At 72.8% G+C, this 56,790-nt stretch carries 44 protein-coding genes and 1 pseudogene (2 of these 45 running past the window's edge); 23 read left to right on the forward strand and 22 right to left on the reverse strand.

Features of this window, described 5'->3' with window-relative positions; genetic code table 11:
- Positions 1–13,188, reverse strand: the 5' portion of a protein-coding gene (locus AB0E07_RS26140) for an amino acid adenylation domain-containing protein (protein WP_362256866.1). The gene continues 5,616 nt to the left of window position 1, outside the view; only the first 13,188 of its 18,804 coding nucleotides appear in the window; it begins with the start codon at positions 13,186–13,188; the stop codon falls past the left edge of the window.
- A 176-nt stretch (positions 13,189–13,364) separates the two neighbouring features.
- Between AB0E07_RS26140 and AB0E07_RS26145 the strand changes: the two genes are divergently transcribed.
- From AB0E07_RS26145 to AB0E07_RS26155, 3 genes are read left to right on the forward strand one after another with little or no spacing between them, the layout of a single operon-like run.
- A complete protein-coding gene (locus AB0E07_RS26145; RefSeq protein ID WP_362256869.1) occupies positions 13,365–14,405 on the forward strand; it encodes an iron chelate uptake ABC transporter family permease subunit in 1,041 nt (346 codons plus the stop codon).
- Between the two features lie 4 nt (positions 14,406–14,409).
- A complete protein-coding gene (locus AB0E07_RS26150; RefSeq protein WP_362256872.1) occupies positions 14,410–15,519 on the forward strand; it encodes an iron ABC transporter permease in 1,110 nt (369 codons plus the stop codon).
- 4 nt (positions 15,520–15,523) lie between these two features.
- A complete protein-coding gene (locus tag AB0E07_RS26155; RefSeq protein ID WP_362256874.1) occupies positions 15,524–16,387 on the forward strand; it encodes an ABC transporter ATP-binding protein in 864 nt (287 codons plus the stop codon).
- Between the two features lie 42 nt (positions 16,388–16,429).
- On the opposite strand, the gene AB0E07_RS26160 is transcribed toward AB0E07_RS26155, so the two are convergent.
- The gene (locus AB0E07_RS26160; protein WP_362256877.1) at positions 16,430–17,377 is read right to left on the reverse strand and encodes a methionyl-tRNA formyltransferase; all 948 of its coding nucleotides are present in this window, start codon (positions 17,375–17,377) and stop codon (positions 16,430–16,432) included.
- 122 nt (positions 17,378–17,499) lie between these two features.
- Here AB0E07_RS26160 and AB0E07_RS26165 point away from each other — a divergent pair, with 122 nt between their 5' ends.
- On the forward strand, positions 17,500–18,831 hold the full coding sequence (locus tag AB0E07_RS26165) for a SidA/IucD/PvdA family monooxygenase (protein WP_362256880.1): 1,332 nt from the start codon (positions 17,500–17,502) through the stop codon (positions 18,829–18,831).
- Between the two features lie 9 nt (positions 18,832–18,840).
- On the forward strand, positions 18,841–19,668 hold the full coding sequence (locus tag AB0E07_RS26170) for an ABC transporter permease (RefSeq protein WP_362256883.1): 828 nt from the start codon (positions 18,841–18,843) through the stop codon (positions 19,666–19,668).
- Here the strand turns inward: AB0E07_RS26170 and AB0E07_RS26175 are convergent.
- The 7 genes from AB0E07_RS26175 to AB0E07_RS26205 all read right to left on the reverse strand — a co-directional run bounded on the left by AB0E07_RS26175 (position 19,635) and on the right by AB0E07_RS26205 (position 27,715).
- A complete protein-coding gene (locus tag AB0E07_RS26175) occupies positions 19,635–21,707 on the reverse strand; it encodes an iron ABC transporter permease (RefSeq protein WP_362256886.1) in 2,073 nt (690 codons plus the stop codon). The genes AB0E07_RS26170 and AB0E07_RS26175 overlap by 34 nt on opposite strands.
- A gap of 4 nt (positions 21,708–21,711) precedes the next feature.
- Positions 21,712–22,698 carry an iron-siderophore ABC transporter substrate-binding protein gene (locus tag AB0E07_RS26180; RefSeq protein WP_362256889.1) on the reverse strand — a complete coding sequence of 329 codons (987 nt, stop codon included), beginning with the start codon at positions 22,696–22,698 and terminating at the stop codon, positions 21,712–21,714.
- Positions 22,695–23,552: an ABC transporter ATP-binding protein gene (locus AB0E07_RS26185; RefSeq protein ID WP_362256893.1), complete on the reverse strand. Its 858-nt coding sequence runs from the start codon at positions 23,550–23,552 to the stop codon at positions 22,695–22,697. Before AB0E07_RS26185 ends, AB0E07_RS26180 begins: the two co-directional genes overlap by 4 nt.
- Positions 23,553–23,689: 137 nt before the next feature.
- Positions 23,690–24,979, reverse strand: a complete 1,290-nt coding sequence (locus AB0E07_RS26190; protein WP_362256896.1) for an FAD-dependent oxidoreductase — start codon at positions 24,977–24,979, stop codon at positions 23,690–23,692.
- A 38-nt stretch (positions 24,980–25,017) separates the two neighbouring features.
- Complete coding sequence (locus AB0E07_RS26195) at positions 25,018–25,707, reverse strand: maleylpyruvate isomerase family mycothiol-dependent enzyme (protein WP_362256899.1); 690 nt, start codon at positions 25,705–25,707, stop codon at positions 25,018–25,020.
- The gene (locus tag AB0E07_RS26200) at positions 25,707–26,546 is read right to left on the reverse strand and encodes a fumarylacetoacetate hydrolase family protein (protein ID WP_362256902.1); all 840 of its coding nucleotides are present in this window, start codon (positions 26,544–26,546) and stop codon (positions 25,707–25,709) included. The genes AB0E07_RS26195 and AB0E07_RS26200 overlap by 1 nt, the downstream gene beginning before the upstream one ends.
- The gene (locus AB0E07_RS26205) at positions 26,543–27,715 is read right to left on the reverse strand and encodes a cupin domain-containing protein (protein WP_362256905.1); all 1,173 of its coding nucleotides are present in this window, start codon (positions 27,713–27,715) and stop codon (positions 26,543–26,545) included. The genes AB0E07_RS26200 and AB0E07_RS26205 overlap by 4 nt, the downstream gene beginning before the upstream one ends.
- A 71-nt stretch (positions 27,716–27,786) precedes the next feature.
- On the opposite strand from AB0E07_RS26205, the gene AB0E07_RS26210 reads away from it, so the two are divergent.
- Complete coding sequence (locus AB0E07_RS26210) at positions 27,787–28,563, forward strand: IclR family transcriptional regulator (protein WP_362256909.1); 777 nt, start codon at positions 27,787–27,789, stop codon at positions 28,561–28,563.
- Positions 28,564–28,630: 67 nt separating this feature from the next.
- Here the strand turns inward: AB0E07_RS26210 and AB0E07_RS26215 are convergent, their stop codons facing one another.
- Positions 28,631–30,178: a pectate lyase gene (locus AB0E07_RS26215; protein ID WP_362256912.1), complete on the reverse strand. Its 1,548-nt coding sequence runs from the start codon at positions 30,176–30,178 to the stop codon at positions 28,631–28,633.
- 574 nt (positions 30,179–30,752) lie between these two features.
- Here AB0E07_RS26215 and AB0E07_RS26220 point away from each other — a divergent pair.
- The 4 genes from AB0E07_RS26220 (at position 30,753) to AB0E07_RS26235 (ending at position 33,992) form a co-directional block, all read left to right on the forward strand.
- On the forward strand, positions 30,753–31,646 hold the full coding sequence (locus tag AB0E07_RS26220; protein WP_362256914.1) for an aminoglycoside phosphotransferase family protein: 894 nt from the start codon (positions 30,753–30,755) through the stop codon (positions 31,644–31,646).
- Between the two features lie 63 nt (positions 31,647–31,709).
- Positions 31,710–32,279 (forward strand): DUF4240 domain-containing protein, encoded by a 570-nt coding sequence (locus AB0E07_RS26225; RefSeq protein ID WP_362257025.1) that lies wholly within the window; start codon positions 31,710–31,712, stop codon positions 32,277–32,279.
- A gap of 176 nt (positions 32,280–32,455) precedes the next feature.
- On the forward strand, positions 32,456–33,421 hold the full coding sequence (locus AB0E07_RS26230; RefSeq protein ID WP_362256917.1) for a sporulation protein: 966 nt from the start codon (positions 32,456–32,458) through the stop codon (positions 33,419–33,421).
- Between the two features lie 115 nt (positions 33,422–33,536).
- Entirely contained in the window at positions 33,537–33,992 is a 456-nt protein-coding gene (locus AB0E07_RS26235; RefSeq protein WP_362256920.1) for a TerB family tellurite resistance protein, read from the forward strand.
- Positions 33,993–34,041: 49 nt separating this feature from the next.
- Here AB0E07_RS26235 and AB0E07_RS26240 read toward each other — a convergent pair whose 3' ends face one another.
- Together AB0E07_RS26240 and AB0E07_RS26245 are read right to left on the reverse strand one after the other, a co-directional pair.
- Positions 34,042–34,974, reverse strand: a complete 933-nt coding sequence (locus tag AB0E07_RS26240; protein WP_362256923.1) for a M56 family metallopeptidase — start codon at positions 34,972–34,974, stop codon at positions 34,042–34,044.
- A 6-nt stretch (positions 34,975–34,980) separates the two neighbouring features.
- Positions 34,981–35,370, reverse strand: a complete 390-nt coding sequence (locus AB0E07_RS26245) for a BlaI/MecI/CopY family transcriptional regulator (protein WP_362256926.1) — start codon at positions 35,368–35,370, stop codon at positions 34,981–34,983.
- A 177-nt stretch (positions 35,371–35,547) separates the two neighbouring features.
- Here AB0E07_RS26245 and AB0E07_RS26250 point away from each other — a divergent pair, with 177 nt between their 5' ends.
- Positions 35,548–35,775 carry a twin-arginine translocase TatA/TatE family subunit gene (locus AB0E07_RS26250; protein ID WP_362256929.1) on the forward strand — a complete coding sequence of 76 codons (228 nt, stop codon included), beginning with the start codon at positions 35,548–35,550 and terminating at the stop codon, positions 35,773–35,775.
- A 32-nt stretch (positions 35,776–35,807) separates the two neighbouring features.
- Here AB0E07_RS26250 and AB0E07_RS26255 read toward each other — a convergent pair whose 3' ends face one another.
- Positions 35,808–36,230 (reverse strand): secondary thiamine-phosphate synthase enzyme YjbQ, encoded by a 423-nt coding sequence (locus AB0E07_RS26255; RefSeq protein WP_362256932.1) that lies wholly within the window; start codon positions 36,228–36,230, stop codon positions 35,808–35,810.
- 122 nt (positions 36,231–36,352) lie between these two features.
- Here AB0E07_RS26255 and AB0E07_RS26260 point away from each other — a divergent pair, with 122 nt between their 5' ends.
- The 5 genes from AB0E07_RS26260 to AB0E07_RS26280 all read left to right on the forward strand — a co-directional run bounded on the left by AB0E07_RS26260 (position 36,353) and on the right by AB0E07_RS26280 (position 40,338).
- Entirely contained in the window at positions 36,353–36,436 is an 84-nt protein-coding gene (locus AB0E07_RS26260) for a putative leader peptide (RefSeq protein ID WP_362257028.1), read from the forward strand.
- A 128-nt stretch (positions 36,437–36,564) separates the two neighbouring features.
- Positions 36,565–37,449 (forward strand): ABC transporter permease, encoded by an 885-nt coding sequence (locus tag AB0E07_RS26265; RefSeq protein ID WP_362256934.1) that lies wholly within the window; start codon positions 36,565–36,567, stop codon positions 37,447–37,449.
- Complete coding sequence (locus AB0E07_RS26270) at positions 37,422–38,156, forward strand: ABC transporter ATP-binding protein (RefSeq protein WP_362256938.1); 735 nt, start codon at positions 37,422–37,424, stop codon at positions 38,154–38,156. The genes AB0E07_RS26265 and AB0E07_RS26270 overlap by 28 nt, the downstream gene beginning before the upstream one ends.
- Before the next feature lie 27 nt (positions 38,157–38,183).
- A complete protein-coding gene (locus tag AB0E07_RS26275; RefSeq protein ID WP_362256942.1) occupies positions 38,184–39,209 on the forward strand; it encodes an ABC transporter substrate-binding protein in 1,026 nt (341 codons plus the stop codon).
- A gap of 58 nt (positions 39,210–39,267) precedes the next feature.
- A complete protein-coding gene (locus AB0E07_RS26280; RefSeq protein WP_362256945.1) occupies positions 39,268–40,338 on the forward strand; it encodes an NAD(P)-binding domain-containing protein in 1,071 nt (356 codons plus the stop codon).
- Positions 40,339–40,350: 12 nt separating this feature from the next.
- On the opposite strand, the gene mltG is transcribed toward AB0E07_RS26280, so the two are convergent.
- Positions 40,351–41,214 carry an endolytic transglycosylase MltG gene (mltG, locus tag AB0E07_RS26285; protein ID WP_362256948.1) on the reverse strand — a complete coding sequence of 288 codons (864 nt, stop codon included), beginning with the start codon at positions 41,212–41,214 and terminating at the stop codon, positions 40,351–40,353.
- 43 nt (positions 41,215–41,257) lie between these two features.
- Entirely contained in the window at positions 41,258–43,060 is a 1,803-nt protein-coding gene (locus AB0E07_RS26290; protein ID WP_362256951.1) for an ABC transporter ATP-binding protein, read from the reverse strand.
- Between the two features lie 93 nt (positions 43,061–43,153).
- On the opposite strand from AB0E07_RS26290, the gene AB0E07_RS26295 reads away from it, so the two are divergent.
- Positions 43,154–43,597 (forward strand): MarR family transcriptional regulator, encoded by a 444-nt coding sequence (locus tag AB0E07_RS26295; protein ID WP_362256954.1) that lies wholly within the window; start codon positions 43,154–43,156, stop codon positions 43,595–43,597.
- A 185-nt stretch (positions 43,598–43,782) separates the two neighbouring features.
- Here AB0E07_RS26295 and AB0E07_RS26300 read toward each other — a convergent pair.
- Positions 43,783–44,093: pseudogene (locus AB0E07_RS26300) on the reverse strand (peptide-N4-asparagine amidase); the annotation flags it as partial.
- Positions 44,094–44,468: 375 nt separating this feature from the next.
- Here AB0E07_RS26300 and AB0E07_RS26305 point away from each other — a divergent pair.
- The 4 genes from AB0E07_RS26305 to AB0E07_RS26320 all read left to right on the forward strand — a co-directional run bounded on the left by AB0E07_RS26305 (position 44,469) and on the right by AB0E07_RS26320 (position 49,477).
- Positions 44,469–46,331, forward strand: coding sequence for an ABC transporter ATP-binding protein (locus AB0E07_RS26305; protein WP_362256957.1), 1,863 nt, complete (start codon positions 44,469–44,471; stop codon positions 46,329–46,331).
- Positions 46,328–48,145 carry an ABC transporter ATP-binding protein gene (locus AB0E07_RS26310; protein ID WP_362256961.1) on the forward strand — a complete coding sequence of 606 codons (1,818 nt, stop codon included), beginning with the start codon at positions 46,328–46,330 and terminating at the stop codon, positions 48,143–48,145. Before AB0E07_RS26305 ends, AB0E07_RS26310 begins: the two co-directional genes overlap by 4 nt.
- Before the next feature lie 573 nt (positions 48,146–48,718).
- A complete protein-coding gene (locus AB0E07_RS26315; RefSeq protein ID WP_362256964.1) occupies positions 48,719–49,189 on the forward strand; it encodes a DUF5709 domain-containing protein in 471 nt (156 codons plus the stop codon).
- A 36-nt stretch (positions 49,190–49,225) separates the two neighbouring features.
- Positions 49,226–49,477, forward strand: coding sequence for a type B 50S ribosomal protein L31 (locus AB0E07_RS26320; RefSeq protein WP_362256967.1), 252 nt, complete (start codon positions 49,226–49,228; stop codon positions 49,475–49,477).
- Positions 49,478–49,518: 41 nt separating this feature from the next.
- Here AB0E07_RS26320 and AB0E07_RS26325 read toward each other — a convergent pair whose 3' ends face one another.
- Positions 49,519–50,313 (reverse strand): metal-dependent hydrolase, encoded by a 795-nt coding sequence (locus AB0E07_RS26325; protein ID WP_362256970.1) that lies wholly within the window; start codon positions 50,311–50,313, stop codon positions 49,519–49,521.
- 145 nt (positions 50,314–50,458) lie between these two features.
- On the opposite strand from AB0E07_RS26325, the gene AB0E07_RS26330 reads away from it, so the two are divergent.
- Positions 50,459–52,972, forward strand: coding sequence for a DUF3516 domain-containing protein (locus AB0E07_RS26330; protein ID WP_362256973.1), 2,514 nt, complete (start codon positions 50,459–50,461; stop codon positions 52,970–52,972).
- Between the two features lie 19 nt (positions 52,973–52,991).
- Complete coding sequence (locus AB0E07_RS26335; RefSeq protein ID WP_362256976.1) at positions 52,992–53,858, forward strand: acyl-CoA thioesterase II; 867 nt, start codon at positions 52,992–52,994, stop codon at positions 53,856–53,858.
- A gap of 1 nt (position 53,859) precedes the next feature.
- Here AB0E07_RS26335 and AB0E07_RS26340 read toward each other — a convergent pair whose 3' ends face one another.
- The 5 genes from AB0E07_RS26340 to AB0E07_RS26360 form a co-directional block, all read right to left on the reverse strand.
- Positions 53,860–54,750, reverse strand: a complete 891-nt coding sequence (locus tag AB0E07_RS26340; RefSeq protein WP_362256979.1) for a DUF6397 family protein — start codon at positions 54,748–54,750, stop codon at positions 53,860–53,862.
- A gap of 126 nt (positions 54,751–54,876) precedes the next feature.
- Positions 54,877–55,290, reverse strand: coding sequence for a roadblock/LC7 domain-containing protein (locus AB0E07_RS26345; protein ID WP_362256982.1), 414 nt, complete (start codon positions 55,288–55,290; stop codon positions 54,877–54,879).
- 133 nt (positions 55,291–55,423) lie between these two features.
- Entirely contained in the window at positions 55,424–56,029 is a 606-nt protein-coding gene (locus AB0E07_RS26350) for an ATP/GTP-binding protein (protein ID WP_362256985.1), read from the reverse strand.
- A gap of 239 nt (positions 56,030–56,268) precedes the next feature.
- Positions 56,269–56,682: a DUF742 domain-containing protein gene (locus tag AB0E07_RS26355; protein WP_362256988.1), complete on the reverse strand. Its 414-nt coding sequence runs from the start codon at positions 56,680–56,682 to the stop codon at positions 56,269–56,271.
- Between the two features lie 22 nt (positions 56,683–56,704).
- A protein-coding gene (locus AB0E07_RS26360; RefSeq protein ID WP_362256991.1) for a roadblock/LC7 domain-containing protein crosses the window boundary here: on the reverse strand, positions 56,705–56,790 show its end. The gene runs 352 nt beyond the window's last position; the window shows 86 of its 438 coding nt (coding positions 353–438); the start codon falls outside the window, past its right edge; its stop codon occupies positions 56,705–56,707.

Consider the following 56,790-nt stretch of genomic DNA (forward strand, 5'->3'; position numbering starts at 1 on the left):
CATCGACGGCACGAAGTGGACCGTGGTGACGGCGTGTTCCCGGATCAGCTCGGCGAGCCGGGCGGGCTCGCGGTGGCTGTCGGGCGGGGCGACGACGAGGGCGGCACCGGTGACGAGCGGCCAGAAGAACTCCCACACCGAGACGTCGAACCCGGCGGGGGTCTTCTGGAGGACCCGGTCCTCGGCGGTGAGCCGGTAGGTGTGCTGCATCCACAGCAGCCGGTTGGCGATACCCGCGTGCGGAACGGCGACGCCCTTGGGGCGGCCCGTCGAGCCCGAGGTGTAGATCACGTAGGCCGGGCTCAACGGGTCATAACGGCTCGGGAGTTCCGCCTCGGGACCCTCGGGGAGAGCGTCCTGGACAACGAGGACCGGAGACGCGTCGTCCAGGGTGAACGCCAGGCGCTCCGGCGGGAGGCCCGGGTCCAGTGGCAGGTACGCCCCGCCCGCCCGGTGCACCGCCAGCAGGGCCACGACCAGCTCGGTCGACCGGGGCAGCGCCACGCCCACCGTGCTCTCGGGTCCCACGCCCATCCCCGCCAGCACCTTGGCCGTGTGCTCGACGCGGGCGTCCAACTCGGCGTAGGTCAGGCGTTGCTCGCCGCCTATCAGGGCCGTGGCGTCCGGGGTGCGGGCCGCTTGGGCGCGGAACAGTTCGGGCAGGGTCGCCTCGGGCACGTCGACGGCGGTGTCGTTCCAGCCCTCGACGACCTGGTGGCGCTCGTCGGCCTCCAGGAGCGTCAGGTCTCGCACCGGCAGATCCGGTGCGGCCGCCGCCTGGTTCAGCAACCGCGCCAGGTACCCGGCCAGGCGTCGCGCGGTCGCCGGGTCGCACCGGTCCAGGGCGTGTTCGAGCAGCAGCACCAGACGGCCCTGACCGGCCTCGTCCACGAAGGTGAAGTGGAGGTCGAACTTGGCGGCGCCGGTGTCCATCTCGAACCACTCGGTGGGCAGGCCCAGCACGTCGGGGTCGCCGTCGGGCCGGTAGTGGTAGCCGAGCATCACCTGGAACAGCGGATTGCGGCCGGCCTCCCGGGGCGGGTTGAGGGCCTCGACGACGTGGTCGAAGGGCAGGTCCTGGTGCTCGAAGGCTGCCAGGGACGCCTCCCGGACGCGGGCAAGCAGTTCCCGGAAGGTGAGGCCGGCACCGGACAGGTCGGTGCGCAGGACGAGGGTGTTGACGAAGAAGCCGACCAGGTCGTTCAACGCCTCGTCGGTGCGTCCGGCGACGGGTGCGCCGAGCGGGATGTCCTCGCCCGCGCCCAGCCGGTGCAGCAGCGCTGCGGTGGCGGCCTGGAACAGCATGAACATACTGGTGCCGGTGGACCGGGAGAGGTCGCGCAGGGCGGCGCCGGTGCCGGGGTCCAGTTCCAGACGGACCCGGCCGCCGTCTCCCGTGGGCGTGTCCGGGCGGGGCCGGTCGAGCGGCAGGGTCAGTTCCTCGGGGAGGCCGCGCAGGGCCTCGGTCCAGTAGGCGACTTGGCCGGCGCCGACCTCGGCGAGGAGCGTGTCCTGCCAAAGGGTGTAGTCGGCGTACTGCACCGGGAGCGGAGCCCAGTCGGGTGCGCGGCCCTCGCGGCGGGCTCGGTAGGCGGCGTCCAGGTCGGCGAGGAAGGGCCGGTCGGACCACTCGTCGGTGGTGATGTGGTGCAGCATCAGCGCCACCACGTGGTCGGCGGGCCCGAGCCTCAGCACCTCCGCCCGCAGGGGCAGTTCAGCGCTCAGGTCGAACGGTCGCCGCTGCGCGTCGGTGACCCGTCCGGCCAGATCGCGCTCGGCACAGTCGCTGATCCGCAGTTCGGGTTCCGCCTCACCGGGCTCGGCGACCCACTGGTACGGCTCGCCGTCCTCGGCCAGGATGCGTGTGCGCAACGCTTCATGACGAGCTGTCAGATCGCCGAGAGCAGCCCGCAGCGCGTCCACGTCCAGCGGGCCGCGCAGCCGGAACACGAGCGGGAAGTTGTACGCGACCCCACCGCCGATCCGTTCGACCAGCCACAGCCTCCTTTGGGCGGCCGACAGCGGGATACGCTCGGGTCGTCGGTCCACCGGGACGAGCGCCGGGCGGGCGGGGCGGCCGGTCTCCGCGCGCAGGGCCAGTGATTCCGGGGTCGGGGCCTCGAAGAGGTCGCGGATGGCGAGTTCCGCGCCGAGTTCGGTGCGGGCCCGGCTGATCAGGCGGGTCGCGAGGAGTGAGTGGCCGCCCAGGTCGAAGAAGTTGTCCTCCGCGCCGGTGCGGGGCAGGCCGAGGACCTCGGCGAAGAGCCGGCAGAGCACTTCCTCGACGGGGGTGGACGGTCCGCGCCCCTGGGACAGGGCGACCGCGGGCTCGGCGTCGGGCAGGGCGCGGACGTCGAGCTTGCCGTTGTCGTTCATCGGCAGCCGCGGCAGGACGACGAACGCGGCCGGGACCATGTAGCCGGGCAGCCGTCGTCCCAGGTCCTCGCGCAGCCGCCGGACCAGGGCGCCCTGGCCGCGGGTGGCGGTCGGGGTGTTGGCGTACGGGGCGTCACCCCGGTCGGCGCGGGGGCGGTGCAGGCCGAGGGTGCGACCGGTACGGCCGGCGGGGACGAAGACGGCGTCGAAGAAGCCCGGTTCGTCCGACCAGGTGGTCAGGACGCGGTAGCCGTGCTCCGAGCCCAACTGCCGGATGTCCTCGGGTTCCTCGCCGGTTTCGGGCGGCGGCGCCGACTCCGTCGCGCGCAGGGCGGTCAGGTCAACCGCCGTGCGCGCGTCGGGGATCGCGCGGACCCGGAGGGCTCCGGTTCCGTCGAGTCGGGCGGGGAGGTCGGCGCCCCACGGCAGTTCGGGGGCGTCGTCCAGCCGGAGAGCGGAGTCGGTGTCGGCGTACAGGACGACGTCGTAGCGGTAGCGGGTCAGTTCGTTGTGGTGCCGTCCGGTCTTGGTGCGCAGCTCGCAGCCCAGGCCGAGGGTGCTGAACCAGTCCGGGTCGACGAGGAGTTCCTTCTCCAGGGCGAGGCCGCGGTCCACGGCCCGGCGCAGCGCCTCGGGTTCGGCACCGGTGCGCGCGAGCTGGATGCCGGTCTGGAAGACCCGTGCCTGCCGCAGGTCCCGTACGTCGCCGAGGAAGAGGGCGCCGCCGGGGGCGAGGAGCCTCATCGCGCCGCGGATCACCTTGGCCAGGTGGTCCAGGCTCGGGAAGTACTGGACGACGGAGTTGATGACGACGGTGTCGAAGTGGCCGGCCGGCAGGCCCTCGGTGTCCTCGGCGGGCCGGCAGCGCAGGTGGACCTTGCGGGCCAGCTCCGGGTCGGCGGCGAGGTCCTCGCCGAGCTTGCGGATGACGGGCGCGGCGAAGTCGGTGGCCCAGTACTCCTCCGCGTCCGGGGCGAGCCGGGACAGCAGCAGGCCGGAGCCGACGCCGATCTCCAGGATGCGCCTCGGGGCGAGTTCGCGGATGCGTTCCACGGTCGCCTCGCGCCACTCCCGCATGTGCTCCAGCGGGATGGGCGTGCCGTCGTAGGAGCTGTCCCAGCCGGCGAAGTCCTCGGTGCGGACGGCGGTGCCGATCTCGGTGTACTCGGCGGAGTAGATCTCCCGCCACTCGCCGATCTGCTCCTCCTCCGCCGACCGGCGTGTCTCGGCGTCCGGTTCGGCCGGGACGACGTAGCCGACGAGGCGCTGGGTGCCGGGGGCGGCGGTGTCGTCTCGGGCCAGCACGGCGGCCTGGGACACCTCGGGGTGCTGGGCCAGCGCGGTCTCGATCTCGCCCAGCTCGACGCGGTGGCCGCGGATCTTGACCTGGTCGTCGGTGCGGCCGAGGAAGTCGAGGTTGCCGTCGGGCCTGCGCCGCACGAGGTCGCCGGTGCGGTACATACGCTCGCCGGGGCGGCCGTAGGGGTCGGCGACGAACCGGTCGGCGGTCAGGCCCGGCCGGTCGAGGTAGCCGCGGGCCAGGCCCACTCCGGCGATGTACAGCTCGCCCGCCACGCCGTCCGGGACGGGCCGCAGCCAGGTGTCCAGGACGCGGGCGCGGGTGGCGCGGATCGGGCGGCCGACGGTGGGCGTGGCACTGTCGTGGGTGCCGCCGCCGAGGGTGTTGATGGTGTACTCGGTGGGCCCGTACAGGTTGTAGCCGTAGGTGCCCTCGGTGTCCCGCAGGGTGTTCCACACCGTCTCGGTGACCGCCTCGCCGCCGAGGAGCACCAGCGGCGGGCGGTGCCCCTCCAACAGGCCCTCCTCGATGAGGAGATGGGCGTAGGTCGGGGTCACGTTCACGACGTCGACGCGGTGTTCCTCGCAGTAGGCCACCAGCGCGATGGCGTCCCGGCGCAACTCCTCGTCGCAGATGTGCACTTCGTGGCCCTCGACGAGCCAGAGCAGTTCCTCCCAGGACATGTCGAAGGCGAAGGACACGGTGTGCGCGATGCGCAGGCGCCGCCCGCCGGCCGAGGCGATGGCCGGGGCGAAGATCTCCTTCTGGTGGTTGAGCTGCATGTTCGTCAGACCGACGTACGGCGTGACGACGCCCTTGGGGCGGCCGGTGGAGCCGGAGGTGTAGATGACGTACGCGGGGTGGTCCAGGCTGAAGTCCACCCGCACGGGGCCCTCGGGCAGCGCGGCGAGTTCGGCCGCGGTGCCGGGGTCGTCGAGCAGCAGCCGGGGGGTGTCGCCGCTCAGGGTCCGGGAGACGGCGCTCGTGGACAGCAGGAGCAGCGGGCGGGCGTCGGCCAGCATGAGGGAGAGCCGCTCGGCGGGGTGGTCCAGTTCCAGCGGCAGGTAGGCGGCTCCGGTGCGCAGCACCGCGAACAGCGCCACGACCGTGTCGATCGAGCGCGGCAGACCGAGGGCGACGACCTGTTCGGGTCCGGCGCCGCGGGCGATCAGCAGCCGGGCCATGCGGTCGCAGCGGGCGTCGAGTTCGGCGTAGGTGATCCGCTCGTCGCCGAAGACCAGGGCGGTGGCGTCCGGGGTGCGGGCGGCCTGCGCGGCGAGCAGGTCGGCGACCGTCTCGTGCGGGACGGGCTGCCGCTGCTCGTCCTCCTCGCGGGCCAGGGCGTCGGCCTCGGCGGGCAGCAGGGCGGAGAGCGAGCCGACCGCCGCGTCCGGGTCGGCGACGAGGCGGCCGGTGAGCAGCACGAACCGGTCGAGCAGGGCGCGCGCGCAGGTCTCGTCCAGCAGGTCGGGCCGGTAGGCGAGGGTGACGCGGACCCGTTCGCCGGGGGTGACGACGAGGTTGGCCGGGTAGTGCGTGGCGTCCACGTTGGCGACGGCGGTCGCGCCGTGCCGTTCGCGGAGTTCGGCGAGCCGCTCGTCGGTGTCGGCGTTGCGGAGCACGAACAGGGTGTCGAACAGCCGCCGGTGCCCGCTCTCCGCCTGGAGGACGCCGAGGCCGAGGTGCTCGTACGGCATGATCTCCAGGCGTTCGCGCTGAACGCGGCGGAGCAGCTCCAGGACCGGTTCGCGCGGGTCGAAGGCGATCCGGGCGGGCACGGTGTTGAGGAACATGCCGATGACGTTCTCGACGTCCGGCACCTCGCTGGGCCGTCCGGCGACGGTCGTGCCGAAGGCGATGTCGCTCCGCCCGGAGGCCCCGGCGAGGACCAGGCCCCAGGCGGCGTTGAGGACGGTGTTGAGGGTGAGGCCGTGCTGCCGGGCGGTGCCCCGCAGGCGTTCGGCGGTGCCGGGGTCGAGGACGGCGTCCAGGTGCTCGGGGACGACGGGTTCCAGGCCCCGGTCGTCCACGGCGGGGACGAGCAGCGTGGGTTCCTCGAAGCCGGCCAGCGCGGTGCGCCAGGCGTGGGTCGCGACGGTGTCGTCCTGGTGCTCCAGCCAGGTCAGGTAGTCCCGGTAGGAGCCGGGGCGGGCGAGGCTCGCCGGGTCGCCGCCGCTCTCGTACAGCGCGAACAGCTGGTCCAGGAAGAGCCAGGCGGACCAGCCGTCCCACAGGATGAGGTGGCGGCCGACGACGAGCCGGTCGCCGCGGCCGTCGCCGAGGCGCAGCAGCAGCATCCGGAAGAGCAGGGGGCGGGCGAGGTCGAAGCGCCGCGCACGCGACTCGTCCATCAACTCGGCGATCCGCCGGTCCTGTTCGGCCTCCGTCAGCGCGGACAGGTCGATCTCGGTGAGCGGCACCTCGGCGTCGCGCACGATGAACTGCACGGGCTGGCGCAGTCCTTCGCTGGTGAACCCGGCGCGCAGGGAGGGGTTGCGGGCCAGCAGGGTGCGGGTCGCGGCGCGCAGCCGCCCGGCGTCCACTCCGGCGGTGAAGTCGAAGGACTCGTGGACGGTGTAGACGTCCAGGGCGCTGTCGTCGTAGGTGGAGTGGAAGAACAGGCCCTCCTGGAGGGGGGCCAGCGGCCAGACGTCCTCGACGCGGCCGGGGGCGAGCAGGTCGACGCGTGCGCGTTCCTCCTCGGTGAGCGAGAAGGCGGACGGCGCGGGTGCGGCCGTCGGGTCCTCGGCCAGGGCCGCGGCGGCGAGCGCGGCCGGGGTGCGGTGTTCGAAGATCTCGCGCGGGCCGAGGGCCAGTCCGGCCCGGCGGGCCCGGCTGGCGACGGCGATGGAGCTGATGCTGTCCCCGCCGAGCAGGAAGAAGTCGTCGTCGACTCCGGCGTCGGGCAGCTTCAGTACGGCGGCGAAGATCTCCGTGAGGAGCTGTTCGCGGGGGTCGCGCGGGGCGCGCGCCTCGGCCCGCACGGCCCGTGGGGCGGGCAGCGCGTTGCGGTCCAGTTTGCCGCTGGGGGTGAGCGGCAGGGCGTCGAGGACGACGTAGGCGGCCGGCACCATCGCGGCGGGCAGCGCGGACTCCATGGCCGCGCGCACGGCGGCCGGTTCGGCGTCCGCGCCGGCGTCGGCGGAGGGTACGACGTAGGCGACGAGGGCGTTGTCGCGTACCGTCACCGCGGCCGCGGCCACGGCCGGCAGCCGGGTCAGGGCGGCCTCGATCTCGCCGGGCTCGATGCGGTTGCCGCGGAGCTTGACCTGCCGGTCGGTGCGGCCCAGGTATTCGATCACGCCGTCGGAGCGGCGGCGGACCAGGTCGCCGGTGCGGTACATGCGGCTGCCGCGCGGGCCGTAGGGGTCGGCGGTGAACCGTTCGGCGGTCAGCGCGGGGCGGGCGTGGTAGCCGCGGGCCAGCTGGACGCCGGTCAGGTACAGCTCTCCGGGGACGCCGTCGGGGACAGGCCGCAGACCGGTGTCGAGCACCCGCAGGCCGGTGTTCCACACCGGGCGGCCGATGGGCACGGAGGGCCCTTCGTCGGCGTCCTCGCAGGGGTGGTGGGTGACGTCGACGGCGGCCTCGGTGGGCCCGTACAGGTTGTGCAGCGGTACGCCGGTCAGCTCCCGCCAGCGGCGGGCGGCGGTGGCCGGGAGGGCCTCTCCGCTGCTCAGGACCCGGCGCAGGGAGGCCGCCCAGGAGGGGTCGTCGGTGACCTCGTCGGACTGGAGGAACGCCTCCAGCATGGACGGCACGAAGTGCAGGGTGGTGACGGCCTCCCGGCGGACCAGGGAGACCAGGTGGGACGGGTCGCGGTGGCCGTCGGGGCGGGCGAGCACGACGGCCGCGCCCTCCAGGAGGGGCCAGAAGAACTCCCAGACGGAGACGTCGAAACTGGACGGCGTCTTCTGGAGCACCCGGTCGTCGGCGGTCAGCGGATAGGCGCCCTGCATCCAGGCGAGCCGGTTGACGATGGCCCGGTGGGTGACGATCACGCCCTTGGGCAGACCGGTGGAGCCGGAGGTGTAGATCAGGTAGGCGGGGTCGTCGGGGAGGGCCCCGCGCCCTGTGCCGGGCTGCCCGGTGGGCGGTTCGTCGTCATCGAGGACGAGGACCGTCCCGGCGGCCCGCGCCGGCAGGCGTCCGGCGGTGGCGCTCAGGGTGACGACGGTGCCGGCTCCGGAGTCGGCGAGCATGTGGGCGACGCGGTCGGCCGGGTAGTCCAGGTCGACGGGCAGATAGGCGGCCCCGGACTTGAGGACGCCGAGCAGCGCGACCATCAGTTCGGCCGAGCGGGGCACGGCGACCGCGACGAAGGTGCCGGGTGCCGCGCCACGGCCGCGCAGCCGGTCGGCCAACGCCTCGGCGCGTGCGTCGAGTTCGGCGTAGGTGAGCCGTTCGTCGGCGAACACCACGGCGGTGGCCTCGGGGGTGCGGGCGGCCTGGGCGGCGAACGCGCGCGCCAGGGTCGTCTCCGGGACGGCGCGCTCCTCGCCGGCCGGGTGGGCGCGCAGCGCCTCGTCCGGGGAGAGCAGGTCCACGGCGGCGGTGGGGCGGGCCGGGTCGGCGGCGATGGCGTCGAGCACCCGGACGAGGCGGTCTCCGATGACGCGGACGGTGTCCTCGTCGAGCCGGTCCGTGTGGTGCTTGAGCCGCAGGTCGAGCCGCTCCCCCGGCTTGACGACGAGGGCGAGGGGGTAGTGCACGGCGTCGTGGAAGGCGTCGCCCGTGATCCGTACGGTGCCCGAGGGGTCGCGCAGGTCGGTCTCGGCCGGGTAGTTCTCGAACACCACGAGGGTGTCGAAGAGTTCGCCCTCTCCGGCGTGTCCGGCGAGCCGCTGGATCTCCGCCAGCCCGAGGTGCTGGTGGTCGAGCAGGCGTGCTTGTTCGTCCTGGAGTCGGATCAGGAGGTTCCCGAGGGACTCGCCGGGGGTCCGGGTCAGCCGGGTCGGAAGGGTGTTGATGAACAGGCCGACCATGGAGGCGATGCCGTCGACCTGGCTGTCCCGGCCGGAGACGGTGGTGCCGAACACCACGTCGTCACGGCCGGTGAGCCCGCCCAGGAGCAGGCCCCAGGCGGCCTGGACGACGGTGCCGAGGGTGACGCCGTGGGCGCGGGCCCGGTCCACGAGCCGTGCGGTGGTCCGCTCGGACAGCTCCACGCGGACCTGGGCGGGCCGCACCGGTGCCCCGGTGGCCGGGGTGCCGACGAGCCGGGTGGCCTCGTCGAGTCCGGCGAGCGCGGTGCGCCAGGCGGAGCGGGCCGCTTCGCGGTCCTGCCCGGCGAGCCGGCGCAGGAAGGCACTGTAGGGGGCCACTTCGGCGAGGGCCGGGGTGTCGGTGCCGTAGCAGGCCATCAGTTCGCGGTGCAGGACGGGCAGCGACCAGCCGTCCGCCACGATGTGATGGAACGTCAGCACGAGCCTGCTGCGGTCTTCGCCGAGGCGGATCAGCGCGCAGCGCAGCAGGGGCGGCGCGGTCAGGTCGAAGCCGGTCGCGCGTTCGTCCGCGGCCACCGCCTCGCCGAGGGTCTCGCGGACCGTCCCGTCCTGCGCGGACAGGTCGACCTCCCGCCAGGGCAGTTCCGCGTTCCGGACGACGATCTGCACGGGGGTGCCGTCCGGGCCCTGCCGGAACGCGGCCCGCAGTGGTGCGTGCCGGTCCAGCAGGCGCTGTGCGGCGCGGCGCAGGGTCGGGCCGTCGACGGGTCCGGACAGGTCCAGCACCTGCTGGACGACGTAGGCGTCACCGCGGGCGCCGCTGGTCAGGGAGTGGAAGAAGAAGCCCTGCTGGAGCGGGGTCAGCGGGAGCAGTTCGGCGATGTCGAGGGGGTGGGTGCCCTGGACGTCGGCCAGTTCGTCGGGGGTGAGTTCCAGGAGCGGTGCCGGCGCGGTGGTCTCGGCCACGCGCTCGACCGCCGCGCGGGCCAGGGATTCGGCGGTGCGGTGCCGGAAGACGTCCCGGGTGGTCAGGGCGAGTCCCGACTGCCGGGCCCGGATGAGAAGCTGGATCGCGGTGATGCTGTCGCCGCCCAGGGCGAGGAAGTCGTCCTCGGCCGTCACCGCGTCCAGCCCGAGGACTTCGGCGTACAGGGAGCAGAGCAGCTTCTCGCGCGGGGTCGCGGGGGCGCGTCCGGAACTCATCGCCCCGTAGTCGGGGGCGGGCAGGGCACGGGCGTCGATCTTGCCGCTCGGGGTGACCGGCAGCGCGTGCAGGGGCACCAGGGCCGAGGGGACCATGTAGTCGGGCAGCCAGGCGGCGGCGTGCGTGCGCAGGGTCCGCATCAGGGCGGCCACGTCGCGGAAGGGGGCGGGCCGGTTGGCGCGCGGGTACGCGCCGGCCCCGCGGTACGGGCCGGGGTGCGGCGCGGACGGGGCGCCGGCCCCGTCACCGGAGGGCTCGCGCAGGAGCACCACGTCGAGGGCGCCGTCGTCCGCGGTGCCGTTCCAGGTGACCTGGGCGGTGTAGCCGTGCCGGGCGGCGAGGGCGTGGAGGTCCTCGGGGTCCACCCCGGGTGCCGCCTCGCGGCTGCTGCCCTCCAGGGCGCGCAGGTCCGCTAGGTCGTCGGCGAGCCGCGCGTTGGGCACTCCGGTGACCCGCAGCCGGGGCGGCTCCTCGGCGAGCAGCGCCGACAGGGCGGTCAGGTCTCCGGCGGTGGCCCAGGAGATCTCGCGCTCGTAGGGGGCGGGGGTGCGGGTGCCGGGGCGCAGGACGACGTCGTAGCGGTAGCGGCTGAGTTCGTTGTGGTGGGCGGCCCGCTTGAGGCGGATGTCGGCGTCGAATCCGTCCAGTGAGGCGAAGTAGTCGGGGTCCAGGAGGAGTTCGCCCTCCCAGTTGACCGCGCGCTCGACGGCCTCGCGCAGTGCGCTCTTGTCGCGGTCGCCGTCCTCGGGGGCCCGGCGGGTCTCCACGGCGGCGCGCAGGGTGCGCAGCAGACGCAGGTTGCGCACGTCTCCGACGAAGATCCGGCCGCCGGGGGCCAGCAGGCGCGCGGCGCGGCGCAGCACGTCCTCCAGGTAGCCGGCGTCGGGGAAGTACTGGGCGACGGAGTTGATGACGACCGTGTCGAAGAAGCCGGCCGGGAGCCCGTCGGTGTCGTGCGCGGGGCGTGCGCTCAGTTCGACCTTGGCGGCGAGGCCGGGGTCGGCCGCCACCTGGGCGGCGAGCGCCCGGACGGCTTCGTGGGAGAGGTCGGTGCCCCAGTAGGTCTCGCAGTCGGGCGCGATCCTGGAGAGGATCAGACCGCTGCCGACGCCGATCTCCAGCACCCTGCGCACCGGGCCGAGTTCGCGGATGCGCGCGACGGTGGCCTCGCGCCATTCGCGCATCTCGGCGACCGGCAGGGGCGTGCCGTCGTACATGCTGTTCCAGCCCGCGAAGTTCTCGCGCGGGCTCTCGGACCCGGCGGCGCTGTAGAGGAGTTCGTGGACCTCCTTCCACTCCTCGACGTGCGCGTCCGTCTCGTCGTGCCGCGGCCGGTCGAGGCTGGGCACGACGTATCCGACGAGCCGCCGGTCGCCGGGGCGGTCCTCGCGGGCGACCACGGTGACCTGGTCGACGGCCGGGTGGCCGCGCAGCACGGACTCGATCTCGCCGGGCTCGATCCGGAACCCTCGGATCTTGATCTGGGTGTCCGCGCGGCCGAGGAACTCCAGCCGTCCGTCGGCGCGCCAGCGCACCAGGTCGCCGGTGCGGTAGAGCCGTTCGCCGGGTGCGCCGAAGGGGTCGGCCACGAACCGTTCGGCGGTGAGGTCGGGACGGCCGAGGTAGCCGCGGGCGAGTCCGGCGCCGCCCAGGTAGAGATCTCCCGTGAGTCCGGCGGGGACCGGACGGAGGTAGGCGTCGAGGACGTAGGCGCGGGTGCCCGGGTCGGGGACGCCGATCGGGACGACGGCGCCGGCCGGGATGTCCGGATCGCACCGTCCGAGGGTGGAGTTGGTGGTGGCCTCGGTCGGCCCGTAGGCGTTGAACATCATCCGGCCGCGGGCGTAGCGGCCCACGAGTTCCGGGGAGACCCGCTCGGTGCCGGCCAGCAGGGTCGCGGCGGGCGGCAGGTGAACGTCGTCGGGCAGGGCCGCGAGGAGCGCGGGCGGGAGGATCATGAAGGTGATGCCGTGGGCGTGGGCGTAGTCGGCGAGCGGCGCCCCGGGCACCCGGCGCTCGGCGGGCACGACGACCAGGCGGCCGCCGGAGAGCAGGCCGAGGCACAGGTCCCAGAAGGCGACGTCGAAACTGGGCGAGGCGAACTGCAGGACGCGGCTGTGCGGACCGATGCCGAAGCGTTCGGTCTGGGTGGCGACCAGTTTGGCGACCCCGCTGTGCGCGAGGACGACACCCTTGGGGCGGCCGGTGGAGCCGGAGGTGTAGATGACGTAGGCGGCGCTGTCGACGGTGAGCGGCGCCCCGCGGTCCGCCTCTCCGGGGTCGTGGGCGGGCCGCGCGGCCAGTTCGTCGGCCGTGGCCCGGGAGTCCAGCTCCAGCGGAGTCGTGCCGTCCTGGCCGGGCAGTTCCCGGGCCGTCTCCTCGGTGGTGACCACGCAGACGGGGGCCGCGTCGGCGAGCATGTACGCGATGCGGTCGGCGGGGTAGTCGTGGTCGATGGGGAGGTAGGCGGCGCCCGACTTCAGGACGGCGACCTCGGCGACGATCAGTTCGGCGGAGCGGGGCAGGGCCAGGGCCACGATGCGCTCGGGGCCGGCGCCGCGCGCGAGCAGGGCGTGGGCGAGCCGGTTGGCGCGCTCGTCCAGCTCGGCGTAGGTCAGCCGCTCGTCCTCGAAGACCAGGGCGACGGCGTCCGGGCGGGCGCGGACCTGCTCGGCGAAGAGGGCGGGCCAGGTCGTGGCGGGCACGGTGTGCTCGGTGGCGTTCCAGTCGTGGACGACCTGCCGGTACTCCCCTTCCGCCAGCAGTGCCAGCCGGTCCAGGGGCGTCTCCGGCCGGCCGAGCGCGTCGGCGAGCAGGGTCCGGTAGTGGCCGAGGATCCGGTCGGCCGTCGTGTCGTCGAGCAGCCGGGGGTCGTAGGTCGCCCGCGCCTCGCCGTTCTCGACGTGGAGCAACAGGTCGACCGGGCCCGGCAGTTCACCGGCGGGTCGGCGGGCGGTCGCGAAGGCGGTGTTGAAGAAGAGCCCGCCGCCGCGGGTCGGGCGGGGACGCAGCTCCTCGATCAGCATGGTCAGGGGCAGCCGGTGGTTCTCGGCCTCCTCCCACGTCTGCTCCACCCGGCGCAACAGCCCCTGGAAGGTGGGCTCGTGGTCGGTGCGGACCCTCAGCGGCAGCCCGTCGTGGCCGACGGTGACATCGGCGGTCTGGCCGTAGCGGTGCAGCAACGCGCAGAACGCGGTGAGCAGTTCGGCATCCGTGGCGTCCGGGACGCCGGTCAGGGTGCGGGTACGGCGTCCTGGGTCCGGCTCGGCCGGATGGGGTCGGTCGACGGGCAGTGAGATCTCCAGCGGAAGCGGTGTCAGCAACCGCTGCCAATGAGCCAGGACTTCCTCGGAACCGCACACGGACGCGCGTCCTCCCCGGGGGTCGTTCCCGGCCCTGGGCCGGGGGTCGGCGCAATAGTAAGGTAAGGGTTACCTAATTCATAGAGAGCGCACAGTTTTCCCCAAGGGGATGGGACCGCGGCCGATCTCGCCCTAAAGTCCCACCAGTTAAGGTAAGGCTGACCGAAGGAAGTGACGTGGGGACCTCGGCGGTCCGGGCGGCGAAAGGCCCCCGCGCGGTACTCCTGCTCGCGTTGTCCGGCGCGGCGCTCCTGACCCTGTGCGGTCTGTCGATGGTGTTCGGCGCGCTCAGCGTCCCCCTCGACCAGGTCTGGCACACCCTGCTCGGCGATCCGCCCAACTCCCGCATCGACAACGTCATCTGGTCGGTCCGGCTACCGCGCACGGCACTGGGCCTCGCCACCGGCGCCGCGCTGGGCCTGGCAGGCGCCCTGATGCAGGCCCTGACCCGCAATCCGCTCGCCGACCCCGGCATCCTCGGCGTCAGCGCGGGCGCCGCCTTCGCCGTCGTCCTGTCCGTCGGAGTCGTCGGCATCAGCTCGGTCTACGGCTACATCTGGTTCGCCTTCGCCGGCGCCCTGGCGGCCAGCGTCCTGGTCTACCTGCTCGGCGGGCTGGGCCGCTCCGGGAGCACACCGGTGAAGCTGGCCCTGGCCGGCGTCGCCGTGACCTCCCTGCTCTTCTCCCTGACCAGCGCCATCGCCCTCACCGACCCGGACGCCCTGAACCGCTACCGCTTCTGGTCGGCGGGCTCACTGGCCAACCAGGACCAGGAAGTCCTGCTGCGGGTCCTGCCGTTCCTCGGCGTCGGCGCCGTCCTGGCGCTGGCCTCGGCGCCCGCGCTGAACCGCCTGGCACTCGGCGACGACGTCGCCAGGTCGCTGGGGCTCCGGCTGGGCCTGGTCCGCGTCCAGGGCGTGCTGGCGGTCACCCTGCTCACCGGCGGGGCCGTCGCCGTCATCGGGCCCGTGGTCTTCGTCGGCCTGGTCGTCCCGCACATCGCCCGCGTGCTCGCGCAGGCCGCCGGGATCGGCCCCGACCACCGCTGGCTGCTCCCCCTGTCGGCGGTGCTCGCGCCCTGTCTGCTGCTCGCCGCGGACATCGTCGGACGGCTCATCGACCGGCCGGTCGAGATCCAGGCCGGCGTCCTGGTCGCCTTCATCGGCGGCCCGTTCTTCATCGCGCTGGTGCGCCGCCGACGACTCGCGGAGCTGTGAGCCCATGACCACCGAACTCGCCCCCGTACCGGGCCCGAAGGAGCCGGCGGACCGGACGGCTCCCCGGCGCACGGGCGGCCGTGTCACCTTCCGGCTCGCCGTGCCGCCGGTCTCCGGCCTGCTGCGGCCCCGGCTGCTGGCCGTCTGTGTGCTGCTCGCGGCCGCCGCCGTCCTGCTGTTCGCCGTGGAGACCTCGGTCGGGGACATCCCCCTGCCGCTGGGCGACGTGTTCAGCGCCCTGGTCGGCTCGGGCGATCCCGGCACCGAGCTGATCGTCCGCGAACTCCGGCTCCCCCGGGCGCTGGCGGGCCTGCTCGTCGGCATCGCCTTCGGCGTCTCCGGGGCGCTGCTCCAGGCCCTGACCCGCAATCCGCTCGCCAGTCCCGACATGATGGGCATCACCCAGGGCGCGGGCACCGCCGTGGTGGCGGGCATCGTGCTGGGCTGGGACGGCGGGCTGAGCACCCAGACGCTCGGTCTGCTCGGCGCGCTGCTGGCGGCCCTGCTGGTGTACGTACTGGCCTGGAAGCGCGGCACCAGCGGCTACCGGATCGTCCTCGTCGGCGTCGGCGTCGCGTGGATCTGCACCAGCGCCACCGACTACCTGATGGCCCGCGGCCAGCGCTTCCAGGCGCAGGCGGCACTGGGCTGGCTGGTGGGCAACCTCAACGGCCGTACCTGGGAGCAGATCACCCCGCTGATCTGGGCGACGGTGCTGCTGCTGCCGCCGGCCCTGCTGCTCGGACGGCTGATGCGCACGCTGGAACTCGGTGACGACGTGGCCCGGGGGCTGGGCACCCGGGTGCAGACCGTCCGGGTCGCGGTGCTGCTCGCCGCCGTCGGTCTGGTGGCCTTCGGGGCCGCTGCCGCCGGTCCGGTGGCCTTCGTGGCGCTCGCCGCCCCGCAGGTCGCCCAGCGCCTCGCCGGTACGGCCTTCCCGCCGCCCGTGGGCGCCGGGCTGACCGGTGCCGTGATGGTCCTCGGATCCGATCTCGTCGCACGCAAGCTCATCACCGACACCGAGCTGCCGGTCGGGATCGTCACGGGTGTGCTCGGCGCGCCCGTTCTGCTGTGGCTGCTCGTACGCGCCAACCGCGCCGGTTCAGGAGGCTGACACCATGTCGAAGACGGACCACCTCGCCGGCGACGGCCCCGAACTGAGCGCCGAGGGACTGCGGCTGGCCTACGACGACCGGGTCGTGGTCGAGGATCTCGATCTGGCGGTGCCCACCGGGCGGATCACCGTGATCGTGGGCGCGAACGCGTGCGGCAAGTCCACGCTGCTGCGGGCCCTGGCCCGGCTGCTGCCGCCCAGGGCGGGCGCGGTCCGGCTGGACGGGCGGTCGATCCACTCCGTCCCGACCCGGGTCCTCGCCCAGCGCCTCGGGATCCTGCCGCAGTCCCCCGTGGCCCCCGAGGGGCTGACCGTCATCGATCTGGTGGGCCGCGGCCGGTCACCGCACCAGACCTGGTGGCGCCAGTGGTCCTCGGCCGACGAGGAGGCCGTGCACGACGCGCTGCGCGCGACCGACATGACCGATCTCGCGCACCGCGCGGTCGACGAACTCTCCGGCGGACAGCGGCAACGGGCCTGGATCGCCATGGCGGTCGCCCAGGGCACACCGGTCATGCTGCTGGACGAACCGACGACCTACCTCGACCTCGCCCACCAGATCGACGTACTGGACCTGATCACCGACCTCAACCGGCACCAGGGCCGCACGGTCGTGATGGTGCTGCACGACCTCAACCAGGCCTGCCGGTACGCGGATCACATCGTCGCCATGAAGGCGGGCCGGGTCGTCCGCGAGGGGGCCCCGGCGGAGGTGGTCACCGCCGCGACGGTGGAGGAGGTCTTCGGGCTGCGCTGCGTCGTCGGCACCGACCCGGTCAGCGGGACCCCCATGGTGATCCCGAGGGGACGGCACCACGAAGGAGTCGAGGACGCCGAACCCGTCGCCGTCCCCGGGGTCACCGGCTGAGCCTCCGGCGGGACCGGGCCCGGCCCGGTCCCGCCGGAGCACTCACGGACGGGGCGTCAGATAACCCCCCATCGTGCGGAAGTACTCGGTGGCCGGGTACTCGGTGCCGTCCTCGGTCCGCACCCGCTGGACCAGCAGACCGGGCAGCCGGCCCGAACGCGCCCCCGTACCCGCCACGATGACGATGCCGTCTCCCTCACGGATGAAGATCCGGCCCGGTGTTCCGCCGTAACGCCCTTCGGAGACGGCCGCCTTGACGATCCGCAGGCGCTCGCCGCGATGGTGCGTGAAGGCGTTCGGGTACGGGTCCGACTGGGCCCGCACCAGCCGCTCCAGGTCCTCCGCGGGCCAGGTCCAGTCGATCCGGCTGTCCTCCAGGGCCCGCTTGTGGAAGAAGCTGGACCGGGTGCGGTCCTGCGGGATCCACTCGGCCCGGCCGGAGGCGATGAGGTCCAGGGACTCGCGGACCACGGGGCCGATCAGGTCGACGGTGCGGTGGAACAGGTCGGTCGCGGTGTCGGCGGACCCGACGGGCACCGCGCGCTGGAGCAGGATGTCGCCCATGTCCAGCTCGGCGTCCATGCGGTGGGCGGTGACGCCGACCTGCTTCTCCCCGTTGATGAGCGCCCAGATCAGCGGCGAGAAGCCGGCGTAGGACGGCAGCAGCGAGTCGTGGACGTTGAGCGTGCCGTGCGGGGGGAGGTCGAAGATCTCCGCGGGCAGCCAGGTACGCCAGTTGTTGGCGACGATGATGTCCGGCTCGGCGTCCTTCAGCGCCCGGAGCAGTTCCTCGTCGCCCGGACGGTTGCGCAGCAGCACGGGTACCCCGTGCTTCTCGGCGAGTTCGGCGACCGAATCGCTCCAGATCCTCTCGTAGACGTGGTCGCTCTTGGGATGGGTGACGACCAGGACCACTTCGTGCTCGGAGTCCAGCAGAGCCTGCAGCGTCCGGTGCCCCCAGGTCTGGTACCCGAACATGACGACCCGCATATAAGCCCTCCTCAGCCATTGCTAGGTTAGGCTAACCTTATCTAGCATGTGCCTGCTCGGGGGAGCCTGTGTGCCTTATCTGAGAACACTGTGAACTCCCCCCTACAGGAGGCGATGACGCGGTGACGACGCTGCACAGTGATCCGGACTCCATCTACGACGTACTGGGCATCGGCTTCGGCCCGTCCAATCTCGCACTCGCCATCGCGCTGCACGAACAGGGCGCGACACCGGACGCAGGAGGCGGATTCCGCGTCGGATTCCTCGAACGCCAGGCGCGGTTCGGCTGGCACCGGGGCATGCTCATCGACGACGCGACCATGCAAGTGTCCTTCCTCAAAGACCTGGTGACGATGCGTGATCCCACCAGTGACTTCAGTTTCCTGTGCTACTTGCGGGAGCGCGGACGTCTGGTGGACTTCCTCAATCAGAAGACGCTCTTCCCTCTGCGCATCGAGTTCCACGACTACTTCGAGTGGGCCGCCGCCCGTGTGGAGCACCTCGTGGACTACGGCTCCGACGTGGTCTCGGTGAAGCCCGTCACCGAACAGGGTGAGGTCCGCTGGTTCGACGTCGTCAGCCGTGACCCCGCGGCCCCCGAGGTGACGACCGTGCGCCGCACCCGGGCCCTGTGCGTGGCGTCCGGTCTGGAACCGCACCTGCCGCCGGGCGCGGTGCGCTCGGAACGCACGTGGCACACCAGCGAGTTGCTGCCCCGCGTGGAGCAACTCCGCGGCTCCGGGGCACCCGTTCGCCGAGCCGTGGTGCTCGGTGCCGGGCAGAGCGCCGCCGAGGCGGTCGACTACCTCCACCGCAGCTTCCCCGAGGCCGAGATCTGCTCGGTCTTCGCCAAGTACGGCTACACACCCGCCGACGACAGCCCGTTCGCCAACCGGATCTTCGACCCCGAGGCGGTCGACCTGTTCCACAGGGCGCCGGCCGAGGTCAAGCGCTCCCTGCACGACTACCACCGCAGCACCAACTACTCGGTCGTCGACATGGAGTTGATCGAGTCGCTCTCGCACACGATGTACCGCGAGAAGGTCCAGGGACGGCAGCGGCTGCGGATGATGAACGTCTCCCGCATCCGCGAGGTGGCCGACGATCCCGAGGGCATGCGGGTGACGGTGGAGTTCCTCCCGACGGGTGAACGCGAGGTGCTCGACTGCGACCTCATCGTCTACGCCACCGGGTACCGGCCGCGGGGACTCGGCGACCACCTCGGTGACATCGACAAGCTCTGCCTGCGCGACGAGGAGGACCAGCTCCGCGTCGGACGCGACCACCGGGTGGAGACCGCCGCGAACGTCAGGGCGGAGATCTACCTCCAGGGAGGCACCGAGCACACCCACGGCCTGACCTCGACCCTGCTGTCCACCACCGCCGTACGGGCCGGGGAGATCTGCTCCTCGTTGCTCGCCGATCGCGCGAGGGCGGCCGGCTCCCGCGGGTAGAAACCCCCCATGTCCGCTCCGGCCGCCGACACGCTGCTGCCCGTCAACGCCACGCTCGCCGTCGCCCTCACGGTCCTGCTGCTCGCGGGCACCGCGGTGGCGGCCGTCTTCCGGCTCTCGCCCGACGGGTCGTACCGGCGGGCCCGTGAGGTCGTGACGGCGGGTGTGCGGGCGGCCCTGCAACTGGCCGCGGTGTCCCTGGTGATCGGCTACGCCGTCCACCGCACCGCGGCCCTTCTCGGGTTCCTGTTCCTGATGTTCGCCGTCGCCGCCCGGACCGCGGGACGCCGCGTCACGCCCAACCGCACCTGGTGGTGGGCGGCCCTCCCGATCGCGGTCCCCGTGGTCCCCGTGGTCGCCGCGCTGGTGCTGTCCGGTCTGCTGACCGTGCCGGGGATCGCCGTCGTGCCGGTGACCGGCATCCTGATCGGCGGCGCGCTCACCGCGACCGTGCTGGCCGGGCGGCGCGCGCTGGACGAGGCCACCGGGCGCTTCGGCGAGGTCGAGGCGGCGCTCTCGCTGGGCTTCTCCGAGCGGGACGCCCATCTCGAAGTGGTTCGCGGCGCGGCCTCGGACGCCCTGCTGCCGGCCCTGGACCAGACCCGCACGGTGGGTCTGGTCACCCTGCCGGGCGCCTTCGTCGGCATGCTGCTGGCCGGTGCCTCACCCGTGCTCGCGGGCACCGTCCAGGTCTTCGTCCTGGTCGCGCTGCTCGCGGTGGAGGCCCTGTCGGTGGCGCTGACCGTCGAACTCGTCGCCCGCCGCAGGCTCCACCGCGACCAGGAGCCGAAGCGTCCCTCCCCTCACCCCTGGCGGCGGCTGCGCACCAGGAGGTAGAGGAAGTACGGCGTGCCGATCACGGCGGTCACCATCCCGGCGCCGAGCTGCGCGGGCGCGATGACGGTACGGCCCAACAGGTCGGCGCCGCAGACCAGTACGGCACCCAGCAGCATGGCGACCGGCACGACCCGGACGTGCTGCCGTCCGACCAGCGCCCGCGCCGCGTGCGGGGCGACGAGGCCCACGAAGCCGATGGTGCCGGTGCCGGCGACGGCGGTGGCGCTCAGCAGCACGCCGAGGGCGAGGAAGCCGAGGCGGGCCCGTCCCAGGTCGAGACCCAACAGGCGCGGGGTGTCCTCGTCGAGCGACACCAGGTCCAGCTCCCCGCGCCGCGCCAGCGCCACGGCGATGCCGACCACGACCATGATCGCCATCGGGACGACGTCCGGCATGGTCCGCCCGTAGGTCGAACCGGACAGCCAGGTGAGGGCCTTGACCGCGTTGAACGGGTCGGTGAGGACGATCAGCAGGCTGATCAGGGCGGTGGCGGCGGTGGCCACTCCGATGCCGACGAGCACCAGCCGGTTCTGCTGGAACCCGCCGCGCGCGGCGAGCCCGAAGACGACGACGGAGCTGATCGCCGCGCCCGCGAAGGCCGCGCCCGCCACGCCCCAGGAACCGGCCAGCGGTGCGGTGGTCACCAGGACCACCGCACCCAGCGCGGCTCCCCCGGAGACGCCGAGGACGGCGGGTTCGGCGAGCGGGTTGCGGGTCACCGCCTGGATGAGCGTCCCGGCGAGGGCGAGCGCCGCGCCGGCCAGCAGGGCGGCGAGCACCCGGGGCATCCGGGTGTCGAGCACGAAGGACACGGTCTGACCCGCGTTGCCCTGCGCCCAGTTGACGACATCACCGAGGAGGAGTTTGGCGTCGCCCAGCAGCACCCCGGCGATCGTCACGCCCACCAGGGCGGCCACCAGGACGGCGGTGACGGTGAGGAAGACGGCGCGGCTGCGGATGCGCAGCCGGTCGGGGGCCGCCGAGGCTGCGGTGTCCTTCAGCCGGACCGCCATCACGACGAGGAAGACGGCGCCCACGAGGCTGGTGACCACGCCGGTCGGGACGGCGACCGCGAGGTCCGCGGGGACGAGGGCCCTCAGCAGGACGTCCGAGCCGAGGACCAGCGCGGCGCCGGTGAGACCGGTGACCGGCAGGCTCGCCCGGCTCTTGGTGAGGCCGTGGAATCTGCGGGACAGCGGCCGGACCAGGGCGGGGGCGCACAGGCCGACGAAGCCGACAGGGCCGGCCAGGGTGACGGCGGCCGCGGACAGCAGCGCGGCGAGGACCACCGCGGTGACGCGGGTGGCGCGCACCGGTACGCCGAGGCCGCGGGCGGCGTCGTCGCCCAGGGCCAGCGCGTCGACCCGGCGGGCGACCAGCAGCAGCCCGAGCAGTCCGAGGACGCCTAGGGGCGCCATGCTGATCACGCCGTCGAAGCCGTTCTGCCCGATGCTGCCCTGGTTCCACTGGTAGAGCCCGTGGGTCTCCTCGGGGAAGAGCAGGAGCAGTCCCTCGGTGACGGCGTTGAGGCCGAGCATCAGGGCGGTGCCGGCGAGCACCAGGCGCACGGTTCCGGCGCCCAGGCCGGAGAGACCGAGCACGACCGCCGCCGCGGCGAGGCTGCCCAGCAGGGCGACGCCGGAGGAGGCGAGCAGCGGCAGCGAGACACCGGTGACGGCGACCAGGCCGAGGGCCAGATAGGCGCCGGCGTTGACGGCGAGCGTGTCGGGGGCCGCGAGCACGTTGCGGCTGACGGCCTGGAGGGCGGCGCCGGCCATGCCGAGCATGGCGCCGACGAGGATGCCGGCGGTCATGCGCGGCAGCCGGGAGGCGATGACGACGGAGGCGTCGCCCGGGTCGGCGCTGCCGGTGAACGCCTTCCACACCTCGGAGGCGCCGACGGCGGCGGTGCCCTGCGTGATGTCGACGACCGCGAGGGCGGCGACCAGCAGGACCAGTGCGGCCGTCACCGCGGCCGCGCCCGTCCGGGACGTGGCCGCCGGCGGACGGGTGGCGGGAGGTGTCGCGGTGACGGCCATGGCGTTACTTCGTCAGCGCGGCGACGACGGAGTCGACGTACTGGCTCATCGACTCGGGGCCGCCGAACATCCAGATGCCGTCGGGCAGCCGGTGGACGTTGCCCTTCTTCACGAACGGCAGCGAGGTCCAGACCTTGTCCTTGGCGAGGGCGCCGGTGAAGGGGTTGCTGCTCTCGTCGCCGTCGTTGCCGATGTAGGCGAACTGGACGTCGTCGCTGAGCTTGGTGAGCCCCTCGACGTCGGTGGAGGCGAGGCCGTAGCTCTCGTCGCCCTTGACGGTCCAGTCGTTCTTCAGGCCCAGCTCCTCGTTGACGGCGCCGATGAGCGAGCCGCTGGTGTAGGGGCGGAGCGTGACCTGGTTGGACATGTCGTAGCCGTCGGCGAAGGCGTACTCGGCGCCGTCGAGACCGGCGTCGGCGAGGGCCTTCTTGCCCTCGGCGAGCTTGGCGTCGAAGTCGTCCTTGATCTTCTCGGCCTGCTCGGTGGTGCCGGTGGCCTTGGCGAGGAGGTCGAGGTTCTCCGTCATCCGGCCGATCGGGTCGGCGGCGTCGGCGGACTTGACCTCGACCACCGGGGCGACCTTGCGCAGCTGCTTGACGGCGGCCGGCGGCAGGTCGGTGCTGGCGACGATGAGGTCCGGCTTGAGCGCGGCGATGGTGTCCATGCTGGGCTCGCCGCGGGTGCCGATGTCCTTGGGGTCGTTCTTCAGCGGGACCGCGCTGTCCCAGGTGTTGTAGCCCTTGACGTCCGCGACGCCGACCGGGTCCACGCCCAGCGACACCAGCAGCTCGACCTCGTGCCACTCGGTTCCGACGACCTTGGTGGCCGGGCCGTCGAGTTCGACCTTGGCGCCGGAGGCGTCGGTGAGGGTGATCTTCTCACTGGTCTTCTTGGCGTCGTCGCTGTCGGCGGCGGGCTCGGTCGTACCGCAGGCGGTCAGGGTGAGGGCCGCGGCGGTGGCGACCGCCGCGGTGAGCAGGAGGCGTCTCATGAGGTTGTGCTGAGCCTTTCGCTTCGCGAGTGGTGTCGGCCGATGGCGCGGGTGCGCAGCCGGCCGGTGAGGGGGTCGGTGCCGACTTCGATACGGATGCCGTAGGTGTCGGTCAGCCGCTCCGCGGTCAGTACGTCTTCGGGGAGGCCGTCGGCGACGATGCGGCCCTGGTGCAGGAGCACGATCCGGTCGGCGAGGGCGGCTGCCTGGTCGAGGTCGTGCAGGACGGCGCCGACGGCGATCCCGTGGTCGTCCGCCAGGTCGCGGACGAGGTCGAGGAGTTCGATCTGGTAGCGCAGGTCGAGGTAGGTGGTGGGTTCGTCCAAGAGCAGCACGCCCGTCTCCTGGGCGAGGCAGCTCGCCAGCCACACGCGCTGGAGCTGGCCTCCGGAGAGGTGCTCGGCGCCGCGCTCGGCGAGGTCGGCGACGCCGGTCAGGGCGAGCGCGCGGTCCACCGCGGCCCGTCCGTCCGCGTCGGCCCGGCCCCAGCGGCCCCGGTAGGGGTAGCGGCCGAACTCGACCACGTCCCGCACGGTCAGGCCGGTGGGGGTGGGCCGACCCTGCGTCAGCAGGGCCACCCGGCGCGAGAACTCACGGGGGCTCAGCGCCAGGGCGTCGGTGTCGTCCACGGTGAGGGTGGCGGTGCGTGGGCGCTGGAGGCGCGCGACGGTGCGCAGCAGGGTCGACTTGCCGCTGCCGTTGGGGCCCACCAGCACGGTCACTTCACCGGGCCGGAGCGCCACCGAGGCGCCGTGCAGGACGTCGACGCCGTCGTAGGCCACGGTGACTTCCGCGGCCGTCAGCTCATGACCGCGGGGACGGGCCTCCGCGGGACTCTCTTCACCTGATCGCACGCGGCAAAGGGTAGCCTAACCTAACCGGAGGTCGCGAGGGGGGTACGCGTCCCGCGCAAGAGGAAGATCGGCCAATGTGCGGCAACTCCGGAGAGCACCGCACAGTTGGCCCTTAGGTTAGCCTCCCCTAATACACCCTACGCGCGCGGCATTGAGGGCACCGGCGGCTCCTCGGCGGGTGCCGAGGAGAGCGGGATCGGCGTGAACATCGCCGGTTCCTCGTCCGGGGTCAACGCGGTCGGGCCGTACACCCAGTCGGTGAAGGCGTAGTCGTACGGGTCCAGCGCCCGCATGACGGCGTTGCGGCGCAGCCGGGACTCCCCGTCGAGGTGCCAGAGTTCGCCCCAGGCGCGGGCCGTGCTCTGCACCCGCTCGCAGTGCTCCACCCGGACCGCCTCGTACGCGGCGAGGGCGCCGTCCCAGTCCGGGTGGGAGCCCGCCCCGACGGCCCCGGCCGGCCGGGCGTAGTGCCGCGCGAGCACCCAGCCGTCCTCGATGGCCATGATCGCGCCCTGCGCCATGTACTGGAGGGGCGGGTGCGCGGCGTCGCCGAGCAGCGCGATCCGGCCGTGCACCCAGGTCTCGACCGGGTCGCGGTCGAGCATCTGCCACCAGCGGTCCCGCCACATCAGCGGGATGCCCTTGCGCACGGTGTCGCAGGTGCCCTCGAAGGCCGCGTCCAACTCGTCGGGCGTGCCCCAGTCGTCCCGGCCGGCCAGCGCCTTGGGCGACTCGAACACGGCGACCTGGTTGAACATGTCGCCGCCGCGCAGCGCGTACTGGACGAAGTGGCAGCGGGGCCCGACGTACACGGTGACGTCCTTCTCCGCGATGCCGTTGTCGCGGACCCGCTCGATGGGCACGGCCGCGCGGTAGGCGACGTAGTCGGAGCTGACCACGTCGTCCCCGACCAGCAGGCGCCGGGCCACGGAGTGCAGTCCGTCGGCCGCCACGACCAGCGGGGCGCTCTCGACCCGCCCGTCCTCCAGCAGGACCCGGGCCCCGTCGGCCACGTTCTCGTACCCGACGACGGTCCGGTCCGTCAGCAGTTCGACCCCGGCGCGCTCGCAGGCGCGCAGGAAGATGCCGTGCAGATCACTGCGGTGGATCACCATGTACGGGTAGCCGTACCGGCGTTCGAGGTCCCGCAGGTCCAGCCGGGTCAGCTCCCGGGCGTCGAGCGCGTCGCGCATCACCATGTTCTCGGGGAGCACCCCGAGGGACCTGGCCTCGTCGAGCAGACCGTACTCGGCGAGGATGCGGGTGCAGTTGGGCGCGATCTGGAGACCGGCGCCCACCTCGCCGAACTCCTTGGCCCGTTCCAGGACGCGCACCCGCAGTCCCTGGCGGGCCAGGGCGAAGGCGGAGCTGAGTCCGCCGATGCCGCCGCCGACCACCAGGACGTCGGGGCTGGGTTCAGGGTTCATGATGTGATCCGTTCCTTCGGTCGCGGTACGGGCCCCGGTCAGAGCCAGGCGCCCAGCGTGGGGGCGGACAGGGCGGCGCCGGTGTCCCGTCCGGTCAGGTAGGCGGCGAGGTCCGCCAACTCGCCCTTCACCACGACGGGTTCGCCCTCGCCGGGCAGCTCCCAGTCGGCTTCCGGGGCGCGCAGGGAGAGGGCCGGTCCGGGGGCGGCGGACCGCTTGGCCACCACGTCCTCGCAGAGGGCGGTGAGGAAGTCGGCCGGCAGGTCGGCGAAGGACACGCCGCCCGCCAGGTCGACGGCGTGCACGCACACCTCGCGGGAGCGCAGCCACGGCACCTCGGTGGCCGGGACGGTCCGCCCCTGCGCGGTGACGACCGGCGCCCGCCACTGCTCCTCGTCCAGCGCGGCCATCCCCCGCTCCAGCTCCGCCGCCGACTCCCGCAGCCAGGAGGTCAGTTCGGCGGCGGGCAGGGCGCGGCCCCGCTCGATACCGGCGACGCGTTCCTCGGGCGAGGCGTACATGGGCGTGGGTTCGCCGGTGGCGGCCCAGTGCACCAGGTTGGACAGCGCCTCGGCGTTGGCGGCGACGTGCGCGGCCACGTGCGCCCGGCTCCAGCCGGGCAGCGGGCTGGGCTCGGCATAGCCGGCGTCATCGAACCGGGCCGCCCTCAGCAGCAGTTCGGTGCCGAGCCGGACCCAGCGGCGGGCGTCGTGGAAGGTGCGGGACATCAGGCGGACTTCTCCTTGACGACCCGGTTCTCCAGCCGGCCGATGCCCTCGATCTCGGTGACGACCGTCTCGCCGCCGAGGAGGTAGCGCTCGGGCCTGCGGGCGTGGCCGACGCCGCCCGGGGTGCCGGTGGCGATGATGTCGCCGGGGTTGAGGCGGACCACGGTGGAGACGTACTCGACCAGGGCGACCGGGTCGAACAGCAGGTCGCCGGTGGAGTCGGACTGCATGGCCTCGCCGTCCACCAGCAGCTTCACCTCCACGGCCGGACGCACCCCGCCCGGCAGTTCGTCCGGGGTGACCAGGTACGGGCCGACCGGCGTCGTGGAGTCCCACGTCTTGCCCTGGAGCCACTCACGGGTGCGGAACTGCCAGTCGCGGCAGGTGATGTCGTTGAGCACGGTGAATCCGGCGATGGCCGCCTCGGCCTCGGCACCCCGGGCGCGCCGTACGGGAGCGCCCACGACGACGGCGAGTTCGACCTCCCAGTCGAACTTCTCCGTCTCGTCGGGGCGGACGATGTCGTCGCCCGCGCCGATCAGGCTGTCGGCGAACTTCGCGAACAGGGTGGGGTGTTCGGGCAGGTCGCGACCCATCTCCTGAATGTGGTTGCGATAGTTGAGGCCGACGCAGACCACCTTGGAGGGAGCGGGCACCAGCGGCGCGAAGTCGGCGCCCCGGACCGGGTGGGCGGTGCCGGTCGCCGTCGCGGCGCGCTCGGCCCAGCCCTCCTCGGCCAGCAGCGCGCCCACGTCCGGGACCCCGAGGTCGATCAGGACGTCGCCGTCGAGGCGCACGGCCCGGGTGGTGCCGTCGGTGCGGAGGGTGGCGAGCTTCATCGGGGGGTTCCTTCCACCTGGGTGCGGTCCAGCCGCAGTGCTTCAAAGATCGGGGAGTCGCTGAACCGGAACAGGTCCAGCGCGCCGGAGTCGGAATCGGTGGCGCCGGCCTCGGAGCGGACCGAGAACGGCTGCCAGGAGGGCACGACGAAGAGGTCGCCGCGCGTGACGGACCAGCTGTGGTCGCCGACGGTGACGGTGCCGGAGCCGTCGAAGACCTGGTACACGGAGGAGCCGGTCTCCCGGGCGGGCGCGGTCTCGGCACCCCGGGCCACGCGGTGCATCTCGGCGCGGAGGGTGGGCAGCACGTCGGCGCCGGTGGCCGGGTCGGTGAACCGTACGGCGGCGTGGCCGGGCTCCACGGTGCCGGGGTGGCCCTCCGCCTCCAGGGCGAGCTGGTCGCTCAGGGCCCGGTCGGTGTGCTCCCAGCGGTAGGCCAGCAGGGGGGTGCCCGGTCCGGCGGTTCCGGCGGAGGCGACGGGCCGCAGCCCCGGATGCCCCCACAGCCGCTCCGAGCGCGACCGCTCGGGGGTGACGCGCTCGGCGTCGCTGATCGCGTCCCGGCCGAACTCGAAGAACTGCGTCTCGGTGGCGTACTGGAAGGGGATGTCCAGGCCGTCGATCCAGGCCATCGGCTCGGCGGTGGCGTTGTGGTGGGCGTGCATGTTCCAGCCGGCCTGCGGCAGGAAGTCACCGCGCCGCATCGCCACCGGGTCCCGCCCGACGACCGTCCACACCCCCTCGCCCTCCACGACGAAGCGGAAGGCGTGCTGGGTGTGCCGGTGCTCCGGGGCGTCCTCCCCGGGCATCAGGTACTGGATGGCGGCCCACAGCGTCGGCGTGGCGAAGGGGCGGCCGCCGAGCGAGGGGTTGGCGAGCGCGATGGCCCGGCGCTCGCCGCCGCGCCCGACCGGGACGAGGTCACCGGCCTGGGCCGCGAGCGAGCGCAGCCGCTCCCAGCGCCACAGGTGCGGCACCGCACGCGAGCGCGGACGGGCCGGCATCAGGTCGCCGATCTCGGTCCACAGCGGGACCAGGAGTTCCTGTTCGAAGCCCCGGTACAGCTCTTCGAGCGCCGGGGTGACCTCGGGCTGCCCGTCCGCGGAGAGGGCCTTCAGGCGGACCGGGGAACCCGTGCCGGAGTCTTGGGCTATGGAGGACTGAGTCACGGAACCCAGCCTGCGACGCGTCCACCAGAAGAACAGGTAGATTCTGGAGAGCAGAATCGAAGGGCACCGCCATGGACAAACCGCTCAAGACACCGCCCCCCTACCCCATCGCCAGCGTGGACCACGCGTTGCGCGCGGCGACGATCCTCCAGATGGAGGGCGGCGCGACGGTGTCGCAGATCGCCGAGCGCCTCGGGGTGGCCAGGTCCACCGCGCACCGGCTGCTCGCGATGCTGGTGTACCGGGACTTCGCGGTCCAGGACGAGGACCGCGTCTACCGCGCGGGCCCGGTGCTGGAGCTGGCGGCGCACTCGCAGTCCCTGGTCTCCCGGCTGCGCACGGCGGCCCTCCCCCATCTGCGCCGGGTGGTCGACCTGCTGGACGAGACCACGAATCTGATCGTCCGCACCGGCGACACGGCACGCTTCATCGCCAGTGTGGAGTGCCGCCAGGCCCTGCGGGTCGGCTCCCGGGAGGGCATGGTCTTCCCCGCCCACCGCACCACGGCCGGCCTCCTCCTGCTGGCCGACCTGACCGACGAGGAACTGGCGGAGGTCTACGACCCCGCCCGCTACCGGGACCGCCCCGCGGACCGCCCGGACCTCGCCCGGCTGCGTACCGAGCTGAAGCGCCTGCGCCGCAACGGCTTCGCCGTCAACCAGGAACGCTCCGAGCGGGGTCTGGTCGCGGTGGGCGTCCCGGTGCGCGACGCCGGGGGCACGGCGGTGGCCGGCCTGTCGGTGTCCATGCCGAGCGTGCGCTACGACGCACACCGGCTCCAGGCCCTGGTCGCGGCGCTCGACACCACCGCCCGCGCGCTGGAACGGAACCTGACCGAGCGGGCCTGAACCGTACGGACATGCCACCGGCGCCCCGCGCACCCGGAAGGGGGCGGCGGGGCGCCGGTGGCGGGCGTCAGGAGGCGTAGGTCTCGAACTCGGCCACCTTCGGGGTGCCCGAGGCACCGGTGATCTCGAAGGTGACCTTCTTCAGCGAGGTCTGCGCGAAGCTGATCACGCCCGCGCCGCTGCCGGAGGCCAGAACCGCACCGGTGTCGCCGTTGAGCAGCCGCCAGGAGCCGACGACGCCCGTGGATCCGGCCGCCTCACGGATGTTGACCTTGGAGACGGAGGTGGCGGAGCCCCACTTGACGGAGATCGAACCGGTCGTGCCGCTGGGCGACCAGTAGGTGTTCAGGTCGCCGTCGCGGACGTTGCCGTAGCTGGTGCCGTCGGCCTTGCTGGAACCGTCGGAGCCCGCCCCGATGCTGAGGTTGGTGCCGCTGGGCTGGGTGGGCGTCGTGGTCGGGGTGGCGGTGGGCGTCGCCGTGGAGGTCGGGGTCGGCGACGGGGTCTGCGGGGTGCAGTTGCCGTCGGACACCTTCAGGCCGGTGCCCGCGCCCGCCGTCCGGCTCACGACGTCGGGCACGCAGGTGGCGGCGTCCAGCGTGTAGGAGTACGGGACGCTGACCGTCGTGTTGGACGTCGGGTTGGGCCCCGCGGGGTAGTTGTCCTCGCCCGCGGCGGACCAGGTGACGTTGTCGAAGATGTTCCCGCTCACCTGCCAGGAGCCGCGCTGGTCGGTGTAGAAGGTGCCGAGGACGTCCTTGGAGTCCTCGAAGTAGTTGTTGTCGACCTTGGCCTTGGCGCCGGCGCGGGAGTTGATGCCGGACTCGTTGAGGCTCACGTAGTGGTTGTTGTAGACGTGGGCCGTACCGCCGCGCAGCAGCGGGGCGCGGGAGTCGATGTTCTGGTACAGGTTGTGATGGAAGGTCACGAACCCGTTGGACAGGTCACTCTCGCTGGAGCCGATGAGACCGCCCCGGCCGGAGTTGCGCAGGATGCTGTACGACAGCGTCACGTACTGGGTGTTGTCCTTCATGTCGAACAGGCCGTCGTAGCCCTCCGACTCACCGCCCGAGGCCTCCAGTGTGGCGTGGTCGACCCAGACGTTGCGGACGTCGCTCTCCATGCCGATCGCGTCACCGCCGTTGGAGGTGGGCGAGCCGGACTTCTTCACGTTCCTGACCGTGACGTTCTGGATGATGATGTTGCTGGATTCACGGATGTGGATGCCCAGTTGGTCGAAGACGGCTCCGCCGCCGACGCCCACGATGGTGACGTTGCTGATCTGCTTCAGCTCGATCACGCCGTCGGCCGTGTTGCAACTGCTGCCCGAGACCTTCGCGGTGTTGCCGTGGTTGATGGTTCCCTCGACCTCGATGATGATCGGCGTGCTGCTGCTCGCCCGGCCGCAGAGCGCCGCGTGGATCGCGGTACCGGTGGTCGCCCGGACGGTGGTGCCGCCGGCTCCGCCGGTGGTGCCGCCGTTCTGGGTCGCGTAGCCGGTGGCGCCGCCGGTGGCGGCGGACGCCTCGGGCATCGACAGGGCGATGCCCGCCGCGGCGGCCAGTGCCAGCGCGCCCGTGGCGGCCGACAGCCGCAGCGAGAGAGGGCTTCTCATGGTCGTCTCCAGGGGAGTTCGTGGTTCGTCGGATGCGTGGTGCGTGCTGCCGGGCCCTGGGCCTGGGCCCGTGCAGTGCCCGCGCGCACCGACCCCGGCGGGGCCGTCCGGAGGCCGCCGGACGGGAGACCGGCCGGGGTCGGTGCGGGGGTTCGCGGGCACTCGTTTCACGCCGAGCCCTGTGAGGTGCGTCCTTCGTTCCACGGCGTACGGGCACCCTGAAACGTCCTCCGGCGGATCTGCGGCGACTCGAACACGCGTCACGGCGGCCCCCGCGACGCGGCTTCCCCGGGGCGTCCCCATCCCGGGAAAGCGCTTTCTGGCCGCAGACGATAGGGGCCGTTCGACCGGCTGACAAGACCACCCGCAGAATCTGGTTCACATTCTCGAACGAACCTTGAGCCGGGACGAGTTGCCGTGACCACCGCACCCGCTCGGCGGCACCGGTTCCCGGCGCCCTCCCTCCAAAAGCCCGCGGTCCGAAAAATCCGGTCGACATACGGGGGCGCGAGGCCCTGGGATGGCCGGGAGCGCCCGCCACTCGCGGCGGGCCGGCCCAGGGAGCCTGCCGCAGATGACCACCGGCACCGCGGACGCCCTTCCGCCCCTCGACACCGCCCTGGTCCGCCGTCTGCTCGATCAGCAGTTCCCGGCCTGGTCCGGAATGCCGCTGACCTTGGTAGATCCGGCCGGTTCCGACCATGTCATCCACCGGCTGGGCAGCGAGCTGTCGGTACGGCTGCCCCGCCACTCCGGGGCCGTCGGCCAGGCCGGGAGGGAGTACACGTGGCTGCCCCGGCTCGCCCCGCACCTGCCGCTGCCGGTGCCCGTCCCGGTGGCGGTGGGAGAGCCCGGCTGCGGATATCCCTGGCCGTGGTCGGTCTCCCGCTGGCTGGTCGGCGAGGCGGCGACCGTGGAGTCGCTCGCCCACTCCCCGCGGGCCGCCGAGGATCTGGCGGAGTTCCTCGCCGCCCTGCACCGGGCACCGCGCACCGCTCCGTCCCGGCGCGCCCCGGACGCACTCACCACCTGGTCACTGACCGAACGGGACACGGCCACGCGAGCCGCCGTCGAGAAGACCCGCGGGATCTTCGACGCGCGGGCGATGGCCGACCTGTGGAACGCCGCGCTGGACGCCCCCCGTTGGGACGGTCCGCCGCTGTGGTTCCACGGTGACTTCCACACCGGCAACCTGCTGACCGTCGAGGGCCGGATCAGCGCCGTCATCGACTTCGGCGAGCTCGGAATCGGCGACCCCGCCTGCGACTTGATGATCGCCTTCACCCTGCTGTCGGACCGCACCCGCCCCGTGTTCCGCGCCGCACTCGGCGTCGACGACGCCACCTGGCTCAGAGGTCGCGCCTGGGCCATGGCGACCGGCCTGAACGCCTACACCACCTACGCCGCCGTCAACCCCCGCGTCGCCGCGCAGACCACCCGCCAGATCACCCAGGCACTCACCGGCTGAGCCCGCCATCGAGGTCAGAACCGCTCACACCTCGCGACCGCCCCCTGACATACTCGCGCCGTGATGGATGTCGAGGAGTTCTGGGCCCTGCTGGACCAGGCGTGCGCCGAGGTCGACGCACTCGGCCCGGACTTCGCCGAACGGAGCGAGGCGATCGAGCGCGCCTGCGAGGCACGGCTGGTGAGCCGCACTCCGGCCGAGATCGTCCAGTTCTCCCTGCGCCAGTGGCAGTTGCGCGACGACGCCTACCGCCACGACCTGTGGGCGGCCGCCTACCTCATCGAAGGCTGGTGGTCCGACGACGCGTTCATGGACTTCCGCGACGGACTCATCTCCCTCGGCCGGCACTGGTACGAGCAGGCGCTCGCCGACCCCGACTCCCTCGCCGGGCATCCCGCCGTGCGGGGCGGCGGTGACGTGCTGATCGGCAACGAGGACTTCAGCCGGGTCGCCCACCGCGCCCACCACCGGCTCACCGGCGAACCCGACGGCCTCGACCGGGCGTTGGAGAGTTCACCGGAGGCGGGCCCGCTCGGCGTCGTCACCGAGCCGGCCGGAACCCGCTGGGACGTCGCCGACCACGCCGAACTCCGCCGCCGTCTGCCGCGCCTCGCCGGCATCTTCCTCGACTGACAGCACGGAAGGTTTTCGGACTTTCCCGCGCTCCGCGCCACGGCTACGGCCCCGGAGCCCGTTCCAGGGGGCCGGACCACCCTATGCTTCTACATGCTTGTAGAAGCAGAACGGCCGTGGCCATCACGGCCGTTCCACGGATTCGCACGTACGCACGTGAAGGAGTGAACGCCACGATGGTGTTCAAGCGACTGCTCGGCTCGCTCGGCGTGGGCGGCCCCACGGTCGACACGGTTCTGGACCCGGGCCCGGTCCGGCCCGGCGGCACGCTCGGCGGGCAGGTCCATCTCAAGGGCGGCAGCGCCGACTTCGAGATCGAGGCCGTCGCCCTTGAGTTGGTGGCGCGGGTCGAGGCGGAGCACGCGGAGGGCGAGAGCGAGGGCGTCGTCGCCTTCGAGCGGTTCACCGTGGGCGGCGGCTTCCGGCTCGCCGAGGGCGAGGAGCGGAGCGTGCCGTTCGCCGTGACCCTGCCCTGGGAGACACCGATCACCGAACTGTACGGCCAGCCGCTCGGCGTGGTGCTCGGGGTGCGGACCGAGCTGTCGGTTGCGGGCGCGAAGGACAAGGGCGACCTGGACACGCTGACCGTGACCCCGCTGCCCGTCCAGGAGGCGGTGCTCGAAGCGCTCGGCGGGCTCGGGTTCGGCTTCGCCTCGGCGGACCTGGAGTACGGCCGCATCGGTGGCACCGGCCAACGGCTGCCGTTCTACCAGGAGATCGAGATCACCCCGCCGCCCGCCTACGCGCACCGGGTCAACGAGATCGAGGTGACCTTCCTCGCGCACCCGGCCGGCCTGGAGGTGGTGCTGGAGGCGGACAGGCGCGGAGGACCGTTCTCCTCCGGCCAGGACGCGCTCACCCGCTTCACCGTCGGTCACGACGAGCCCCGCGACTGGAACACCGAGGTGGAGGGCTGGATCGGGCAACTGCTGGAGCACCGCGCCTCGTACGACGCGTACTCCGTGCCCCAGCACGGCCATGAGAGTCACCACGGGTCCGGCCCCGGCGTGGGCACCGCCGTCGCGGCGGGCGCGGCCGGGCTCGCGGTGGGTGTCGTCGGCGGCATGGTCGCGGCGGAGGTGATCGACGAGGTCGGCGACTTCTTCGAGGGCGACGAGGACGAAGGGGAGGACGAGGGCTGATCCCTGCGGCGCCGTCCGGGGCCGGGAACGATCCCGCGAACTTCTACATTACTGTAGAAACAAGGGCCGTCCCTCCCGGACGGCCTCGCACGTCCCGTACTCGTTTGGAGCTCTCATGGCCCTGTGGGACCGCATCAGGGAATCCGCATCGACGATGCAGACCCAGTTGCTGGCGAAGAAGAACGACCTCAAGAGCGGCGCCTTCCGCGACGCGAGCATGGCCATGTGCGCGCTCGTCGCCGCGGCCGACGGCTCCGTCGACCCCTCCGAGCGACAGCGCGTGGCCCAGCTGATCGCCACCAACGAGGTACTGCGGAACTTCGACGCGGACGACCTGCGCCGCCGCTTCGAGGCCAACCTCGACAAGCTCACCGCGGACTTCGCGTTCGGGAAGGTGAGCGTGATGCAGGAGATCGCGAAGGCCGCGAAGAAGCCGGCCGAGGCGCGTGCGGTCATCCAGATCGGCATCGTCATCGGCGGCGCCGACGGCGACTTCGACAAGGACGAGCAGGCCGTCGTACGCGAGGCGTGCTTCGCGCTCGACCTGCCGCCGCACGAGTTCGACCTCTGACCGGGACGCCTCGCGACCAAGGCGTCCCGCGCAGGGCGGCGCCCCTCGCTCAGAGGGGCGTCGCCGCGTGCAGGATGAGGACCATCGTCACCGCCGAGTTCGCCGACGACATCGCCGAGATCGCCGTCCCCACCGCCGCGCACCACACCGCCAGACCCACCGAGGTGAACAGCGACGGCCAGCGCGGCACCGGCGGGGCGGGCGCGAGCAGCGCGGCCACCCGGCGCGGCACCGGGCCGGGCACCGCGAACCCGGCCAGCGTCGCGGCCGGCGTCCGCCGGGACACCAGCGCCGCCCGGCCGATGGCCCGGGCCACCAGACGCCGGTCGCCGACCGCACGGGCCGCGTCCTCGTCGGCCCAGCGCTCCGCGGTGTAGGAGACGGCCGTACGCAGCGGACCCAGGAACGGATTGGCGCGCGCGGCCAGTTGGACGGTCAGCAGCAACCGGTGGTGCCGGGCGGCCAGATGGGCCCGCTCATGGGCGAACAGCGCTCTGCGTTCGGCGGGTTCGAGCCGCTCCAGCAGGCCGGTGGTGACCACCACCCGGCCCCCGCGACCGGCGGGCAGCGCGTACGCGTAGGGCTCCGCGTCCGGAAGGACGGCCACGGTCGTCCCGCGCGCCCCGGCCAGCGCCCGGTGTGCCCCGCGGCGCACTCGCGCGTGCCGCCACAGGGTCCGGGCGCAGGCGGCGACGACCGCGGCCAGCGCCGGGATCGCCGCCTTGCCGACGACCTCGTCGAGCGGCACCGCGGCCCGCACCTCGGGGTCCGACCAGCCGTCGGGCAGGGGGTTGCCGGGCAGTTGGGCGGTGCCCACGACCATCACCAGACCGAGGCAGACGCTGCTGCACACCGCCATCACCGCGGCGACGCCGGTGAGCAGCCGGGTGGCCGTGCGGGGGTGCAGATGCTGTTCGGCCAGGCGGGCGATCGGCCAGGCGGTGAGCGGCAGGACCAGCGGCAGAAAGACGAAGAGGCCCATCAGGGGTCAGTCTTCCCCTTCGTCCGGGGTCTGCGCCAGCAGCTCCCGCAGCAGTCGCTCGTCGTCCGGCCCCAGACCGGTCACGAAGCTGGCCAGCACCGCCTCGCGGTCGGTCACGGCGTCGAGCACCTTGCGCATGCGGTGCGCCGCGAGGCCCGCCTGGTCCGAGGCCGGCGTCCACGCGAAGGAGCGGCCGACGCGTTCCCGGGTCACCGCGCCCTTGGCGAGCAGCCGGGTCAGGATCGTGATCACCGTCGTGTAGGCGAGGTCCTCACCGAGCCGCTCCTGCACCCGGCCCGCGGTCGCCGGGCCGTCGGCCTCCCGGAGCGCGGACAGGACCAGCGCCTCCAGCTCACCCTGCCCCCGGCGCCCGGACCGCTGCGAGTGGTCCGCCATACCCCGTCTCCCTTCGGCCGAACCGCGCGCCGAGTGCGGCGCGTCGAACGCTCCATCGTAAGGACCGCGGAGCCGTCGCACGACCGGCGCGGCCCCGAGAAGCTTCTACAGTGCTGTAGATTCATGCCGTACGCCGTCGTCGGATGCCGCCCCTTCACCGGTAAAGGCAGGTCCTCCATGTTCGGGCTGAGCGAACTCGCGATCATCCTGGTCGTCGTCATAGCCGTGCTCTGCGTGAAGAAGCTCCCCGACCTGACCCGCTCGGCGGGCAAGTCGGCCCGCATCCTCAAGGCCGAGGCCAGGGCTCTGAAGGACCAGGACCCGCCCACCGAGCCCCGGGTCGTCCGGGGCGAGACGGTGCAGCCGGGGGACGAGGACCCGCGGAGCCCGCAGAACCGGGTCTGATGTCGGCGTGATCGCGCCCGGCCGCCCCGGGCTCACCCAAGGAAGCTGAGCCGTACCTGGCGGTTCGGGTTGTCGCGGTTGGTGTCGACCAGGCAGACCGACTGCCAGGTGCCCAGTTCCAGGCGGCCGTTCAGCACCGGCAGCGTCGCGTGCGGGGGAACGAGGGCGGGCAGGACGTGGTCGCGGCCGTGGCCGGGGCTGCCGTGGCGGTGCTGCCAGCGGTCGTCGGCCGGGAGCAGGGTGTGCAGGGCCGTCAGGAGGTCGTCGTCGCTGCCGGCGCCCGTCTCGATGACGGCGATACCGGCGGTGGCGTGCGGGACGAAGACGTTCAGCAGGCCGTCGCGGCCCGCGGCCGCCTCCCGCAGGAACGCCTCGCAGTCGTGGGTGAGGTCGACGACCGTCTCCTTCGAGCCGGAGGCGACGGTGAGGACTCGGGTGGTGAAGGCGTCTGGCATGGCGTCCATCCTCCCGCATCCGGACGGCACCGGGCGTCCTGCCGCGCCCGAGTGTGACACGGGCATGAAGTTCCCCCGACCCCCGTTGACCAGCGCGGTCGCCGCTCACTACGGTCGGCCGCATGTTGCTGTCAGCCCTGCTCACCACGCGCGGTCACATCGACCTGCTGCGGGTGGCCTCCGCCGCGTGTCGCCGCGGCCGCTGACGCCCTTCCCCGCATTCTCCCCACCGCCTCGGCCTGCCCTTTCCGCGCCGACGGCGGGGCGTTCACCTCCCCATTTCGGCCGCTCCCCGCCCCGTGGAGCACTCAGTGGACCACTCAGTGGAGCACTCATGAGCACCAGTCATGCCCCGCCCAGCCCTTCCGTGGCGGACGTGTCCCGCGAGTCGGGTGCCGAACAGGCGCCCCCCGCGCCCGAACTCGTCCCGCTCCTGCCCGCCTCCGTACGGCGCACCCGCGTGCCCCGATGGCTGCGCCGCACCACCGGCCCCCTGCTCCTGCTGGCGCTGTGGCAACTGCTGAGCGCCACCGGCGCCCTCGCCCCCGACGTGCTCGCCTCGCCCGGCCGCATCGCCGACGTGGCAGGGGAGCTGATCGGCGACGGCTCCCTCACCTCCGCCATGGTGACCTCGCTCCGGCGGGTCGCCGGCGGGCTGCTGCTGGGCACCGTCGTCGGCACCGGACTCGCCCTGGTCTCGGGGCTGTTCAGGGTCGGCGAGGACCTCGTGGACGCGCCGGTGCAGATGCTGCGGACCGTGCCGTTCGTGGGGCTCATCCCCCTGTTCATCATCTGGTTCGGGATCGGTGAGGCGCCCAAGATCGCCATCATCACCCTCGGCGTCACCTTCCCGCTCTACCTCAACGTGTACGCCGGAATCCGCGGCGTGGACGCCCAGTTGATCGAGGCCGGCGAGTCGCTCGGGCTCTCCCGCTGGGGTCTGGTCCGGCATGTCGTGCTGCCGGGAGCGCTGCCCGGCGCCCTGACCGGACTGCGCTACTCGCTGGGCATCGCCTGGCTCGCCCTGGTCTTCGCCGAACAGGTCAACGCGGACTCCGGGATCGGGTTCCTGATGGTGCGGGCGCGGGACTTCCTGCGCACCGACGTGATCGTCGTCTGCCTCATCGTCTACGCCTTCCTCGGCCTCCTCGCCGACCTCGTCGTCCGTACCCTGGAAAGGCTGCTGCTGCAATGGCGACCGACGTTCACCGGCCGGTGACCATCAAGGCCGCACAGGCCGTCCGGGTGGAGGGGCTGACCCGTTCCTTCGACGGGCGTCCCGTCATCGACAGGCTTCGACTCGACATCCAGCCGGGCGAGTTCGTCGCGCTGCTCGGCCGCAGCGGCTGCGGCAAGTCGACGCTGCTGCGCATCCTCGCCGGGCTGGACCGCGACATCGGAGGCACCGTGCTGGTGCCGCGCCGCAAGGCGGTCGCCTTCCAGGCACCCCGTCTGATGCCGTGGAAGCGGGTGTGGCGCAACGTCCTGCTCGGGCTGCCCGGCAAGCCGGAGCGCGCGCTCGCCGAACGGGCCCTGGAGGAGGTCGGCCTCGGCCACCGCGCGACCGCCTGGCCCAAGACCCTCTCCGGCGGCGAGGCCCAACGCGCCTCCCTGGCGCGGGCCTTGGTGCGCGAACCCGATCTGCTGCTGCTCGACGAGCCGTTCGGCGCGCTCGACGCACTGACCCGTATCACGGCGCAGCGGCTCGTCGGAGAGCTGTGGCAGCGCCGCGGCTGCGCCGTGCTGCTGGTCACGCACGACGTCGAGGAGGCGGTCCTGCTCGCCGACCGGGTGCTGATCATGGACGGCGGGATCATCGCCCACGAGCAGCGCGTCGACCTCGACCGGCCGCGGAACATCACCGACCCCCGCTTCTCCGCGCTCCGCGCCGGGCTCCTCCGGCACCTCGGCGCACAGGCCGACTGAAACCCCCTCCCCGAGAACGGAACCACCATGCGACGACGCCTCGCCCCCGCCGCTCTGCTCCTCCCGCTCGCCCTGCTGCTGACCGCCTGCGGCGGGAACCCGGCCGCCTCGACCTCCACGGACACCGACGGCCAGGGCTCGCTCACGCTCAACGTCGGTGACCAGAAGGGAGGTTCGGAGGCCATCCTGCGCGCCGCCGGAGAGCTGAAGGGTCTCGACTACAAGATCAAGTGGTCCACCTTCAGCTCCGGTCCGCCGCTGCTGGAGGCCGTCAACGCCGGAGCGGTGGACATCGGCGGCGTCGGCAACACCCCGCCCGTGTTCGCCGCGGGCGCCGGTTCGAAGATCAAGGTGGTGGCCGCCTTCCACGGCACCTCCGAGGGCGACGCGATCCTCGTGCCGAACGACTCGAAGCTCTCGGGGCCCGAGCAGCTCAAGGGGCGTTCGGTGGCGGTGGCCCAGGGGTCGTCCGCCCACTACCAACTGACCGCCTCGCTGAAGGCTGCCGGGCTCAGCCTGGCCGACATCGACGTGAAGTACCTCCAGCCGGCGGACGCGCTCGCCGCGTTCACCTCGGGCAAGGTCGACGCCTGGGCCGTGTGGGACCCGTACACCTCGCAGGTGCTCCAAGCCGGGCAGGGGCGGATCCTGACGACCGGCGACGGCATCACCAATGGTCTGTCCTTCCAGGTGGCGGCCCCCGCGGCGCTCGACGACAGGAAGAAGGCGGCGGCCGTCGAGGACTACCTGGAGCGGCTGCGCCGGGCCACGGAGTGGGTCCACGGCCATCAGAAGGAGTGGGCGGAGGTGTGGGCGAAGGACACGGGGCTGCCCTACGAGGTCGCGCTGGCGTCGGTGCGGCGGACCAACGCGACCCGGATCTCCGTCGCGGTCGACGAGCCGCTGGTCGCCTCCGAGCAGGAGATCGCCGACGCCTTCACCGAGCTGAAGCTGATCCCCCGCGAGGTGGACTTCGGCGACTTCGTCGACCAGCGGTACAACGGGGACCTGCCGCCCTCCACCACGGCGCCCCGCGCCTCGGAGGGCTCCTGACCCGAGGGCGGCCGAGCGCCCCGGGAAGATCCCCGGCGCCGGCACCGTTGGGGGAAGCGTGAACCACACCGAGGCAGTCGTCATAGGCGCCGGGCAGGCAGGGCTGGCCGGCGCCTATCACCTGCGGCGCACCGGGTTCGAGCCGGGCCGCGACTTCGTCGTCCTGGACCACTCCCCCGGTCCGGGCGGCGCCTGGCAGTTCCGCTGGCCCTCGCTGACGTACGGCAAGGTGCACGGCATGCACGCGCTGCCCGGGATGGAGCTGACCGGCGCCGATCCCGAGCGGCCGTCCGCCGAGGTGATCGCCGAGTACTTCGCGGCGTACGAGCGCGCCTTCGACCTGCGGGTCCGGCGGCCCGTGCACGTCCGGGCGGTGCGTGAGGGGGAGGGCGGGCGGCTGCTCGTGGAGACCTCGGCCGGCGACTGGTCGACGCGCGCTCTGATCAACGCCACGGGCACCTGGGACCGGCCGTTCTGGCCCCGCTACCCCGGCCAGGAGACGTTCCGCGGGCGGCAGTTGCACACCGCCCGGTACGCGGGGCCGGAGGAGTTCGCCGGGCTCCGGGTCGTCGTCGTGGGCGGCGGCGCGTCCGGTACCCAGCATCTGCTCGAACTGGCCCCGTACGCGGCCGCGACCACCTGGGTCACCCGGCGGCCCCCGGTCTTCCGCGAGGGCCCGTTCGACGAGAGCGCCGGGCGCGCGGCGGTGGCGCTGGTGGAGGAGCGCGTGCGGCAGGGGCTGCCGCCGAGGAGTGTGGTCTCGGTGACCGGCCTGCCGCTGAACGACGCGATCCGGCAGGGCATCGCGGAGGGCGTGCTGGACCGGCGGCCCATGTTCGACCGGATCACCCCGGACGGGGTGGAGTGGGCTGACGGCCGGCGGGTGGACGCCGACGTCATCCTGTGGGCGACCGGGTTCCGGTCGGCCATCGACCATCTCGCTCCGCTCGGGCTGCGCGAACCCGGCGGCGGCATCAGGGTCGAGGGGACCCGGGCGGTGGCCGATCCGCGCGTCCACCTCGTCGGCTACGGTCCGTCGGCCAGCACCATCGGCGCCAACCGGGCGGGCCGCGCGGCCGTTCGGGACATCAGGCGGCTGCCGGCCGGGGAGCACCCGGTCGCCGCGTGATGTCCCGCCCGGTCACTTCGCCGAGGACGAGGGCGAAGGGGACGCGCTGCGCTGGTTCCGGTTGAACTCGGCGACGTTGCGCTGGTGCTCGGCGTAGTCGGCGGTGAAGCGGGTGTCCCCCGGCTTGACGGTGACGAAGTACAGCCAGTCCCCCGGGGTGGGCGCGATGGCGGCCCGCACGGCGTCCTCGCCGGGGTTGTCGATGGGGGTCGGCGGCAGCCCCATGCGCTGGTACGAGTTGTAGGGGCTGTCGATCCTGGTGTCGGCCTGGGTGGTCTTCAGGGTCGAGCGGTTGAGGGCGTAGTTGAGGGTGGAGTCCATCTGGAGCGGCATACCGCGCTCCAGGCGGTTGAAGACGACCCGCGCCACCTTGCCCATGTCGGTCCTGGTGGCCGCCTCGGCCTGGACGATGCTCGCGATGGTGACCGCCTGGTAGACGTTCATCGCGTTGCGCTGGGCGCCCGCGGCGATCGGTGCGCCGTTGAACTTCTTGTTGGCGGTGTCGACCATGGCCGACAGCAGCGAATCGGGGGTCGCCTTCCTGCCGTTCTGCTCCAGCGGGTAGGTCGCGGGGAAGAGATAGCCCTCGGGGTTGCCGTCGGCGTCCTCGGGCAGCTTCAGGTCCACCTTGGCCGCGGCCTTCTTGGTGGTGCCCGCGGGCAGGGCGAGGGACTTGTCGACGGCCTCGTAGACCTGGCCGGAGCGCCAGCCCTCGGGGACGACCAGGGTGGTGGGCTTCTTCTCGCCCTCCTCGCCCCAGGTCAGCAGCGGCACCGCCACGGCGGTGCCCGCCACGACGGCCCCGGTCGCGATGAGGACGAGTCGGCCCCGGCGGGTCAGACGAATCGTGCTCCGTGACGGAGTGTTCATATGCATGCGGGCACGGTAACCCCTTAAAGCTTATAAACCCGACATATCCTCATCCTGTCGGCTCCAGTTGGGCGTCACGGCGGACCAGTGCCGCGTACCGCCCGTCCCGCGCCAGCAGTTCCTCGTGGGTCCCGCGCTCCACGGCCCGTCCGGAGTCCAGGACCACGATCTGGTCGGCGCCCCGGACCGTGGAGAGCCGGTGCGCGATGGTCAGCGTGGTGCGATCGGCGGACAGCGCGTCGATGGCCTCCTGCACCGCGTGCTCGGTACGGGTGTCCAGGGCGCTGGTCGCTTCGTCGAGGACGAGCACGGGCGGATCGCGCAGGATGGTACGGGCGATGGCCAGGCGCTGCTTCTCCCCGCCGGAGAAGCGGTGGCCGCGCTCGCCGACCACCGTGTCGTACCCGTCGGGCAGGGCGGCGATGTGGTCGTGGATCTGCGCCGCCCGCGCCGCCTCGTGGAGTTCCTCGTCGGTGGCGTCCGGCTTGGCGAAGCGCAGGTTCTCGGCGACCGAGGCGTGGAAGAGGTACGTCTCCTGCGAGACGACGCCGACCGCGCGGGCCAGGGTGTCGAAGTCGAGGTCGCGCACGTCGACGCCGTCCAGGGTGACCCGGCCGCCGGTGACGTCGTAGAGCCGCGGGACCAGGTGGCCGAGGGTGGACTTGCCGGCGCCGGTCGGGCCGACGACGGCGAGGGAGCCGCCCGCGGGGACGGTGATGTCGACGCCGTCGAGGATGGCGGCGCCCTTGCCGTCGTAGCGGAACTCGACGTTCTCGAAGCGGACCTCGCCCTTGATCCGGTCGAGGTGGACCGCGTCCTCGGACTCGGTGATGTCGACGGGCAGGTCGAGGTACTCGAAGATGCGCTGGAAGAGCGCGAGCGAGGCCTGGATCTGGACACCGGTGCCGAGCAGGCTCACGGCGGGCCGGAACAGGCCCTGCTGGAGGGAGACGAAGGCGACGACGGTGCCGATGGAGACCTGGGGGCCGCCGACCTGCAGGGCCAGTCCGGCGGTCCAGTAGATGACGGCGGGCATCGCGGCCATCACGACGGTGATCACGGCCATGCGCCAGCGGCCCGCCATGTTCGAGCGCACCTCAAGATCGACCAGGCCCTCGGACTCGGCGGCGAAGGACCGGGTGAGCGAGTCGGAGCGGCCCATCGTGCGGCCGAGCAGGATGCCGCTGACGGAGAGCGACTCGGTGACCGTGGCGGCCATCGCGGCCATCTGCTTCTGGCGCTGGGTGGTGATCTTCTTGCGCTCGTTGCCGACCCGGCGGCTGATCCACACGAACACCGGGAGCAGCAGCAGGGACACCGTGGTCAGCCGCCAGTCCAGGGCGAGCATCGCGATGATCGTGGCGACCACGCTGGTGAAGTTGGCGACCAGGGAGGTGGCGGTGGAGGTGACGGTGGCCTGCATGCCGCCGATGTCGTTGGCGATGCGGGACTGCACCTCGCCGGTGCGGGTCCGGGTGAAGAAGGCCAGCGACATGCTCTGGAGGCGGCCGTAGACGGCGGTGCGCAGGTCGTGCATGACGCGCTGGCCGACGGTGGTGGAGATGAGGGTCTGGAGGACGCCGAAGACGCTGGTGAGGACGGCGCCGACGATCATGCCGAGGGCGAGCAGGCTGAGCAGCCCGGTGCGGCCCTCGGGAATGGCGACGTCGAGGATCGCCTTCAGCAGGAAGGGGGTGGAGACGGACACCAGTGAGGCGGCGCCGACCAGGAGTCCCACGAGGGCGAGTCGCCCTCGGTAGGGACGGAACAGGCGCAGGATGCGGCGCACCTGCCGGGGTTGCTCCGCGGCATCGGCCGGCGGTGTCCAGGCGGGTTCTCGATCGGGGCGCATGGGCTCCTTCGGAGGGGCGAGGAAGTGACTTACGGAGCTTAGCTAATTGTTACCTATACTCACAATGAATGGGGTCCTGATATTGTTCCCCGCATGACCAGCCCCGATCCCGACGGTTCACTCGCCGAGCGGCTGCTGCGGTTCACCCGTCGCGCGCACCGCATCCAGAAGCGGTACATCGAGCAGTCCGGCCTGGGCGTCACCCCGGCGCAGTCCCGGCTGCTGCGCACCCTCGCGCACTGCCCCGCGCCGCCCCGGATGGCCGACCTCGCCGAGCGGCTGGAGGTCGTCCCGCGCGCCGTGACGTCCCTGGTCGACGGGCTGGAGGTTAGCGGCAAGGTGCGCCGGGTGCCCGATCCGTCGAACCGGCGGGTGATCCGCATCGAGCTGACCGAGGCGGGGCGCACGGCGCTGGGCGAGCTGCGCGCGGCGCGCCGGTCCGCGGCGGAGGAGATCCTGGCGCCGCTCACCGCCGCAGAGCGCGAGGTGCTGGGCGGGCTGCTGGACACCCTGGCCGACGACGGGCGGGGGCGCTGAGGCGGGACGCCGGGGGGGGTGGGGCGCTGAGGCCGGGGGGGCCGGGGAGTGAGGCGCTGAGGCCGGGGGCTGGGGCGGGGCCGGGGCCTCGGGCGCTGGGGACCGGGCGATTGGTGCCGGGGTACGCCCGCGGCCACCCCTCCGGCATACCGGAGCGACGGCCGCGAGGCGCGCCTGGGTCCGGGTCAGCAGTACCGGCGGTCCTCGGTCAGCACCCCCTGCTCGGTCGCGACGGAGCGGTCGTGGCAGCCGCCGGGCACTTGCGAGCCGTACAGCCGGTGGCGCTCCCGGGAGGTACCGACCGCGCGGCGCTGGCCCCGAGGCACGTTCACGGTCCAGGTCGCGTCGCCCTCGTAGCGGTCACCGAGCAGGGACCGGGCGATCCGCCTTCGACCGCGCTCGGTGACGGCCGCCGACCGGTCCCCGAGCACCAGCACCGTGCGCGCAGCCGGTCGTCCGCGCCGAGGGTGGTGCCGTCCATGGTGTACGTCCTCCTCATTCATGGCCGTGTTCTACGGGGCCGGGCCGAGCGGCGCAACGGGGCCTCGGTGATCAGGGCGGCGGACCTCGGCCACCGGCGCAACAGAGGCTCGGTGATCAGGGCGGTGGACCTCGGCCACCGGCGCGACAGAGCCTCGGTGAAGGGCGCGACTGTGCCCCGGCGCGGGACCGCCGGCTTCGTCGGCGCGGGGCGGGCGGGCCGGGCGGAACCGGTGGGTCCGGTGCGACGCGCGAGGGCAGCCGAATCGTTTCCCCCTAAGGGGAAAACCGCTTGCCACCGACCACGCTGCGACGCGAACCTGTCACGGTTTGCTGCCTCCGCCCACGGGGGCTCCCGCTTTCCACCCGCCGACCGAGCCCCTGGGACGTCATGCAGATTCAAGACCTTCCGTTTCCCGACCCGGGCGTCCCGGACGCCCGCTCGGGGCCCCGCTTCCTGTGGTGGCTCTTCCGGAACCAAGTCGGCGGCCAGTTCAAGGCACTGGCCTGGGGCCTGCTGCACTTCGCGTCCGTCGCCTCCCTGCCCTTCTGTGTCGGCATGGCCATCCAGGCCGTCGTGGACCGCTCCGGCGGCCGCCTCGCCCTCGCGGGCGGCCTGCTGGCACTCGCCTGCGCCGGCAACGCCCTCGGCGACACCTTCCTGCACCGCACCGCCGTCACCAACTGGATCACCGCCGCGGCCCGGGTGCAGCAACTCCTCGCACGCAAGGCCGCCCTCCTCGGCTCCGCGCTGACCCGGCGGGTCGCGGCCGGCGAGGTCGTCGCCGTCTCCACCGGTGACGTCGAGAAGATCGGCTGGTTCGTCGAGGCCGTCTCCCGGTTCACCGCGGCCGCGGTCACGATCGTGCTGGTCTGCGTGGGCCTGGTCCTCTACCAGCCCGCCCTCGGCGTGGTCGTCGCGGTCGGTCTGCCGGTCCTCGCCCTGGCGGTGCTGCCGCTGCTGCCCCGGGCCACCCGGCGCGCCGACTTCCAGCGCGAGAAGGCCGGGCGCGCCACGGAACTGGCCTCCGACACCGTCGCCGGGCTGCGGGTGCTGCGCGGCATCGGCGGCGAGGAACTCTTCCTCGACCGCTACCGCCGCGCCTCCCAGGAGGTCCGGCACGCCGCCGTGCGCAGCGCCCGGATGTGGTCGCTGATCGCCGCGATCCAGGTGCTGCTGCCGGGCCTGCTGCTGATCACCGTCGTCTGGTACGGGGTCCACCTCGCCCGCGAGGGCCGGATCGCCGTCGGTGAACTGGTCACCGCCTACAGCTCGATCATGCTGCTCACCTACCCGTTGCGGCACTTCGAGGAGATCGCGATGGCGTACTCCTTCTCGCGCCCCTCGGCCCGGCGGGCGGCGGGGGTGCTGGCGCTGGAGCGGGCCACCGACAGCGGGGGCTCCCGCGCGGCGGAACCGCCGTCCGGTGACCTGTACGACCCGGCCACCGGACTGCTCGCGCCCGCGGGCCGGTTCACAGCCGTCGTGTGCGGCGACCCGGACGCGGCCGGACGGCTGGCGGAACGGCTCGGCGGACATCCCTCGGAGTCCGGCACCGCGGTCCGGCTCGGCGGAGTGCCCCTGGACGAACTGCCGCTGGACACGGCGCGCACCGCCGTCCTCGTCCAGGACAAGGACCCCGTCCTGCTGTCCGGCACCCTGCGCGAGCTGCTCGACGTGCCCCGCTCGGGTGCCGTCGAACCGTCCGAGGCGCTGACGGCGGCCCAGTGCGAGGACGTACTGGCCGCCCTGGCGCAGGCCTCGCTCGACGCGCCGGACCCCATGGACGCGCTCATCACCGAACGCGGCCGTTCCCTCTCCGGCGGCCAGCGCCAGCGGCTGGCCCTGGCCCGCTCGCTGGTCACGGACCCGGAGGTGCTCGTCCTGGACGAGCCCACCTCCGCCGTCGACTCCCACACCGAGGCCCGGATCGCCGGCGGTCTGCGGGAGTTGCGCGCCGGACGCACCACCGTGGTGTTCACCTCCTCCCCGCTGCTGCTGGACCGGGCCGACCGCGTCGTCCTGGTCCACGAGGGCGAGGTCACGGCGGTCGGCGTGCACCGGGAGCTGCTGCACAAGGAGCCCCTGTACCGCGCCGTCGTCACCCGGGAGACGGACGAGGAGGCGGAGGCGGCACAGGCCGTGGAGGCGGCGCACGCCGTGGAGGCGGGTCGGGCGGACCTGCGGGACGCCGCGCCCCTGGTCGGCGGTTCCCGGCTGAAGGCACTGGAAGAGATCGAGGAGAGCGCATGATCGGCGTGGCGCCACCGGCCTACGACCCCGCGGCCCCGACGGCGGCCAACACCCTGCCCGTCGGCGCCCCGGCCACCGTACGCGCCTACGTGACCGAACTGTTCCGCCGGCACCGCCGGGCCTTCCTGGTCCTGGTCGCCGTCAACACCGCTGCCGTCATGGCCTCCATGGCGGGCCCGTGGCTGCTCGGCGACCTGGTCGAGCGGGTGTCGGTGAACGCGACGGAACTCCGCCTGGAGGTCACCGTCCCGCTGTTCGTCGTCGCGCTCGTCGTCCAGGCCGTGTTCGTGCGGGAGGTGCGGCTGCGCGGGGCGATACTCGGCGAGCGGATGCTGGCGGACCTCCGCGAGGACTTCCTGGTCCGGTCCGTCGGGCTGCCGCCCGGCGTGCTGGAGCGCGCGGGGACCGGCGATCTGCTGTCCCGGATCACCACCGACATCGACCGGCTCGCCAACGCCATGCGCGAGGCCGTGCCCCAGCTGGCCATCGGCGTGGTGTGGGCGGCTCTGCTGCTGGGCGGACTGGTCATCACCGCACCGCCGCTGGGCGCCGCGGTGCTGGTCGCCGTTCCGCTGCTGGTCGTCGGCTGCCGCTGGTACTTCCGGCGGGCGCCCGACGCCTACCGCTCCGAGTCCGCGGGGTACGCCGCCGTGGCCGCCGCGCTCGCCGAGACCGTGGACGCCGGCCGGACCGTCGAGGCGCACCGCCTCGGCGAGCGCCGGATCGAGCTGTCCAAGCAGCGCGTCCAGGAGTGGACGGCCTGGGAGCGGTACACGCTGTGGCTGCGCTCGGTGCTCTTCCCGGTCATCAACATCACCCACGTCACCGTGCTGGGCTCGGTCCTGATGCTCGGCGGGGTCTTCGTCCTCCAGGGCTGGATCGACGTCGGCCAGCTCACCACGGGCGCGCTCATCGCCCAGATGCTCGTCGACCCGGTGGGCCTGATCCTGCGCTGGTACGACGAGCTCCAGGTGGCACAGGTGTCGCTGGCCCGGCTGGTCGGCGTCCGCGACATCGAACCCGACGCCGGTGATCCCGGACTGTCCCCCGACGGCCGCGACGTGCACGCCGACCGGGTGCACTTCGGCTACGTCGACGGCGTGGACGTCCTGCGCCGGGTCTCCCTGGAGGTCGCCCCCGGCACCCGGCTGGCGCTGGTCGGCCCGTCCGGAGCCGGCAAGTCCACGCTGGGCAGACTGCTCGCCGGGATCTACGCGCCCCGGCAGGGTCGGATCGCCCTCGGCGGAGCCGAGCTGTCCCGGATGCCCGCCGAGCGGGTCCGTGAGCACGTGGCGCTCGTCAACCAGGAGCACCACGTCTTCGTGGGCTCCCTGCGCGACAACCTGCTGCTCGCCCTCCCCCACTCCCGGCTCCCGTCGGGCGAGGGGGCGGCCGGGGACGCCGCCGACGGGGAACTGTGGGCGGCGCTCGCGGCGGTCGACGCGGACGGCTGGGCCCGCGCCCTCGACGAGGGCCTGGACACCGAGGTCGGCTCGGGCGGCTTCGCGCTGACCCCGGCGCAGGCGCAGCAGATCGCGCTGGCCCGGCTGGTGCTGGCCGACCCGCACACGCTGGTCCTGGACGAGGCGACGTCCCTGCTCGACCCGAGGGCGGCCCGCCATCTGGAGCGCTCGCTGGCCCGCGTCCTGGACGGCCGGACGGTGGTCGCCATCGCCCACCGTCTGCACACCGCCCACGACGCCGACGTCATCGCCGTCGTCGAGAACGGCCGCATCAGCGAGCTGGGCAGCCACGACGAACTGGTCGCGGCGGGGGGCGCCTACGCGGCCCTGTGGCGGTCCTGGCACGGGTGAGGCGGCGCGGCCGAACCACCGGGGTACCGACTCCGGGTCGGGCTCCGGGTCCGGCTCCGGTCCTCCGGCCGGTGTCCCCGTCGGAACCGGTGCCCTCCTCGGCACCGGTGCCGGAGTCGGAACCGGTGCCGGAGTCGGAACCGGCGGCCTGACGGAGGGCCCGACCGGGGCCGGCACCGGATTCCGGTCCGGCGGCCCGGCCACGGGCGCGCCCGGCACCGCGGCCCGATCCGGGCCCGGCGGCCCGACCGGGGGCCCGCCGGGGGTGGGCCCCCGGGGCGGGGTCGTGGGGCGCGGGACGAGCGCGGTGGGCTCGGGGGCACGCGCCCGGTCGGGGCCCGGTGCCGTGGCCGGGACGCGTGCGTGGAGGGGTGTTCGCATCGGCGTCGGATCGCCGGGGCGGGTGCGTGGCGTTGCGCGGGGGTCAAAAGGGGTGGAAGGCTGGATATCGGCACCGGTTCGGGGAGCGCCGGGGAAGCCTGCCGCACGTGCCGGGCGCAGCCCGCGTCCCGCGCACCGGCCCGTCGTCGATCGCGGAGTCGACGGGCTCGTCCCCACCACCAGGAGGTACCCGTGAACAGCGCCGACGGATGGGGTGACGACGTCTACCAGCCCGACGCCTCCGAGGTCCAGGACGACGCGGGTCTGCTCGACGCCGAGGACACCCTGGACAACGACGGCGTCGGCGACCCTCTCGACCGCGGCTGGTCCCCGCCGGAGCGCCCCTGGGCGGTCGAGCGCGACGATGTGACGGCCGCCGAGCGGAGCCGGGGCGAGACCCTGGACCAGCGGCTCGCCGAGGAGGTGCCCGACCTCGACACCCCCGACGGCGACGGCCTCGGCGACTGCGCGGGCACCGACGGCGAGCTCCTGGACAACGAGGTCGGCGCCGTGCGCTCCGGTCGCCTCGTCGCGCCCGACGAGGGCGCGCACGAGGACGAGGAGAGCGCGCTGGTCGCCACGGACGTGGGGATCGACGGCGCCGCCGCCTCGGCCGAGGAGGCCGCCATGCACATCGTCGACGAGGACGCCCTGTCCGGCTGAGCCCGCCCCCGCCGCGACCGCCCCCGAGGAGCCTTCATGCAGCAGGACAAGCACCCCGACTACCACGAGGTCGTCTTCCGGGACCGCGCCGCCGGTTTCGCCTTCCTCACCCGGTCCACCGCCGGCAGCGGCGAGACCATCGAGTGGGACGACGGCGAGACCTACCCGGTCGTCGACGTGGAGATCTCCTCGGAGAGTCACCCGTTCTACACCGGCAAGGCGCGCACGGTGGACTCGGAGGGCCGCGTCGCCCGCTTCGAGCGCCGCTACGGCGCGGACGACGCCTGAACCGGCGGACGGCGCCCGGCCCCGGGACGCGGAGGGCCCGCTCAGATGAAGTTGAGCGCCGCCGCGCAGCCCACACCGCCGAGCAGCATGAAGACCGGCATCAGCACCTTCAGCTCGACCCAGCTGCCCGCCCGGAACCGCATCGCCTTCGGCGGGCCGATCGGGTACCAGCGCTTGCGGCCGACGGGGATCGGCCACAGGATCGGGCAGCCCGAGACGGTCAGCGCGTCCCCGATGTCGTGCACCAGCGCCCCCAGCACGACCGGCAGCCCCAGCCACAGGTACTCCTGGCCCGGCTGTGTGAACAGCCAGTCCGCGCCGTTGCCGGGCTTGTCCAGGACGCCCGCCAGGATCCAGGCGCTGGTCGCCGCGAGCAGCCAGACCAGGACATCGCTGCTGGAGCCGCGCGTCGCCCGCCACAGCAGGCCCTCGATGGCCAGCACCATGTGGGCGAAGAGGATGCCGAGCACCGCCCAGCGGCCCCCGGTGATCGCCAGGACGGAGGCGCCGCCGCCGATCAGCACGGCCCACAGCCAGGTGTGCGTCAGGGTGCGGTGCCCCCCGGTGCGGCGCGCGTCGCCCGGCTTCCTGGTGGCCTTGTAGACGGCGTAGGAGAGCTTGTCGACGATCTCGCAGAGCCACCGGGACAGCGGCCCGAAGGCGCGGGAGATGGTGGCGGCCTTGTGGTCGAGGTCCGGCGCCAGGGCTGCCCCGGCGCAGATCAGGGCGCCGACCAGGACGACGGGCCAGGGCATCGGGCGTCCGGCAGCGGCGGCGGCCGCCCCGACGCCCAGCCAGGCCGCAGCGCCCGACAGTGAGTGTGCTGGTCCCATCATGGCCGTTGCCCGCCCCATTCCTCGTGTGCCGCTGTCCAGTTGACCCGGTGCGCCGACGCGTTGCCGGCGACACAGCGTAGCGTTCGCGATCTTCGTCCCGGCAGCCGATTCCCCTGTGGGCCTGGACGCCAGGCAAGATGGGTGGGTGACCCTCATCGATCAGCTGCCGCCGACCGCAGACCCCGACGCCCTCTACGAAGCCTTCGAGTCGTGGGCGGAGGAGCGCGGTCTGACGCTCTACCCCCACCAGGAGGAGGCGCTGATCGAGGTGGTCTCCGGGGCGAACGTGATCGTGTCGACGCCCACCGGCTCCGGCAAGAGCATGATCGCCGCGGGGGCCCACTTCGCGGCGCTCGCCCGTGACGAGGTCACCTTCTACACCGCTCCGATCAAGGCGCTGGTGTCGGAGAAGTTCTTCGAGCTGTGCAAACTCTTCGGCACCGAGAACGTCGGCATGCTGACCGGTGACGCGTCCGTCAACGCCGACGCGCCCGTGATCTGCTGCACCGCCGAGGTCCTCGCCTCGATCGCGCTGCGCGACGGCAGGAACGCCGACGTCGGCCAGGTCGTCATGGACGAGTTCCACTTCTACGCGGAGGGCGACCGCGGCTGGGCCTGGCAGATCCCCATTCTCGAACTGCCCCAGGCGCAGTTCGTCCTGATGTCGGCCACGCTCGGCGACGTCTCGATGTTCGAGGGCGACCTCACCCGGCGCACCGGCCGCCCCACGGCCGTCGTCCGCTCGGCGACCCGCCCGGTGCCGCTCTCCTACGAGTACAAGCTCACCCCGCTCACCGAGACGCTGACCGAACTGCTGGAGACCAAGCAGGCGCCGGTCTACATCGTGCACTTCACCCAGGCGCAGGCCGTGGAGCGGGCGCAGGCGCTGATGAGCATCAACATGTGCTCGCGCGAGGAGAAGGACCGGATCGCCGAGCTGATCGGCAACTTCCGCTTCACCACCAAGTTCGGCCGCAACCTCTCCCGTTACGTCCGCCACGGCATCGGCGTCCATCACGCGGGCATGCTGCCCAAGTACCGCCGCCTCGTGGAGAAGCTCGCGCAGGCCGGTCTGCTGAAGGTCATCTGCGGCACGGACACCCTCGGCGTGGGCGTCAACGTGCCCATCCGCACGGTGCTGTTCACGGCGCTCACGAAGTACGACGGCAGCCGGGTCCGCACCCTGCGCGCCCGGGAGTTCCACCAGATCGCGGGACGGGCCGGGCGGGCCGGGTTCGACACGGCGGGGTTCGTCGTCGCCCAGGCCCCCGAGCACGTCGTCGAGAACGAGAAGGCGCTCGCCAAGGCCGGGGACGACCCGAAGAAGCGCCGCAAGGTGGTCCGGAAGAAGGCGCCCGAGGGGTTCGTCGCGTGGACGGAGAACACCTTCGACAAGCTCATCACCTCCGACCCGGAGCCGCTGACGTCCCGTTTCCGGGTGACGCACACGATGCTGCTGTCGGTGATCGCCCGGCCCGGCAACGCCTTCGAGGCGATGCGGCACCTGCTGGAGGACAACCACGAGCCGCGCAAGCAGCAGTTGCGGCACATCCGGCGCGCCATCGCCATCTACCGCTCGCTCCTGGACGGCGGCATCGTCGAGAAGCTCGACCAGCCGGACGCCGAGGGCCGCATCGTCCGCCTCACCGTCGACCTTCAGCAGGACTTCGCCCTGAACCAGCCGCTGTCGACGTTCGCGCTGGCCGCGTTCGAACTGCTGGAGCCGGAGTCGCCGTCCTACGCCCTGGACATGGTGTCCGTGGTGGAGTCGACCCTCGACGACCCGCGCCAGATCCTCGTCGCCCAGCTGAACAAGGCCAAGGGCGAGGCCGTCGCCGCCATGAAGGCCGACGGCGTGGAGTACGAGGAGCGCATGGAGCGCCTCCAGGACATCACGTACCCCAAGCCCTTGGAGGAGCTGCTCTTCCACGCGTACGACACGTACCGCAAGAGCCACCCGTGGGTCGGTGACCATCCGCTGTCGCCGAAGTCCGTGATCCGGGACATGTACGAACGGGCCATGTCCTTCACGGAACTGGTCTCCTTCTACGAGCTGGCCCGCACCGAGGGCATCGTGCTGCGCTACCTGGCGAGCGCCTACAAGACGCTGGACCACAACATCCCGGACGACCTGAAGTCCGAGGACCTCCAGGATCTGATCGAGTGGCTGGGCGAGATGGTCCGCCAGGTCGACTCCAGTCTGCTGGACGAGTGGGAGCAGCTCGCCAACCCGGAGGAGATGACCGCCGAGGAGGCCCAGGAGAAGGCCGACGAGGTCAAGCCGGTCACCACCAACGCGCGCGCCTTCCGCGTCCTGGTCCGCAACGCGCTGTTCCGCCGTGTCGAGCTGGCCGCCCTGGACCAGGTCGGGGAGCTGGGCGAGATGGACGCCGAGGCCGGCTGGGACGCGGACGCCTGGGGCGAGGCGATGGACAAGTACTGGGACGAGTACGACGACCTGGGCACCGGACCCAACGCCCGCGGCCCGAAGCTCCTGGTGATCGAGGAGGAGCCGGCGAACCGGCTGTGGCGGGTGCGGCAGATCTTCGACGATCCGAACGGGGACCACGACTGGGGCATCAGCGCGGAGGTCGACCTCGCCGCCTCCGACGCGGAGGGCCGCGCGGTCGTCAGGGTCACCGACGTCGGCCAGCTGTGAACACAGGAGAATCCCACCCATGACGAACCCGGCCGAGAGCCTTGTCGCCCTGCTCGACCTGGAGCAGATCGAGGTCAACATCTTCCGCGGCCGCAGCCCGCAGGAGTCCTTCCAGCGGGTCTTCGGCGGCCAGGTGGCGGGCCAGGCCCTGGTCGCCGCCGGCCGCACCACGGACGGCGAGCGCCCGGTGCACTCGCTGCACGCGTACTTCCTGCGCCCGGGGCGGCCGGGCGTGCCGATCGTGTACCAGGTCGAACGGGTGCGGGACGGGCGGTCGTTCACCACGCGCCGGGTCACCGCGGTGCAGCAGGGCCGCACGATCTTCAATCTGACCGCCTCCTTCCACAAGCCCGAGCAGGGCGGTTTTGAACACCAGTTGCCGCCGGCGCGCGAGGTTCCGGCCCCGGAGTCGCTGCCCACGGTCGCGGACGAGATCCGGGAGCATCTGGGCGCGCTGCCGGAACAGTTGGAGCGGATGGCGCGCCGTCAGCCCTTCGACATCCGCTACGCGGACCGGCTGCGCTGGACACCCGAGGAGGTCAAGGGCGCGGAACCGCGCAGCGCGGTGTGGATGCGCGCGGTGGGCCCGCTGGGCGACGATCCGTGGGTGCACACCTGCGCGTTGACCTACGCCAGTGACATGACGCTGCTGGACGCGGTCCGGCTGCCGGTGGAACCGCTGTGGGGTCCGCGGGGCTTCGACATGGCGTCGCTGGACCACGCGATGTGGTTCCACCGGCCGTTCCGCGCGGACGAGTGGTTCCTCTACGACCAGGAGTCGCCGATCGCCACGGGCGGCCGCGGTCTGGCCCGTGGGCGGATCTACGACCTCCGGGGCCGGCTGCTGGTGTCGGTCGTCCAGGAGGGTCTGTTCCGGGCGCTGTAGGTCAGCGCCTTCCGCGGCGCAGCCGGCTCAGCAGTCGGTGCGGCAGCCGGGGCTTGCCCGGTTCCGGTGGTCCTCCCTGCCCGGGGGCCCGGTGGCCGTCGCGTGGGGTGGCTCGCGGGGCGGGCCGGTAAGAGCGTGCCTCGTCCATCGCGCGGGCGAGGTCGGTCCGCAGCCAGTCGATCTCGTCGGCGTCGTCCGCCGTCATGATCTCCGCGCTGAGCCGGGCCGCCGGTGAGCCGGGGGCTCCGTGCGCGGGCGGTCCGGGCCGGTGGCGGTTCAGGTAGGAGCGTTCGTGGGGGTCGGGGACGGTCTCGGCGATCCGGGCCGGGTCCAGGAAGGCGGCCACCGCTCCGGCCCGCTCCCAGGGGTCGTCGGTCTGTCGCAGCAGGAGGCCCAGGTGGCGGCCCCGCCAGTTGCGCGGGCGCAGGTCCAGGCCGGCTTCCAACTGTCCGCGCAGCCCTTCGGGGGTGCGTGCCTTCAGCAGCGGGGTGTGCTCCTCGTCGGCCGTGAACTGCCGCAGTTCCTCCGCCGAGTACATCCAGACCACGGCCCGGTAGCGGTTGAGGTGGAAGAACACGGGCACCACCAGGCCGAGGCGGGCGAGTCGGGTGAACCTGCCGGGCGAGACCTGCATCAGGGCTGCGCCCTCACCCGTACCCACCGTCCGCACCCGCTCCCGGACCGACTCGGGGAAGCCCTCCGAGCGGCGCAGCCGCTCGATCTCGGCGCGGGCGACGCGGCGGGTTCCGCCGCCTCCCTCGTCGGGCACGGTGCGGATCCGGCCGAGTTGGACGGCGAGGTCGAATTCGCCTCGGCGCAGTCCCAGTTCGCGGGCGGCGCGGGCGGGTGTGCAGGAGGTGCGGTGGGGCTGGGTGACGGTGTGGCCGGTCATGGTGGCTCTCCCCCGTGGAGTCCGGTGCTCACGCTGTGTGCGTTCGCCGTGACAGAACCGTAGCCAATCCGGCCGATCTCGCGGGCGGCCTGTGGATAACTCCAGAGGGAAGTGAGAAGACGCAGGTCAGAACTCTGTGGCCGAGTTCCGTTCGGGTTTGCGCGCGTCCACGCCGAGGTGTTCGCCGACCCGGTTCACGAGCAGGGTCATCTCGTAGGCGATCTGCCCGATGTCCGCTTCCGCGCCGCTGAGGACGCACAGACAGCTGCCGGACCCCGCGGCGGTCACGAACAGGACGGCGTCGTCGAACTCGACCATGGTCTGCCGGACTCTGCCCGCGCCGAAGTGGTGCCCGGAGCCCTTGGCGAGACTGTGCAGGCCCGAGGAGACCGCGGCCAGGTGCTCCGCGTCCTCCCGGCGCAGGCCGGTGCTCGCACCGGTCACCAGCCCGTCGTTGGAGAGGATCAGCGCGTGGCGCACATGCTCCACGCGGCCCGTCAACTCGTCCAGGAGCCAACCGAGTTGCTGATTCTGTGCCATGTCCCGTCTCCCCGTACGAAACACCCTCCTCCGGACGAGGAAGGTCCCGCCCGCCAGCTTTCCGGACAAGTCGGGGCAGAGGCAAGGATGACTTGGCACGGCACGCAAGACGGCCGGCGCCCGAGCGGTCCGGTCAGCTCACCGAGCCGAGGAGGCGGGCGGTGTGCATCCGCCCGGCGTACTCGACGAGCCGGATGAGCACCTCCTTGCCCGAGTCACGGTCCCGGGCGTCGCAGAGCACCACGGGCGTCCCCTGGTCGAGGTCGAGGGCGCGGGAGACGTCGTGGGCACCGTAGGCGCGGGCGCCCACGAAGCAGTTGACGGCCACCACGAAGGGGATGTGCCGGTGCTCGAAGTAGTCCACGGCGGGGAAGCAGTCCTCCAGGCGCCGGGTGTCGGCGAGGACCACCGCACCGAGGGCCCCTTGGGAGAGTTCGTCCCACAGGAACCAGAACCGGTCCTGGCCGGGCGTGCCGAAGAGGTAGAGCGACAGGCCGGAGCGGATGGTGATGCGCCCGAAGTCCATGGCGACGGTGGTCGTGACCTTCTGGTCCACACCGTCGGTGTCGTCCACCCACTGGCCCGCCTCGCTGAGCAGTTCCTCGGTGCGCAGTGGTCTGATCTCGCTGACCGCGCCCACCAGGGTCGTCTTGCCCACGCCGAATCCGCCGGCGACAAGGATCTTCAGCGCCAGGGCCGACGTGTCGCCGCCCGGCTCGTCGGAGTGCTCGGAGACCATCGATCACTTCTTTCGGGAGTGCCGGCGACGGCGCTCGTCGCCGGGGGCGCGTCCCGCGCTCACGAAGCGTGCGCGTGCGACTGCTGTGCGTGTGTGCGAAGTCAGCATCATGGCAACTCCGGCTTCCCCTCGAAGGGTTCGACCGCTTTTTGTCCGATGTGACCGACTCGTGGCGTTCCCGCGTCCGCAATGGTGTACAAATCGGCGCCATACGGGACCGTCCGGTTCTGATGTGTCATCTACAGGGCCCGCAGCCCTTCGATCACTTCGCGCAGAATCCGTTCGTCGGGAAGCTGCGCGGGCGGGACCGGGCGGCTGACCGTGACACAGCCCATTTCGAGGAGGTCCCCGAGGAGCACCCGGACGACGCCCACCGGAAGGTCGGCGCCCGCGGCGAGTTCCGCCACCGACTGCGTCTCGGGGCGGCACAGTTCGATCAGCGCCCGGTGCTCCGGTCCGAGCGCGGTGTCGTCGTCGGGTCCCGGCGCGCTCACGTCCAGCGTGACGAGCGCGATCAGGTCGAACCGGACTCCGGTCGGGCCGGGCTGGGTGCGTCCGCCCGTCATCGCGTACGGCCGGACGAGCGGCCCGGCCTCGTTGTCGTACCACTGGCTGCCCTGCTCGCGCGGGCCGCCCGTACGGTCTTCGGTCATCTGTGGGGAACGCCTTCTCGCCTCAGCCCGCGGCGGGCGGTCGCGCGCCCGTGCGGGGCGCGGTGTGCAAATGCTCGCCGACACGTTTCACCAAGCGGGCCATCTCGT

Origin of the sequence: Streptomyces sp. NPDC048002 (assembly GCF_040653275.1) — a bacterium.
Lineage (GTDB): Bacteria > Actinomycetota > Actinomycetes > Streptomycetales > Streptomycetaceae > Streptomyces.

Coding starts and splice junctions, on each gene's coding strand:
- AB0E07_RS26355 (WP_362256988.1), bottom strand. CDS start 56,682: ATGACCGAAGACCGTACGGGCGGCCCGCGCGAGCAGGGCAGCCAGTGG.
- AB0E07_RS26160 (WP_362256877.1), bottom strand. CDS start 17,377: ATGCGGGTCGTCATGTTCGGGTACCAGACCTGGGGGCACCGGACGCTG.
- AB0E07_RS26175 (WP_362256886.1), bottom strand. CDS start 21,707: ATGGCCGTCACCGCGACACCTCCCGCCACCCGTCCGCCGGCGGCCACG.
- AB0E07_RS26305 (WP_362256957.1), top strand. CDS start 44,469: ATGCAGATTCAAGACCTTCCGTTTCCCGACCCGGGCGTCCCGGACGCC.
- AB0E07_RS26190 (WP_362256896.1), bottom strand. CDS start 24,979: ATGAACCCTGAACCCAGCCCCGACGTCCTGGTGGTCGGCGGCGGCATC.
- AB0E07_RS26290 (WP_362256951.1), bottom strand. CDS start 43,060: ATGCGCCCCGATCGAGAACCCGCCTGGACACCGCCGGCCGATGCCGCG.
- AB0E07_RS26275 (WP_362256942.1), top strand. CDS start 38,184: ATGCGACGACGCCTCGCCCCCGCCGCTCTGCTCCTCCCGCTCGCCCTG.
- AB0E07_RS26345 (WP_362256982.1), bottom strand. CDS start 55,290: ATGGCACAGAATCAGCAACTCGGTTGGCTCCTGGACGAGTTGACGGGC.
- AB0E07_RS26325 (WP_362256970.1), bottom strand. CDS start 50,313: ATGATGGGACCAGCACACTCACTGTCGGGCGCTGCGGCCTGGCTGGGC.
- AB0E07_RS26150 (WP_362256872.1), top strand. CDS start 14,410: ATGACCACCGAACTCGCCCCCGTACCGGGCCCGAAGGAGCCGGCGGAC.
- AB0E07_RS26225 (WP_362257025.1), top strand. CDS start 31,710: ATGGATGTCGAGGAGTTCTGGGCCCTGCTGGACCAGGCGTGCGCCGAG.
- AB0E07_RS26230 (WP_362256917.1), top strand. CDS start 32,456: ATGGTGTTCAAGCGACTGCTCGGCTCGCTCGGCGTGGGCGGCCCCACG.
- AB0E07_RS26210 (WP_362256909.1), top strand. CDS start 27,787: ATGGACAAACCGCTCAAGACACCGCCCCCCTACCCCATCGCCAGCGTG.
- mltG (WP_362256948.1), bottom strand. CDS start 41,214: ATGCATATGAACACTCCGTCACGGAGCACGATTCGTCTGACCCGCCGG.
- AB0E07_RS26240 (WP_362256923.1), bottom strand. CDS start 34,974: ATGGGCCTCTTCGTCTTTCTGCCGCTGGTCCTGCCGCTCACCGCCTGG.
- AB0E07_RS26215 (WP_362256912.1), bottom strand. CDS start 30,178: ATGAGAAGCCCTCTCTCGCTGCGGCTGTCGGCCGCCACGGGCGCGCTG.
- AB0E07_RS26350 (WP_362256985.1), bottom strand. CDS start 56,029: ATGGTCTCCGAGCACTCCGACGAGCCGGGCGGCGACACGTCGGCCCTG.
- AB0E07_RS26195 (WP_362256899.1), bottom strand. CDS start 25,707: ATGTCCCGCACCTTCCACGACGCCCGCCGCTGGGTCCGGCTCGGCACC.
- AB0E07_RS26235 (WP_362256920.1), top strand. CDS start 33,537: ATGGCCCTGTGGGACCGCATCAGGGAATCCGCATCGACGATGCAGACC.
- AB0E07_RS26180 (WP_362256889.1), bottom strand. CDS start 22,698: ATGAGACGCCTCCTGCTCACCGCGGCGGTCGCCACCGCCGCGGCCCTC.
- AB0E07_RS26200 (WP_362256902.1), bottom strand. CDS start 26,546: ATGAAGCTCGCCACCCTCCGCACCGACGGCACCACCCGGGCCGTGCGC.
- AB0E07_RS26340 (WP_362256979.1), bottom strand. CDS start 54,750: ATGACCGGCCACACCGTCACCCAGCCCCACCGCACCTCCTGCACACCC.
- AB0E07_RS26320 (WP_362256967.1), top strand. CDS start 49,226: ATGCAGCAGGACAAGCACCCCGACTACCACGAGGTCGTCTTCCGGGAC.
- AB0E07_RS26270 (WP_362256938.1), top strand. CDS start 37,422: ATGGCGACCGACGTTCACCGGCCGGTGACCATCAAGGCCGCACAGGCC.
- AB0E07_RS26265 (WP_362256934.1), top strand. CDS start 36,565: ATGAGCACCAGTCATGCCCCGCCCAGCCCTTCCGTGGCGGACGTGTCC.
- AB0E07_RS26335 (WP_362256976.1), top strand. CDS start 52,992: ATGACGAACCCGGCCGAGAGCCTTGTCGCCCTGCTCGACCTGGAGCAG.
- AB0E07_RS26245 (WP_362256926.1), bottom strand. CDS start 35,370: ATGGCGGACCACTCGCAGCGGTCCGGGCGCCGGGGGCAGGGTGAGCTG.
- AB0E07_RS26170 (WP_362256883.1), top strand. CDS start 18,841: ATGTCCGCTCCGGCCGCCGACACGCTGCTGCCCGTCAACGCCACGCTC.
- AB0E07_RS26255 (WP_362256932.1), bottom strand. CDS start 36,230: ATGCCAGACGCCTTCACCACCCGAGTCCTCACCGTCGCCTCCGGCTCG.
- AB0E07_RS26295 (WP_362256954.1), top strand. CDS start 43,154: ATGACCAGCCCCGATCCCGACGGTTCACTCGCCGAGCGGCTGCTGCGG.
- AB0E07_RS26260 (WP_362257028.1), top strand. CDS start 36,353: ATGTTGCTGTCAGCCCTGCTCACCACGCGCGGTCACATCGACCTGCTG.
- AB0E07_RS26155 (WP_362256874.1), top strand. CDS start 15,524: ATGTCGAAGACGGACCACCTCGCCGGCGACGGCCCCGAACTGAGCGCC.
- AB0E07_RS26310 (WP_362256961.1), top strand. CDS start 46,328: ATGATCGGCGTGGCGCCACCGGCCTACGACCCCGCGGCCCCGACGGCG.
- AB0E07_RS26220 (WP_362256914.1), top strand. CDS start 30,753: ATGACCACCGGCACCGCGGACGCCCTTCCGCCCCTCGACACCGCCCTG.
- AB0E07_RS26250 (WP_362256929.1), top strand. CDS start 35,548: ATGTTCGGGCTGAGCGAACTCGCGATCATCCTGGTCGTCGTCATAGCC.